Origin of the sequence: Pseudomonas sp. SIMBA_067 (assembly GCF_046534675.1) — a bacterium.
Lineage (GTDB): Bacteria > Pseudomonadota > Gammaproteobacteria > Pseudomonadales > Pseudomonadaceae > Aquipseudomonas > Aquipseudomonas putida.
In genome coordinates this window covers 622242-678074 of the sequence record NZ_JAWRYH010000002.1, presented here as the reverse complement: position 1 = coordinate 678074, position 55833 = coordinate 622242, and the positions used below count along the sequence as shown (strand labels likewise).

Sequence of the window (55833 nt, the reverse complement as noted above, 5' to 3'; positions counted from 1 at the left end):
ACGTCATCGTCGGCCTGCTGGTCGGTGGTACCGCCGGTTCGATCATGGCCAAGCGCGTCGAGATGACCAAGATGCCGGAACTGGTCGCCTTCATGCACAGCATGATCGGCCTGGCTGCGGTGTTCATCGCCATCGCCGCCGTGCTGGAGCCGCAGTCGATGGGCATCGTTGCCGCAATCAGCGACCCGATCCCCACCGGTAACCGCTTGGAGCTGTTCCTCGGCGCAGCCATCGGTGCAATCACCTTCTCCGGTTCGGTGATCGCCTTCGGCAAGCTGTCGGGCAAGTACAAGTTCCGCCTGTTCCAGGGCGCACCGGTACAGTTCCCCGGCCAGCACAAGCTGAACCTGATCCTGGGTCTGACCACCATCGCCTTGGGCCTGCTGTTTACCTTCACTGGTCATTACAGCGCCTTCACCCTGATGCTAGCCCTGGCCTTCGTCATGGGCGTGCTGATCATCATCCCGATCGGCGGCGCCGACATGCCAGTGGTGGTGTCGATGCTCAACAGCTATTCGGGCTGGGCGGCGGCCGGTATCGGCTTCTCGCTGAACAACTCGATGCTGATCATCGCAGGCTCCCTGGTGGGTTCGTCCGGTGCCATCCTCTCGTACATCATGTGCAAGGCGATGAACCGGTCGTTCTTCAACGTCATCCTCGGTGGCTTTGGCGGCGATACCGACGCCGGCGCAGCGCAAGGCTCGAAAGAGCAGCGCCCGGTGAAGTCCGGTTCGGCCGACGATGCCACCTTCCTGCTCAGCAACGCCGACAGCGTGATCATCGTCCCGGGTTATGGCCTGGCGGTGGCCCGTGCCCAGCACGCGCTGAAGGAGCTGACCGAGAAGCTGACCCACAACGGCGTGACCGTGAAGTATGCCATCCACCCCGTGGCGGGCCGCATGCCCGGGCACATGAACGTGCTGCTGGCCGAGGCCGAAGTACCGTACGATCAGGTGTTCGAGATGGACGACATCAACGCCGAGTTCGGCCAGGCTGACGTGGTGCTGGTGCTGGGCGCCAACGACGTGGTCAACCCGGCGGCGAAGAACGACCCCAAATCGCCAATCGCCGGCATGCCAATCCTCGAAGCGTTCAAGGCCAAGACCATCATCGTCAACAAGCGCTCCATGGCCAGCGGCTACGCCGGCTTGGACAACGAACTGTTCTACCTGGACAAGACCATGATGGTGTTCGGTGATGCCAAGAAGGTCATCGAAGACATGGTGAAGGCGGTGGAGTGAGAAACGCCGCTGCAAACCAACTGATATAAAGGAAGCCCCGGTCAGATTCTGCCGGGGCTTTGCTTTTATTGATCCGGATCAACGGCTCTACTTCAAGGCTTCTCATACGACCATGGTCGTGGGACGGCAATGGGCTAAATCTCTAGACTGCGCTGCAGTAGTTTCAGTAGCCCGAGATAACAATCCATGTACCGTGATCGTATCCGCTTGTCCTCCCTGCACAGCAAGGTAATGAGTGCGGCTGATGCCGCTGGTCTGATCGAGGACGGCATGACTGTCGGCATGAGCGGTTTCACCCGCGCCGGCGAAGCCAAGGCCGTACCGCATGCACTGGCCGAACGTGCCAAGCAGTCGCCACTGAAAATCAGCCTGATGACCGGCGCCAGCCTGGGCAACGACCTGGACAAGCAGCTGACCGAGGCCGGCGTGCTGGCTCGCCGAATGCCGTTCCAGGTCGACAGCACCCTGCGCAAGGCCATCAACGACGGCCAGGTGATGTTCATCGACCAGCACCTGTCGGAAACCGTCGAGCAACTGCGCAACCAGCAGCTGAAGCTGCCGGACATCGCAGTCATCGAAGCGGTGGCCATCACCGAGCAAGGCCACATCGTGCCAACCACGTCGGTAGGCAACTCGGCCAGCTTCGCGATCTTTGCCAAGCAGGTGATTGTCGAGATCAACCTCTCGCACAACCCCAACCTCGAAGGCCTGCACGACATCTATATCCCGACCTACCGCCCGACCCGCACGCCAATCCCGCTGGTCAAGGTCGACGACCGCATCGGCAGCACCGCCATCCCGATCGACCCGGCCAAGATTGTCGGCATTGTCATCAGCAACCAGCCGGACTCACCGTCCACCGTACTGCCGCCGGATGACGAAACCCAGGGCATCGCCGACCACCTGATCAACTTCCTCAAGAATGAAGTTGAAGCCGGCCGCATGACCAACAAGCTCGGCCCGCTGCAAGCCGGTATCGGCAGCATCGCCAACGCGGTGATGTGCGGCCTGATCGAGTCGCCGTTCGAAGACCTGACCATGTACTCCGAAGTACTGCAGGACTCCACCTTCGACCTGATCGACGCCGGCAAGCTGAGCTTCGCGTCGGGCAGCTCGATCACCTTGTCCGGCCGCCGCAATGCCGACGTTTTCGGCAACCTGGAGCGGTACAAGGACAAGCTGGTGCTGCGCCCGCAAGAAATCTCCAACCACCCGGAAGTGGTACGTCGCTTGGGCATCATTGGTATCAACACCGCCCTGGAGTTCGATATCTACGGCAACGTCAACTCCACCCACGTGTGCGGTACCCGGATGATGAACGGCATTGGCGGCTCGGGCGACTTCGCCCGCAACGCCCACCTGGCAGTATTCGTCACCAAGTCGATTGCCAAAGGCGGCGCGATTTCCAGCGTGGTGCCGATGGTCAGCCATGTCGACCACACCGAGCACGACGTGGACATCCTGGTCACCGAGCAAGGCCTGGCCGACCTGCGTGGCCTGGCGCCACGCGAGCGGGCACGGGCGATCATCGACAACTGTGTGCACCCAGACTACCGCGCAGCGCTGAACGACTACTTCGATCGCGCCTGCCAGCGCGGTGGCCATACCCCGCACATCCTGCGTGAAGCGCTGAGCTGGCACGAGAACCTGGAAGAAACTGGCCGTATGCTGGCTAGCTGACCCCCACACCGGACGGAACGGCGGCCCTGCTTCTGCTGTTCCGGCCTCTTCGCGGGCTTGCCCGCCCCCACAGGTCAGGCGCAGCCCTATGCGCAGCACATCACCTGTGGGAGCGGGCAAGCCCGCGAAAGAGCCATAACAGTCAAATCCCTGTGCTAGAACACCCCACCCCCAACAGCGAAACAAACTGTACTACTGTACTGGTCGTATCGCTGCGTCTCGCCTGAGCAATCCCCTGTCTAGCATGAAAATGCACCAACAAAGTGCAGACCAGTACAGTTGCGCCTATTTGGAGTGCAACAGTAGGGTTACACAGTTAACTGAGCCATCGTCTTACTGCATAACTGTATCTACTGTTATGGACAGCAGGGGAGGATCATTGGCATCAGTTAAATCACTACCTAATCCCGCCATAAGCGGAAGGATGAAGCATCATGGAACGTACCCTCAGTTCCGGTCTGGTTTTTGAAAGCAACGCCCAGCAATCCAACGCCTCGATGCCGCTGCGCGCACTGTCCACCCTGCTGCTGTGGCAGCGCCGCATGGCCAGCCGCCGTCAACTGGCTCGCCTGGACAGCCGTCTGCTGGCCGACGCCGGCATCAGCGAGTCGCAGCGTTACGAAGAGCTGAGCAAGCCTTTCTGGCGCTAAGCACCGGCTTGCCGGTTTCGGCCGGCACCGCTAATTCCCAAACCCGTTGCAGGTAACTGCGACGGGTTTTTTATTTCCAGGCCGCACGCTAGAGCCGCTCGTAAGCTTACCAGTACAGTTTTAAATAAACCAAAACAGACAGGTACAGTTAATTGGCGTGCCGTTCATTAACCTCCACAAACAACGGCGCGTGATACGCTTGGCTTAACAGTCTGTTGAAACCCACTGTTAAACGTACCGCGACGAGCTGTGTGAGCGTCCGATAAGCAGAACCACTCGATCCTAGTCCAGGAGTCCACCATCATGTCCCGTAAACACCTGATTGGCGCCGCCCTGATGCTGAGCCTGGCCGGCACCGCACACGCCACCAGCTTCGTTGTCACCACCGATGCCGTCGTTGGCGCAGTGGCCGCGTCCACCGATGCCACCTCCGATATCTCCTCATCGTTCCGTGACGACAAGATTGTCCAGGCCGCCCGTGACGACGCCGCCAGCTTCGTTGGCAGCCAGGGCGACATCCGCGGTGCCAAGCTGGAAAGCGCTTTCCTGCACATCCGCTCGCAGATGCCGGCCCTGCAAGCAAGCGATGCACAACTGGCCCAGGCCATCCTGGCGCTCTGACCCCGGCTGAGCCGTTCAGCTGTGCGGGTTTCCACACGCACAGCTGCACCCGCCTTTGTCGCCCACGTTCCCAGCCGTTGTAGAGCCCATGCGTTATCTGTTGCCGCTGCTGTTCTCCGTTGCAGGTATGGCCAGTGCCCATGCCATGGATACCACCACGCAAAGCCTGGTCATCACTGGCTATGTCACCAGCCAGGTCACCAGCGCACCGTTTGATCGCAAACTGGTCCGCCAGGCACGCGACGATGCTGCCGCCTTCGTTGCCAGTGACGGCCAGATCCGCGGTGTGCGGCTGGAGGCCGCGCTGGAATCATTACGCCACAATTGTTCACAGCACGCCGTCGGCGATCTGGAACTGGCGCAGGCAATTCTCGTCCAATAGCTACATCTGACTCCCTGTATTTTTTCGGAGATGCTCCATGCGTAAACCGCTGATTGCCGCTACCCTCGGCATGCTGCTGCTGGCCGACCTGGCCCATGCACAGACCTTGGTGGCCACCAGCAACATCATCGTGCGTGCCTTTGGCCGCTCGATCGACTTCACCTCAGACACCACCACCTCAATTCGCGACTCCAAAGTGGTACGCGAAGCCCACGATGACGCCGCCAGCTTCGTCGCCAGCAATGGCGACATTCGGGGTGTCCAGCTTGAGGCCGCCTTCAGCACCCTGCGCGAGCGTGTACCAGAAGCACGCGGCGCCAGCGACCAGGTACTGGCCGAAGCCATCCTCGCGCTGTGAACCGCATGCGTACCTGGCTGCTCGGCTGCGCCCTGACGCTGCTCGGTACGCCCGCATTGGCCGACCTGCAGCTCCAGCTGCAGGCATCCGGCCTCGACCCAGAACAAACCCAAGCCACCCAGGCCTTGCTTGACGAGGCCATGGGCAAGCTGCCCCCTCGCTTCAAGCAGCAGCTGGACCGCCGCGTGCGGGTGAGCTGGAGCGACACCATGCCGGCCGATGCCTACGGCCAGGCATCGCTGGTGTCCACCCTTGAGCTCAACCGTCGCTTGCTGCCCAGCCTCACCGACGGCAGCGCAGCCACCGAGCGCACCAACCGCCCACACGGCACCGTACGTGAAGAACTGCTGGCCACCGTGTTGCACGAGCTCACCCATATCTACGACCGTGCCCGCCTGTGGACCGGTGCGGAAAATTCGCTGATTGCCCGCTGCAAGCGCCAGCAAGGCACGCTGGGCAAGATTGGCCTGCCCGAAGAATGCCGCGGCCAGGCCGAGCGCCGCTTCACCCTCAGCGATGACCCGCGCCTGCTCGACCTGGCCGGCTGGCAGCAATACGTGGGCCGACGCGGGGAGCGCGAACAGCAGAATGGCCAATTCGTGCGCAGCCCCGACAGCTATGAGCTGAGCAGCCCCAAGGAGTACATCGCGGTCAACATGGAGTACTTCCTCCTCGACCCGAGCTACGGCTGCCGCCGCCCGGCGCTCAACCAATACCTGCGCGAACACTTCGGCTGGGCACCCCAACAGGACACTTGCGCCAAGGGCCTGCCGTTCATCAACGCGGGCAGCGACTTCGCCCGCCAGCCGCTGGGTGAAATCGACCCCGAGCGGGTGTATGAAGTGGATTACCTGCTGGCCGAAGCCAACCAGAACCTGGTCAGCCGGTGGGGCCACAGCATGCTGCGCCTGGTGATCTGCAAGCCCGGCCGCCCACGCGGGCCGGACTGCCGCCTGGACCTCGACCAGAGCCTGGTGCTGTCGTACCGCGCCTTCGTCAACGACGTGCAGCTGTCCAGCTGGGACGGCCTGGTCGGTGTCTACCCCTCGCGATTGTTCGTACTGCCGCTGGGCCAGGTGATCGATGAGTACACCAAGACCGAACTGCGTAGCCTGGCCTCGGTACCCCTGAAGCTCAGCCGCGATGAAGTCGAGAACCTGGTGCGTCAGGCCGCCGAGATGCACTGGAGCTATGACGGCAACTATTGGTTCCTGTCCAACAACTGTGCGGTGGAGTCACTGAAACTGCTGCGCAGCGGCACCGCCAACCCACGCCTGAACGACCTCGACAGCATCATGCCCAACGGTTTGCTGGCCGTGCTCAAGGGCAGGGGGCTGGCCGACACCAGCGTACTCGACGACCCACGCGAGGCGTTGCGCCTGGGCTACCGCTTCGACTCCTACCGCGACCGCTACCAGGCCATGTTCGAGGTACTGAGGAAACAGCTGCCGATCAAGCAAACCCTGGTTGAAGACTGGCTGGCCCAGGATGCCGAACAGCGCCGCCCCTGGTTCGCCAAGGCCGACCTGCGCACCAGCGCTGCGTTGCTGCTGCTTGAACAGGCCAGCTTGCGCCGGCAACTGCTACTGGCACAGGACGAGGTCAAGCAACGTTACCTGAATGCCGCGGCGCTGAAAGATGGCAGCATCAACAAAGCTGACGCCACCCTCAAGCAGATGCTCGCCAACAGCGGTTTCCTCAGCCGCCCGGCAGAGTTGCTCGATGCCAAGGGCTACGGGCTGCCACAACCCGAAGAGCGCAAGCACCTCGAGCAGGTCAGCAGCGAACGCCAGGCGCAGCTGCTGCGCTTGAGCACCAGCCTGGACAAAGAGGTGAGGGCGCTGCTGGAACCATCACGGGCCAAGGAAATTGCCGCGGTCGAGGCCAATGTGAAGCAGATCGGAGAGCATTTGCGGGCGCTGCACAAAGCTGCGGGTGGCCTGCAATTGTGATGTTGCCGGTGCCGACCTCTTCGCGGGTAAATCCGCTCCTACAGGGGCATGCGTAGCCTGTCGGAGCGGGTTTACCCGCGAAGAGGCCAGCACAGGCAGTACAAAGCCTACAGGCTCTCCTGCGCCTCCGACGGCAAATCCTCATCCAGATGCAACCAGGGCAACCGGCTGCCCACCCAGATATGCCGGTTGGCCCGCACCCGCTCCGGGTGATCCAGCGTCGCCACCGTCACGTCGATCGTCTCAGGGCTGTGCGTGGTCACCAGCGCGACGTGCGCCCCACACTGCCCGCAGAAGTACCGGCTGCAACTGGCCGGTGCCACATAGCAGTTCGGTTCACCCGCCAGCCACACAAACCCCGAACGGGGCAAGGTGAGCCAGGTCACCACCAGCCCACCGCTTACCCGGCGGCAAATCGTGCAGTGGCAGTGGGCAATGTCTGTCAGGTCACCCTCCAACCGGTAACGCAAGGCGCCGCAATGGCAGCCCCCTTCGGTCACATTCTGCATCACCTACCTCTCGTCGCCTTTGCCTCAGCGAAAGCTGGCTGAAAGCTTGCCCTCATAGGATAGCCGCCACTACCGGCACTAGACCGGTCAGCCAGGGCACCCGGTAAACACCGCGCCCGGCCCAATCAACAACAACAATGGTGATTCTGATGTATTCCTGTGCCCGCCTTCCTGCAGTACCCCTTCGCATGCTCCCTGCGCAGCGCCTGACGCGCTGATCCGCCCGAATCGACTTTCCTTTCGCCGCGCCACGCCTGGAGTATTGCCATGCTGACCTTCCTCGGCTTTGCCATGGTCATCACCTTCATGTACCTGATCATGACCAAGCGCCTGTCGGCCTTGATCGCACTGATCCTGGTACCAATCCTGTTCGCCCTGTTCGGCGGTTTCTCCGCCAAGATCGGCCCCATGATGCTCGAAGGCATCAGCAAGCTCGCACCTACCGGCGTGATGCTGATGTTCGCCATCCTCTACTTCGCCCTGATGATCGACTCCGGCCTGTTCGACCCGGCCGTGCGCAAGATCCTCAAACTGGTCAAGGGCGACCCGCTCAAAGTCTCGGTCGGTACCGCCGTGCTGGCCCTGGTGGTCTCGCTCGACGGTGACGGCGCCACCACCTACATGATCTGCTGCGCCGCCATGCTGCCGATGTACAGCCGCCTGGGCATGAGCCCGCGGATCATGGCCGGCCTTATCATCCTCGCCGGCGGCGTGATGAACATGACCCCTTGGGGTGGCCCGACCGCCCGCGCCGCCAGTGCCCTGCATGTGGACCCTTCGGACATCTTCGTGCCGATGATCCCGGCCATGCTGTTCGGCGTGGTGGCGATCCTGGCCATTGCCTACATGTACGGCAAGCGTGAACGTGCCCGCCTGGGCGAACTGCACCTGCCGACCGACGACATCGACCACAGCGAAATCACCGTTTCGCAATTCCCGGAAGCACGCCGGCCCAAGCTGCTGTACTTCAACGGTGCCCTTACCGCCGCCCTGATGGCCGCGCTGATCGCCGGCGTGCTGCCACTGCCCGTGCTGTTCATGATCGCCTTCAGCATCGCCATGATCGTCAACTACCCGTGCCTGCAGCAGCAGAAGGACCGCGTCGCCGCCCACGCCGGCAGCGTTCTGGCCGTGACCGGGCTGATCTTCGCTGCTGGCATCTTCACCGGCATCCTGTCGGGTACCGGCATGGTCGACGCCATGTCCAAGAGCCTGCTGGCCGTCATCCCCGAAGCGCTGGGCCCGTACCTGGCGGTAATCACCGCGATCGTGAGCATGCCGTTCACCTTCTTCATGTCCAACGATGCCTTCTACTACGGCGTATTGCCGGTGCTGGCCGAAGCCGCCAGCCACTACGGCATCACCCCGGTAGAAATGGCCCGTGCGTCGATCGTCGGGCAACCGGTACACCTGCTCAGCCCACTGGTACCCTCCACCTACCTGCTGGTGGCCCTGGCCGGCATCGAGTTCGGCGATCATCAGCGCTTCACGCTCAAGTGGGCAGTGCTGGTGTGCCTGTGCATAATGCTCGCCGCGCTGCTGATGGGGATTTTCCCGCTGTTCAGTAGTCTTTAATACATACGTATAACCTACGCAACGCGCCCTGACTGGGGCGCGTTGCCATTACCGCTCGAAGGAAATTACATGGAATGGCTGACCAGCCCGGAAATCTGGGTTGCCTTTTTTACCCTCACCGCGCTTGAGATCGTCCTCGGGATCGACAACATCATCATGATCTCGATCCTGGTCAGCCGCATGCCCAAGCACATGCAGCCGCGCACCCGGATCTTCGGCCTGGCCCTGGCCATGGTCACCCGTATCCTGCTGCTGCTGTCGATCACTTGGGTCATGCGCCTCACTGCCGACCTGTTCGTGGTGTTCGGCCAGGGCATCTCCGGACGGGACCTGATCCTGTTCTTCGGTGGCCTGTTCCTGCTGTGGAAAAGCTCGCAAGAGATCTACCACGGCCTGGAAGGCGAAGATGAAAGCCCGGATGAGCCCAAAGGCGCGGGTGGCAAGTTCTTCTATACCATCATCCAGATCGCCATCATCGACATCGTGTTCTCGCTGGACTCGGTAATCACCGCAGTGGGCATGGTTTCTCACGTGCCGGTGATGATCGCCGCCATCGTCGTAGCCGTGCTGGTGATGATGCTGTGCGCCGGTGCCATCAGCAATTTCATCGACAAACACCCGTCGCTGAAGATGCTCGCACTGTCGTTCCTGATCGTGGTCGGTACCGTGCTGATCGCCGAGGCTTTCGAGGTGCACGTACCTAAGGGTTACGTCTACTTCGCCATGGCGTTCTCGCTGGCGGTGGAAGCTATCAACATCCGCATGCGCACCGCCTCAGCCCGCAAAGAGGGCAAAGAGCAAGACCCAGTGAAACTGCGCAAAGACATTCCGGGTCAATAAAACCCGGAAGTGCAAAACAGAAAGGGCCCTTCGCAGGGCCCTTTTTTCATGTCTGATCGGTTTCAAACAAATGACAGCCATGCGAAGCTGGCGACAGCTGCGCAAAACAACTAAAGCTTTGAGTGAGCACTGAAAATTCTTCAAAAGCTCACGTATCTTTTCTTGGCCCGGTGGGCCAGTGCAACAGGGGGCCTTCGCCATGCTGACCCTGCTCAACCTGCTCTCAGCCGTGACGCTTCTGGTCTGGGGCACCCATATCGTGCGTACCGGCATCCTCCGGGTATTCGGCTCGAACCTGCGGCGCATCATCAGCCAGAACATGGACAAGCGACCGCTGGCGTTCATCGCCGGCATTCTGGTCACCGCCATGGTGCAGAGCAGTAACGCCACGGCCATGTTGGTCACATCTTTCGTCGGTCAGGGCCTGATGGCCATGACCCCGGCCCTGGCGATCATGCTGGGTGCCGATGTGGGTACCGCGCTGATGGCCCGTGTACTGACCTTCGACCTGTCGTGGCTGTCACCGCTGCTGATCTTCCTGGGTGTAATCTTCTTCCTCTCGCGCAAGCAGACACGGGCAGGCCAACTGGGCCGGGTTGGTATCGGGCTTGGCCTGATCATTCTGGCACTGGAGCTGATCGTGCAGGCAGCTGCGCCGATCACCCATGCCCAAGGCGTGAAAGTGCTGTTCGCTTCACTAACCGGCGACATCATGCTGGACGCCTTGGTCGGCGCCATGTTCGCCATGGTTTCCTATTCCAGCCTGGCCGCCGTGCTGCTCACCGCAACGTTGGCAGGCGCCGAAGTCATCAGCCTGCCGGTGGCGATCGGCCTGGTGGTCGGCGCCAACATCGGCAGTGGCTTGCTGGCCTTCCTCAGCACCAGCATGCAGAACACTGCCGGGCGCCGGGTGGCGTTGGGCAGCCTGCTGTACAAGCTACTCGGCCTGCTGCTGATCATTCCCGTGCTGCACCCGCTGGTGGAGTGGATGGACTCGCTCAGCTTCAGTCCGCAAGAGCTGGTGATCGGCTTCCACCTGCTCTACAACACACTGCGCTGCCTGCTGATGCTACCCACAGTCAAACTGATGGGCCGGCTGTGCAATACCCTGCTGCCCGAGCGCGAAGCCGGCAACGGACAAGTGCGCCCACGCCACCTCGACGCCTCGGCACTGGAAACGCCCAGCCTGGCCTTGGCCAACGCCTGCCGCGAAACCCTGCGCCTGGGCGATATCGTCGACAGCCTGCTCGAAGCCGTGCTCGGTGCCCTGCGCGGCACCCAGACCGCCCTGCCGCAGCAGGTCCGCGTCCTGGGCGAAGACGCCGAGGCCCTGTACAGCGCGATCAAGCTGTACCTGGCGCAAATGTCGCGCGAGGACCTCAGCGAGCCGGACAACCGCCGCTGGGCCGAGATCATCGAGCTGGCGATCAACCTCAAGCTGGCCTGCGACCTGATCGAGCGCATGCTACGCAAGGTCCAGCAGCAGAAAACCAGTCAGCGCCGGGAGTTTTCCCAGACAGGCCTGGAGGAGCTCACCGGCCTGCAGGAGCAATTACTGGCCAACCTGCGCCTGGGCCTGTCGGTGTTTCTCAGTGCCGACCCGGAGAGCGCCCGCTTGCTGCTGCGTGAAAAACGCCGTTTTCGCGCCCAGGAACGGCGCTTGGCGCACGCCCATGTCAGCCGCTTGCAGCGTAAGGTGGTGCAAAGTATCGAGACCAGTTCGCTACACTTGGAGCTGATTGCCGACATGAAGCGGTTGAACTCTTTGTTCTGCAGCAGTGCCTATGTGGTACTGGGCGGCTCGGACACCGGCGGCCTGATGCTCGACAGCGTGCCGGACGAAGCCCGTCTGCCCTGATTTTGCCTACCAGAGGATTCTCGCTCGCCCATGCGTTGCCTGATGTTCGTTTGCCTGCTGATCTGCAGCCTGCCCTCATTGGCCCTCGACCGCTCACGCGTTGAGGGCTACCTGCTGCCCAACGGCCTGCAGGTCATCCTGAAAGACGGCTACGAGCGTGACCATGTGGCGATCCGCCTGGTGGTAGGGGTAGGCCTGGACGACTTCGATTGCGAGCAGAAAGAACTGCCGCACCTGCTTGAGCACCTGCTGTTCAGCGGCATCGACGAAACAGGCGAGGGCGGCCTGGAAGAGCGCTTGCAAACCCTGGGCGGCGAGTGGAACGCCTATACCAGCAGCGCCGACACCACCTTCGTGATCGAAGCCCCGGCGCGCAACCAGCGCAAGGTACTCGACCTGCTGCTGGCGGTCATCCGCGACACCCCTATCGATGCCAAGGCCCTGGCCACCGCCAAGCGCATCATCGAACGCGAAGATGGCGGCCATTATGGCCACCTGCAGCGCTGGCTCGACCGCCAGGACATCGGTCACCCCGCCAGCGATCAGCTGGCCACCGAGCTGGGCCTGAAATGCCCGGAGCGCTCCAATATCGACGACATGACCCTGGAGCAGGTGCAAGCCTTGCGTGACCGCTGGTACGCGGCCAACAACATGACCCTGATCATGGTCGGCGGCCTCGACCGCCTGCTGCCGGCTTATCTGGAACGCACCTTTGGCGAACTGCCAGCCACCGAACCGGAGGAGCGCCGCAACCTGGAGAGCATCACCCACCAGGCCGAACAACGTCGCGACCTGACCCGGGGCTGGCTGGGTGACAGCGTCAAACTGCACTGGCTGTTCATCGAGCCGGTGCTGGACAACGACCACCAGGCCACCCTCGACCTGCTGTCGCGCTACCTGGACTGGGCGCTGTACGACCAGCTACGCCTGCGCAACGGGCTGTCCTACGGTCCCTCGGTGCAGCGTGAGAGCTTTGGCGACACCGGCCTGCTCAGCCTCAACGCCGACCTTGAGCGCGATGACATCGACAAAGCGGTAAAGGTAATGCAGGCCCTGTTCGAGCACCTGCGCAAGGAAGGCCTGGACCCGGACACCTTCGCCCGCATCAAGGACGCTAGCGTCGCCAAGGAAAGCTGGAGCACCCAAGGCAACAGCGCCCTGGCCGACTATTACTGGGGCGCGCTGAACGACTATACCGACGGGCGTTTTGCCAACCCGGTGCGCAAGCTGCGCCAGGTCAGCCTGAAACAGGCCAACGCGGCGCTGAAAGAACTGCTCAGGGAAGAGGGCTACCTGCGTATCGAGAAGCCGTTGCTTGGCTACGACGAGCTTTACGGGCTGGCCGCCTTGCTTGTGGGGCTGATACTGGCGGCAGGGTTGCTGCGCTGGCGACGGCATGGGCCTGAACGGCCGAGTGGTGCTACACGGGAGCGGTGAATCGGCGGTATCCTTTTGCCAGTACCGGCCCCTTCGCGGGCGTTATCGCCGAACCCTGTGGGAGCGGGCAAGCCCGCGAAGGGGCCGTACAGCCACCTCATCCTTTCTGTTGTAGCCCCCAATGCCCCAAATCCCCCATATCGTCCAGCGCATCATCGAACTGCTCAAACGCTACCCCGGCATCATCGCGCTCGGCGGTTTCCTCTCCGGTATCGGCAGCTTCATCCTGGTCGACCGCCAGGCCGGCCTGGCCAGCTGGGTTGCCGTACTCATGCTGGTCAGCTGGGTCTGGCTGATGCTGGAAAACACCCTCACCGGCCTGTTTGCGCGCACCTTCAACCGCGAAATCCCGCAGCCGCTGCTGCGCTACGCAACGCAGATGATCCACCAGGAAACGCTGTTCTTCGTGCTGCCGTTCTTCTTCATCACCACCACTTGGAACAGCGGACAGCTGGTGTTCACCGGTTTGCTCGGCGCTGCGGGCCTGATTTCGATCATCGATCCGCTGTACTACAAATGGCTGGCACCGCGGCGCTGGCTGTTCCTGGCGCTGCATACCCTGACGCTGTTCGCCGCCTTGCTGACCGCGCTGCCGATCATCCTGCACCTGACCACCGCGCAAAGCTTCAAGCTGGCCTTGATCGCGGCCATGGCCCTGTCGTTCCCCAGCCTGGCCAGCAGCTTCCCGATCAACAACTGGCGCCGCGCCGTGGCGCTGGTACTGGTTACCCTGTCGGTCGGTGCCGGGGGCTGGCTGCTGCGCTCCTGGGTACCGCCGGCCACCCTGTGGATGACCGAGGTGGCGGTGAGTACCGAAGTGCTGAACCGCCAGCCAGGCGAGTCGCTGGACGAGATTGCCGCCAGCCGCATCCGCAGCAGTGGCCTGTATGCCTACACCGCCATCAACGCACCCCGCGGCCTGAACGAGCGGATCTACCATGTGTGGCAAAAGGACGGTAAGGAAGTTGACCACATCGCCCTGGACATCCACGGCGGGCGCAAGGAAGGCTACCGGGCCTGGACCCACAAGCAGAACTTCCCGCCAAACCCGGTGGGCAAATGGCAGGTCAGGGTGCTGACCGAAGATGGCCAGGTGATTGGCGTACTGCGCTTCAAGGTGGTCGACGATGCACCGGCTGGAAGTTGAAATCCATGCTTACGCATTACCTGTGTAGGAGCAGCCTTGTGCTGCGAAGGGGCCCGTACCGCAAACCACTTTTGTGGGCGCTCACGGCCTCTTCGCAGCACAAGGCTGCTCCTACAGGTCGCGATGCCGAACCAAGAGACAGCACATAATCACCAAACAGCCCATGCCCGCTGCGCTATGATCAGCCCCTAAGCCTTAGCGCCGAGTCAATTGCATGGAGCCTATGACCACCCCCAGCGCCACCCTGGACGCCAGCAGCCAACCGGCCTGCCTGCGCATAACCGGTGACTGGACCCTGGCGCACTACGCCAGCCTCAAGCGCGAGAGCGAACAACTGCGCGCGCAATACACGGCCGACACCGTCGCCGACCTCAGCCAGCTGGGGCGCCTGGACACCGCCGGGGCCTCGCTGCTGACCGAGCTGCTCGGCTCCGAGCGCCTGGCGCACTGTACCCAGGACCTGCCCGAAGCCAGCCGCGCGCTGCTCAAGAACGTCTACTGCTCGGTCCAGGACTACTGCATCCCGGTCAAGGAACCCGAGCGCAACGTACTGCTGATGCTGCTGGAGCGCATCGGCCGCGCCGTCGCCACACTGTGGCAAGACTCCTTGCAGTTGCTCGGCTTCATCGGTGTCATCCTCGAGACATTGCTGCGCCGCGCCCTGACACCGCACCGCTGGCGCCTGACGCCGGTTGTGGCACATATCGAGCAGACCGGGCTGGACGCGGCCCCTATCGTTGCCTTGCTGACCTTCCTGGTAGGCGCGGTGGTGGCCTTCCTCGGTGCCACGGTGCTGGCCGCGTTCGGCGCGACCATTTTCACCGTCGACCTGGTGGCGTTCTCGTTCCTGCGCGAGTTCGCCGTGCTGCTCACCGCCATCCTCATGGCCGGCCGCACCGCCAGCGCCTTCACCGCGCAGATCGGCTCGATGAAGGCCAACGAAGAAATCGACGCCATCCGCACCCTGGGCCTGAACCCAATGGAGCTGCTGGTGGTACCACGGGTTCTGGCACTGCTGATTTCGCTGCCCTTGCTCACCTTCATCGCGATGATCTGCGGCATTGTCGGCGGCGCGGTGGTATGCGCCCTGTCGCTGGATATCTCGCCGGCCATGTTCCTGTCGCTGCTGCAAACCGATATAGGCGTGCAACACTTCCTGGTGGGCTTGGCCAAGGCGCCGTTTTTCGCCTTTCTGATCGCAGCCATCGGCTGCCTCGAAGGCTTCAAGGTCAGCGGCAGTGCCGAATCGGTGGGCGCACACACTACCTCGGCGGTGGTGCAGTCGATTTTCGTGGTCATCGTGCTGGACGCCGTGGCCGCGCTGTTCTTCATGGAGATGGGTTGGTGATTGATCGGGAAAAAGTGATCGAAGCCCGCGGCATCTGCAACCGCTTCGGCCCCCAGGTTGTGCATGAAAACCTTGACCTTGACCTGTACCGTGGCGAAATCCTCGCCGTGGTCGGTGGTTCGGGCAGCGGCAAATCGGTACTGCTGCGCAGCATCATTGGGCTGCGACGGCCCAATGAGGGGCTGATCAAAGTGTTCGACCAGGACCTTGCCGGCTTGGGCGAAGAACAGCGCTCGTTGGTCGAACGGCGCTTCGGCGTGCTGTTCCAGAAGGGCGCGCTGTTCTCTTCGCTGACCGTCACCGAGAACGTGGCCTTGCCGTTGATCGAACACGCCGGGCTGTCCCGCGCCGATGCCGAGCACCTGGCCGGCGTGAAGCTGGCCCTGGCCGGGCTGCCCATTTCCGCCGCCGACAAGTACCCGTCCTCGCTGTCGGGGGGCATGATCAAGCGTGCAGCGCTGGCCCGGGCCCTGGCCCTGGACCCGGACATCCTGTTTCTCGACGAGCCCACCGCCGGCCTGGACCCGATCGGCGCCGCCGCGTTCGACCAGTTGATCCTGACCCTGCGCGATGCACTGGGCCTATCGGTGTTCCTCATCACACACGACCTCGACACCCTTTACACCATTACCGACCGCATCGCGGTGCTGTCGCAGAAAAAGGTCCTGGTGGCCGGCCCGCTGGCCGAGGTCGAACAGACCAACGACGCCTGGATTCAAGAATACTTTCACGGCCCACGCGGGCGCGCCGCCGAGCAGGCCGCCACCCGTGCCGGGCAGGAGCGCTGAGCAATGGAAACCCGAGCCCATCACGTTCTTATCGGCCTGGTCACCGTCCTGGTGGTGGCGGGTGCCATGCTGTTCGGCCTTTGGCTGACCAAGTCCAGTGTCGATGACGCCTTCAAGGATTACGAAGTGGTGTTCAACGAAGCCGTTTCCGGCCTGTCGCGTGGCAGCCCGGTGCAGTACAACGGCATCAAGGTGGGCGATGTGTCTACCCTGCGGCTGGACCCGAACGACCCGCGCCGGGTACTGGCCCGGGTGCGCCTGAGCGGTGACACCCCGGTAAAAGAAGACACCCAGGCCAAGCTGACCCTGGCCGGCGTGACAGGCAACTCGTTCATCCAGCTCAGCGGCGGCACCCCGCAAAGCCCGGAACTGAAAGGCAAGGATGGCAAGCTGCCGGTGATCATTGCCTCGCCGTCGCCGATCTCGCGACTGCTCAACGACAGCAGTGACCTGGTCACCAACATCAACCTGCTGCTGCACAACGCCAACCAGATGTTCTCCGAAGACAACATCGGACACCTCAGCAGCACCCTGGCCAACCTCGACAAGACCACGGGGGCCTTCGCCGGCCAGCACGGCAGCATCGCCCAGGCCATCGAGCAACTGGTGCAGGTAGGCAAGCAGGCCAGTGCCACGTTGGCCGAAACCCAGGCACTGATGCGCAATGCCAACGGCCTGCTGGCCAGCGATGGCAAGCAGGCAATCGGCAGTGCCGAACAGGCCATGCAATCCCTGGCCGAAAGCACTGCCACGATCAACAACTTGCTGAAAAACAACAGCGAGGCCATCGGCGACGGCGCCCAGGGCCTGAACCAGCTCACCCCAGCCATTCGCGAGCTGCGCGAAACCCTCAACGCGCTCAAAGGCATTTCCCGGCAACTGGAGGCCGACCCGAGCGGCTACCTGCTCGGCCGCGACAACAACAAGGAGTTCCAGCCATGAAACCGTCGTTGCGCCTGCTGGCCCTCGCGGCCGCGCTTAGCCTGGCCAGTGCCTGCTCAATCCTGCCCAAGACCGAACCCTTCGACCTCTATCGCCTGCCGGTAAACCAGCCCAGCCGCACGGCGGTGCCGCTGGACTGGTCCTTGCGCCTGAACAAGCCGCTGGCCAGTGAAGTGCTGGCGGGGCCGCGCATTGCCGTCATCCCGCAGGGCGATGTGGTCAGCAGTTACAAGGGCGCGCGCTGGAGCGATGCGGCCCCGGTGCTGCTGCGCAACCGCCTGCTCGATGGTTTTCAGCGTGACGGCCAGGTGCAGCGCCTGAGCGCCGACGACAGCAACCTGCAGGCCGACTACGAGCTGGCTGGCGAGCTGCAGGCCTTTCAGAGTGAATACCGCCCGGGCGGGGCAGTGGAGGTGGTGATCCGCTACGACGCGCGTCTGGTCCAGGGGCGCGACCAGCGCATCCTGGCCAGCAAGCGCTTCGAAATCCGCCAGCCGCTTGCCGACAAGCAGGTGTCAGCGGTGGTCGCCGGCTTCGGCCAGGCCAGCGACCAGCTGGTGGGGCAGGTGGTGGGCTGGACCATTGGCCAGGCCAACCAGGCTCAACTGAAGGTTCAAGCGAAGAACCAGTAGCAGATGAAGATCGCCGCAATCACCCCGGACAACTCGGCCAGCAGTGCGCAACCCACCGCATGGCGCACGCGCTGGATGCCCACGGCGCCAAAGTACACGGCCAGTACGTAGAAGGTGGTTTCGGTGCTGCCTTGAATCGTTGCCGCTACCAGGGCCGGGAAGCTGTCCACGCCTTGGGTCTGCATGGTCTCGATCAGCATGGCCCGAGCTGCGCTGCCGGAGAACGGCTTGACCAGCGCGGTGGGCAGGCCCTCGACGAAGCGGGTATCGAGGCCCATCCAGTTCACCGCATGGCGGATACCGTCCAGGGCCAGCTCCAGGGCGCCAGAGGCGCGCAGCACACCCACCGCCACCAGCATCGCCACCAGGTACGGCAGCAGGTTCTTGGCCACGTCGAAGCCTTCCTTGGCGCCTTCGACAAAGGCTTCATACACCTTCACCCGCCTCATGGCACCAATCACCAGGAACAGCATGATCACGCCAAACAGCGTGAGGTTGCCCAGGATCGATGACAGGCTAGCCAGCGCGGCGGCCGACAGGGTGCCAAGAAACGCCATGAAACCGCCCAGCAGCAAAGCGCCGGGGATGAAGTAGGCAAGCACCACCGGGTCCCACAGACGCAAACGCTGCATCACAGCCACCGACAGCAGGCCGACCAGGGTCGAGACGCTGGTCGCCAGCAGGATTGGCAGGAACACCATGGTCGGGTCGGGCGCGCCCTGCTGGGCCCGGTACATGAAGATGGTGACCGGCAGCAGCGTCAGCGACGAGGCATTGAGCACCAGGAACAGGATCTGCGCGTTGCTCGCGGTGGTGCTGCTGGGGTTCAGCTCCTGCAGTGCGCGCATGGCCTTCAGGCCGATCGGCGTGGCGGCGTTGTCCAGGCCCAGGCCGTTGGCGGCAAAGTTCATGGTAATCAGGCCCAAGGCAGGGTGGCCGGGCGGTACCTCAGGCATCAGGCGGGCAAACAGCGGGCCCAGCACCTTGGCCAACCATTCGACGATACCGGCCTTCTCGGCGATCTTCAGAAAGCCCAGCCACAGGGTCAGTGTGCCGAACAGCAGCACCATCACCTCGACCGACAGCTTGGCCATGGCGAAGATGCTTTCGACCATTGCCGCGAAGATGCCAGCGTTGCCGCCTACCAGCCATTGGGCCAGGGCGGACACCGCCGCCACCAGGAAAAAGCCAAGCCAAAGGCCGTTGAGCATCCGCGTGTTCCCCCTGAAAAATGCCCGAATAATAGCGTATCGCAGCCCCTGACTGGCGATCGCAGACGAGGGCTGCGCCCTCGTATCGCGGCCCCAAGATCTCACAGACAATAAAAAGCCCCGACAGGTCGGGGCTCTTCATCAAACAGCGGTCAGGCTCAGCGCTTGGCGGTTTCGCCAGCGACTACAGCTTCCTTTTTGTCGGCCATCAGCGAGGCGTAGTACTTCTCGCCCTTGGCCGCGTCGTACATGCCTTCCCAACGGGCGATGACCAGTGCCGCCAGGGCGTTGCCCACCACGTTCAGCGCGGTACGGGCCATGTCCATGATGCGGTCGACACCGGCGATGAAGGCCAGGCCTTCCAGCGGGATGCCCACGCTGCCCAGGGTAGCCAGCAGGACCACGAACGATACCCCCGGCACGCCAGCGATGCCTTTGGAAGTGACCATCAGGGTCAGCACCAGCAGCAGCTGCTGGCTCCACGACAGGTCGATACCGTACAGCTGGGCGATGAAGATGGCCGCGATGCTCTGGTACAGGGTCGAACCGTCAAGGTTGAAGGAGTAGCCGGTCGGTACCACGAACGAGCAGATCGACTTCGGCGCGCCGTACTTTTCCATTTTCTCGATCACGCGCGGCAGAACGGTTTCGGAGCTGGAGGTGGAGTACGCCAGGATCAGCTCATCTTTCATGATGCGCATGATCTTGATCACCGAGAAGCCGAACACGCGGGCCACCAGGCCCAGCACCATGAAGGCGAAGAAGGCGATGGCGAAGTACACCAGCAGCACCAGCTTGGCCAGCGGCAGCAGCGAGCTGAAGCCGAAGTTGGCCACGGTCACGGCGATCAGGGCGAACACGCCGATCGGGGCGTAGTTCATGATCATGTGGGTGACCTTGAACATGGTTTCCGAGACGGCCTGGAAGGTGCGTACCAGTGGGTCGCGCAGTTCTGCCTGCAGGCTCGACAGGCCCAGGCCGAACATTACCGAGAAGAAGATGATCGGCAGCATTTCGCCACGCATCAGCGCTGCGAAGATATTCGACGGGATCAGATTCAGCAGGGTTTCGATGAACGCGTGCTCATGCTGCACCTCAGCCGCAGTGGCCTGGTACTTGGAGATGTCCACGGTACCCAGGGTGCTCATGTCGATACCGGCACCCGGGTGGAACAGGTTGGCCAGCACCAGGCCCACGACGATGGCGATGGTGGTCACCACTTCGAAGTAGATGATGGTCTTCAGGCCGATGCTGCCCAGTTTCTTCGCATCGCCTACCCCGGCGATACCCACGATCAGCGACGAAATCACGATCGGGACGACGATCATCTTGATCAGGCGAATGAAGATGTCACCAGCAGGCTGAAGGACGTTGCTGATCCACCATGCCTTTTCTGCACTGAAATGATTCAGTAGCGCGCCGATTGCAACACCCAGCACCAGACCGATAACGATCTGCCAGGCGAGGCTCAGTTTTGCCTTCTTCATGTCTTTACCCTTTGTTCTAGTGGTCATGGCACCTGGCGGATGCACACGTAACAAAGCCATTGGCAAGGTCACGTACAGCAGAAGATTCCGTCCGGCGACTTCATGTAAGGACACCGCAGGCGAGCGACAGGGCGCTCTGGCCAGCGAAAAAGGCGGCAACTATTGCGACGGCAAGGGGCGAAAGCTAATGCCGGAAACGCATACCCCATACCGTTTATGCATATCGATTTGCACGAAAAGAGGGCGTTCGCAAGTGCTTGATTTATAACGTTCGGAATCCCGAACAAGACCAAACCGCCAGATTTCGGCAGATTTGACGGTACACAAAGGGCGAAGAAGATGGCTTGTTCGACAATCCGAATGGCGTAAATGCCACTTGTAGAAGCAGCCAGGAGGTCGAAAAAAATTTGATGTACGGTCGAGACAAAATGTGTCTCAGGGGAAAAAACGCGCAAGGAAAGCGACGTTTCCTACAGGGCTCCTCGGAAGTCAGGTCTGCCAAGGTATCCCTGTGACACCGCAGACCTGATACTTCCGATTCCGCCTTTCCTGACCCGGCCCATTGCTGGAGGTACTCCCTGTACCCCTAGGCCACTCCGATCCTGTAGCAATCAGAACAGCCCGACCCCTTGGTCATGTGCTGCCCCTCCTCGGGGCGGCGCATCATAGAAGGCTGAACTATAGAAAGGTTCAGCTTCTATTACGTGACAGTCGGTGACCTTTCATCCGTACCCGCAATAAATGCTCAATACCAGTTCGGGTCACGCTTGAGCTGCTCCCGAAGCATCGCCTTCATGCCGTCGTCGGGTTCGCCCAGCCAACGGTACTGCGCATGGCGAGTAGGCGACTTGTCGCTCGGTAATCCTTCAGGTACCTCCACGAGCATCCCGTAGGCATCATCCTTGTCCCAGCTGAAGGCAACGATCAGGCGCTTGTAGGTGCACTTATCCTGGGCCTCGCACAGGGGGCCGACCAAGTACTTGTCGCCATCTTCGCTAACCGCGGACATCTGCTCCTGGGCACTGCCGGTCAGATTGACCACCCAATCGGGCAGGCGTTCCTCGCCCTTGATCGTGTCTTGCCAGGTTTCCCGGTACTCCGGGTCCGAGCCGAGCAACTGGTCGACCCGGACCTGGCCGTCATTGGCCGCCATCGCCGCCGCACTGCCACCCATCAGCAGGGCGGCAGCCAGGGCTGTTGAAAGCATCCTGCCCATCTTCAACCTCGTCCACGTCCAAAGAAGAAGGAGGCTACGAACAGCACCAGGAAGACAATAAACAGGATCTTCGCGATACCCGTCGCAGCGCCGGCGATACCACCGAAGCCCAGTACGGCAGCGACAATGGCGATGATGAGGAAAGTGATAGCCCAACTCAGCATGGTGGTTCTCCTTTCTTTTTCAGAATCGGTCCGGCCGGCAGGTCAGAAGACCCAACGGTCCTGTGGTACGACATTTTCCAAGGTGGCCGGGGAGGCAGTCGCCTGGCCAGCTGGCAGCGGGTCAGCGGCCTTGACCAGGGTATGGGCACGGGTTGCCTGAATCTGCGTCAACAGTGCAGTCTGCGCTGCTACCTGCTCAGCCAGGCGCGCGGTCTGCCAGCTGTAGTAAAAGAGGCCAGCGGCCAAGGTCAGCAGCAGCGCCATGCCGAGTATCAGCATCTGGCGCAGGGGCAGTGCAGCTATCTGCGAGCGGTTGACGGATTGGCGGTTCATGCCGGCTCCTCCTGCTGTAATTTTTGTTCAAACCTGAACAGGTAATTGCAGCCTGCATGCCAGCCTTGCCAATTAAATAAAATCCTTATAAATCAATGAGTTAACTAGATATCGCATGGACCCCTAGCTCGTATCCTGCACGATGGCGCCTGTGGGGTCGTGCGAATTGCACGATCAGCCTTCCACCTTGGTCGCCACCTTGAGCAAGTCGGCATCCACGCCGCGTACACCGATGATCTGCCGGGCGATCTCCACGGCGATGGTTTTCTGCTCAGCGCTGACTACCTCGCCCGACAGCCGCACCATCCCCGCTTCGCTGGCCACTTTCAGGTTCAGGCCATCGAGATTGCGGCTGAAGCGGTAGCTATTCTGGATCTTGTCGATGATCCAGCTGTCACTCGGCTGCGGCCCGGTTGGCGCGCCCACTGGCGTTTCCCGCGCCTTGGCCATGGCTGCGGTATCCAGGCTGACCAGGTTGTTGACCAGGTGTACGCCGTCGGTGGTACGCGCCACCACGCCTGCCAGCTCCTTGGCTTCGGCACTGTCGACCCTGCCGCGCAACGTCACCACGCCGTCACTGCTTTGTACTTCTATAGGGGCCTTTTCGGTGGTGCGGCTCCACAACAGCCGGGCACGGATCACCGCCGCCAGGGTGGCGTCCTCCAGGCGCTGGGCGTAGGCACGTAGCTCAAGCGGGCGCTCAACCAGTTGGGCATTGAGCTGGAGGTGGTTCTCCACCTGTTCGATGCCCCGGGTGGCCCGGGCCACATCTTCAGCCAGCTGCCGCTCGACCTCGTTCTCCACCTCACCTGAGAGCCGCGCCTGCTTGCCGTCCACTTCTACCTTGATACGAAATGGGTTGAGCATGCGGTTCAATGACAGCGCGGTTTGCAGGGCGCCTTCCAGGCGCGCGTCCTGCACAGGGTCGGCGAAGGCCGGTGTAAATATTGGCAGCAGGGTGGCTGCCAAAACAGCTGTACGCAGGTAAAAGGGCATGGCAGTGCCTCCTTCGTAGGCAAAATCTGAAAATCATCGCAACCAATGTGCCACCGCGTGCCTCTAACCAAATCATTGGAATATCGCGGTCTGCAGGCATCGTTTGGCCATTGGCTAGCATGCAAAGGACAGAATCCTTCAGAATTGACCATGCAACTTGCCCGATTTTTCCCACACTAAATAAAGATCTATCCCTAAGGAGCACAGGAAATGGAATCAGCCCAGGACAACCAAGGCCGCATTCTGCTGGTGGATGACGAGTCCGCGATCCTGCGCACCTTCCGCTATTGCCTGGAAGACGAGGGCTACAGCGTGGCCACGGCCAACAGCGCCGCCCAGGCCGAAACCTTGCTGCAGCGCCAGGTGTTCGACCTGTGCTTCCTCGATTTGCGCCTGGGCGAGGACAACGGCCTAGACGTACTGGCGCAGATGCGCATCCAGGCACCCTGGATGCGCGTGGTGATTGTCACCGCGCACTCGGCGATCGACACAGCGGTGGACGCCATCCAGGCCGGCGCCGCCGACTACCTGGTCAAGCCCTGCAGCCCCGACCAGCTGCGCCTGGCCACCGCCAAGCAGCTGGAGGTGCGCCACCTTTCCGCGCGCCTGGAGGCACTGGAAGGTGAAGTACGCAAACCCAAGGACGGCCTCGACTCGCACACCCCGGCCATGATGGCGGTGCTGGAAACCGCCCGCCAGGTCGCCACCACCGACGCCAACATCCTCATCCTGGGCGAGTCCGGCACCGGTAAAGGCGAGCTGGCCCGGGCAATCCATGGCTGGAGCAAGCGTGCACGCAAAGCCTGCGTGACCATCAACTGCCCGTCGCTGAACGCCGAGCTGATGGAAAGCGAACTGTTCGGCCACACCCGCGGCGCCTTCACCGGCGCCAGCGAAAGTACCCTTGGACGGGTCAGCCAGGCCGACGGGGGCACGCTTTTTCTTGACGAGATCGGCGATTTTCCGCTGGCCTTGCAGCCCAAGTTGCTGCGGTTCATTCAGGACAAGGAATACGAGCGCGTCGGTGACCCGGTTACCCGGCGCGCCGATGTACGCATTCTGGCAGCCACCAACCTCAACCTCGAAGAGATGGTGCGCGAAAGCCGCTTCCGCGAAGACCTGCTGTACCGCCTCAATGTCATTACCTTGCACTTGCCGCCCCTGCGCGAGCGCAGCGAGGACATCCTGACCCTGGCTGACCGCTTCCTCGCCCGCTTCGTCAAGGAATACTCCCGCCCCGCCCGGGGCTTCAGCGACGAAGCACGCTCGGCCCTGCTCAACTACCGCTGGCCCGGCAACATTCGCGAACTGCGTAACGTGGTAGAGCGGGCCAGCATCATCTGCCCGCAGGAGCGTGTGGAAATCAGCCACCTGGGCATGGGCGAACAGCCTGCCGGCAATGCCCCGCGCGTGGGTGCAGCACTAAGCCTGGATGAGCTGGAGCGCGCCCATATCGGCGCCGTGCTGGCGGCCAGCGACACCCTCGACCAAGCCGCCAAGACCTTGGGCATCGATGCCTCCACCCTGTACCGCAAACGCAAGCAGTACAACCTATGAAGTGGCCACCCATGAAGCTGCGCACGCGGCTTTTCCTCAGCATCTCGGCGCTCGTGACCGTGGCATTGCTTGGGTTGTTGTTGGGCCTGGTCAGTGTGCTGCAGATGGCCACGGTGCAGCAGCAGCTGGTGCGCGAGACCACCCATGCCTTGGAAGTGGGGCTGAAGTTGCGCCAGAACCTGGGTGAACAGCTGACCCTGATTCTTGATGAAGACACCGCCCCGGAAAGCCTGCGGCTGTTGCAGGAAAACTTCCAGGCCCTGCTAAACCAAGGGCTGGAGCAAGGCGGTGAGCGCACCGGTTTCAGCAAGGCCAGCAGCAATTACCAGACGTTCCTCCAGGCCTATCGCGACAGCGCCGCACCCGCTCGCAGCATGGGTGTGGATCAACCGCTGGGGGCCGCGTTCAACCAGGTGCGCAGCGACCTGATCGATTCCCACAGGCAGGCATTGGACCTGATCACCCGTAGCGAGGAACGCACCCGGGACCGCGCCTTGCTGGTCAGTGGTGTGCTTGGCCTGATGGGCCTGGTGGTGCTGGTACTGGGCTTTATTACCGCGCACAACATCGCCCGGCGGTTCGGCCAGCCGATCGAAGCCTTGGCCATCGCGGCCGACCAACTGGGCAAAGGTAATTTCGACGTCACCCTGCCAGTCACCCAGGCCACCGAGCTGAACCAGCTGACCCGCCGCTTCGGCCTCATGGCCGATGCCTTGCGCAAGCATCAGGCCACCAACGTCGACGAGCTGCTGGCCGGCCAGCAGCGGCTGCAGGCCGTGCTCGACAGCATCGACGACGGCCTGCTGATCATCGACCGCCAAGGCCGCCTGGAGCACCTCAACCCGGTGGCGCAACGCCAACTGGGCTGGAACCACAGCCGCGTGGGCAGCAGCCTGGCCGAGGCCCTGCAGCGCCCGGAACTGGAGCAGCAGCTGCGCCAGGTGCTGCGCGGCGGCAGCCTGGACCGGCCGCCGGACGACTTGAACATGGAGGTCGATGAAGAAGCGCGCCTGCTCACCTACAGCCTGACCCCGGTCAGCCACCCGCAGGGCCCGATCCTTGGCGCGGTGATGGTGCTGCACGATGTGACCGAGCAGCGGGCATTCGAACGCGTGCGCAGCGAGTTCGTGCTACGTGCCTCCCACGAGCTACGCACCCCGGTCACCGGCATGCACATGGCCTTCGGCCTGTTGCGCGAGCGGGTCAAGTTCCCTGCCGAGGCGCGCGAAAACGACCTGCTGGAAACCATCGGCGAAGAAATGCAGCGCCTGACCCAGCTGATCAACGACCTGCTCAACTTCTCCCGCTACCAGAGCGGGCTGCAGAAACTCGATCTCGCCCCCTGCGCCCTGGACGAACTGCTGGAGCGGGCGCAACTGCGTTTCGCCGAGCAGGCGGCACACAAGCAGATCGAGTTGACCAAGGAGCTGGAACCGCCGCTGCCGCGCCTGCGGGCTGATGCTGCCCAGCTGGACCGGGTGCTGGACAACCTGCTGCACAACGCCATCCGCCATACCGCCAACGGCGGGCGTATCCGTTTGCATGCAAGACGGCATGCGGAGCGGGTGATCATCAGTGTCGAGGACAATGGCGAGGGCATTGCCTACGGGCAGCAGGGGCGCATCTTCGAGCCCTTCGTGCAGGTAGGCCGCAAGAAAGGGGGCGCAGGGCTGGGGCTGGCGTTGTGCAAAGAAATCGTGCAGCTGCATGGCGGGCGGATGGGCGTGTTTTCCCGGCCGGGGCAGGGGACCCAGTTCTACATGGCGCTGCCGGTTTGACAGTCGCCTGCACCGGCCTCACCGCCGGGCAGGATTACTCAGTGCTCTGCGCGTCGTGGTAGCTGCCCGCGGGTTACCAGCTCGGCAAACTGCCTGGCGTTCAGCGGCCGGGCAAACAGCCAGCCCTGGCCGTAATTGACCCCTTCACTGTTCAGCAGCACCGCCTGGTCCTCACACTCTATGCCCTCTGCTATCACCCGCAGGTGAAGGTCATGGGCCATGCGGATGATATGCGGAGCAACGCCACTGCTGGCGGCATCGTGGCCAAGCGCGTCGATGAACGCCTTGTCGATCTTCAGGCAGTCCACGGGTAGGGTCTGCAGGTAGGCCAGGCTGCAATAGCCTGTACCAAAGTCGTCGATGAGCACCTGATGCCCCGAAGCGCGCAGCGATTGCAGGTTGTCACGGGCCACCACCACATCCACCAGGCCTCGCTCGGTGACCTCGAAGGCAATCTGGCTGGGCGCCACCCGATGCAAGGCCAGCAGGCGGGCCGCCACCCGGCCGATCCGCGGCACCATCACATCGCAAGCGGCCAGGTTCACCGATATGTACAGTTTAGGGTGCGAGCGCAGCAACTGGCCCAGCTGTTCGAGCACGCGCTGCAGGACAAAGTCGGTGATCTGGCGAATCTGCCCGGTGTTTTCCGCCAGCGGGATGAACAAGTCCGGGCTGGTCAGGGTACCGTCCGGGCGCCGCCAGCGCACCAGCGCTTCGGCACCCACGCAGCGTCGGCTGTCGAGTTCGAAGATCGGCTGGTACAGCACCTGCAGCTCCCCGCGGCGCAAGGCATGCTGCAACTCCGAGCTCATCGACCGCCGCTGCAGGATCAATTGCAGCACCAGCCAACCAATGCAGCACGCCGCCAACACACTGCCGGGGAACAGCAGCCAGAGCATGCCGTTCATCCTCAATGGCAGGCTGGCCCGCGGGGCAATCAGCACCAGTTGGTAATCCGGCGACTTGGTCGGCATGCGGTAGATCAGGCGGTCGCTGAGTTCAAGTAGCGACTTGTGGCTTGTCGACCAGGCCGAGGGCGGCGGCCACACTTGTGGCGGCCCCAGCACGGGGATGGCGCGGGCACCGTTATCCAGCACCACCACCAGGCTGCCGCCCGGAGGCAGATCGACCACATCGGTCAGGTGCCCGCGCGAGGTGGAGACCACGAACTGGCCCCGGCCTAGCATGAGCGCAGCCAGGTTCTCGTTCGGTTCGGTGGTGGTGTTCAACCAGTAGCTGTAGGTCGGCCCCTGGATATCCGGTGCCCGCAAAGGTTCAAACGCCCGCTCATCACCACGGTTGGAGCAGGCGATATCACCATCCACGTAAGCCGCTTCATAAATGAACCGCGAACTCAGCCCCACCTGCTGCAAGGCCGCCAGCATCGCTGGGCTGCAGCCACGCAAGGGCTGTGCCTGCAACAGGTCTACCCCTTCACGCAGCTGGCCAAACACTTGTTCGAGGCGGTCGAGAAAACGCTCACCCTGGGCGTTCATCTGTTCGCTCTCGCTTTGCTTCATCTGTTGCAGGGCAATACCGATGCTGGCAGAGAGCAACAGGGCCGCGCTGGCCAGCGCTGCCAACGTGGCCAGCATCCAGGGACGGTAAAAAATTTGGCGCAGCAGGGTGATGATGGCTGACATCAAAGGCATCCAGTTGATAATTAAGGTATAGCAACTGGATCGAGAATCACCCTCACCGTCTGGCACTTCGCTGCACGCCACACTGTTTTTTGTGGGAGCGACTGCCGTATTAAAATCCAAAGGTTTGCGCGATCACTGTGGGAGCGGGCGTGTCGGAGCGCCGAACCGCCGCGAACACCGGCGTAGCCGGTGCCATACCGCGCGTCGCATTCTTCGCGGGCACGCCCGCTCCCAAAGGGTGGATGCGCCAGCCTGAGTGATGGTGCAAAACGGTTGGGCCTACAGGGCTCAACGCATGCGGTTGAGCACCTGCAGCATCGCCGCCGTCTGCGCATCGGGCATGCCGTCGAAGCGCTGCGGGCGGAAGCGCATCTGGAACGCAGTGATCACATGGCGGGTGGCAACATCCAGCACCCCGGTCTGCTCGATTTGATAGCCAAACCGCGCCAGTTCCTGTTGGTACCAACCAACGCTCGGCGGGTTGACGCTGAAGTAGGCCTGCTGCCGTGCCACTGCGTTGGCATCTGGCCAGATACCCAGCCCGGCATCGGCCAGGCGCTTCCACGGGAACAGCGGCCCCGGGTCCAGCTTGCGTGATGGAGCGATATCACTGTGACCAATGATGTGCCGCGGTTCGATGTTGTTGCGCTTTACGATGTCCTTGAGCAGCGCAATCAGCGACTGGACCTGCGCTTCGCTGTAAGGGTGCCAGACCCGGCCATTGGGTGTGTCGGTGAACCCAGGGTTGACGATCTCGATGCCAATGGACGAGGAGTTCAGCCAGGTGCGCCCCTGCCACTGGCTGTCGCCGGCATGCCAGGCACGGCGGTTTTCATCCACCAGTTGATACACCGTCGCAGGGCCGTCGCCGATCAGGTAATGGCTGCTGACCTCACCATGGGTGAGCAACGCGAGCGAGCGCTCCAGCGAAGCATTGGTGTAATGCAGGACAACGAACTGGATGCGGTTGTCCTGGTTGGCCGAGGGGTGGCTGCGGTCGATGCGCAGGCCCGTCGAGCAACCGGCGACAGATAACAGCAAAAAGGAAATCAGCGTTTTTTTCAGCGTGGAAAGCACGTCAGTGGCCTCAGCGAATGAGCGCTACAGTATAACGTGCTCCCCATGGCCGCGCTTACCGTGGGTCTGTGTTTGCAGGCTAGTTCTGCTCGACGCGGTTGCGCCCCAGCTCCTTGGCCCGGTACAGCGCCGCATCGGCGCGCTTGAGCACCTGGTCGCCGCGCTCGCCGGAGCGGAACGCACCCAGGCCAATGGAGGTGGTGATCACCACCCGCTCGCCCTTGAAGTGGAACGGGCAGGCTTCCACCGTGGCCCGCATTGTTTCCGCCACTTGAGCAGCAGCGGCCGGCGATGTCTGCGGCAGCAGCAGGACGAATTCCTCGCCACCGAAGCGGGCGATGAAGTCACGGCCACGCAAGCGCTTGCGCAACTGGTCGGCGACAATCTTCAGTACTTTGTCCCCGGCCAGATGCCCATAACTGTCGTTGATGCGCTTGAAATGATCCAGGTCGAGGATCGCCATGGCCAGATGGCCGCCATTCTCCTGCCATTCGATTATTTCGCGCTCGACCCGCTCGCTCCAGGCCGCGCGGTTGGGCAGACCGGTCAGGGGGTCGAGCAGGGCTTTCTGGCGTTGCTCTTCCAGGTGCTCGCGGTAACCGAGCGCCTCGTGCTCCATGTTCGCCACCCGCTCGGACAAGCCTTGCAGGCGCCCCGCCAGCTCTTGCTCGCGGCGATCCCGCTCGTGCTTATGCTCGTCCATGGTGACCAGCAGGCCTTCCAGGCGGTTGTCCAGGATGTGCTTGAGGCTATCGACGTCGGCGGCGCCCTGCACACTGTTTTGCAACCCATCGACATGCTCACGCAACTGGGTATCCAGCTCGCGAGCGGCAGAGCTGTTGTCCGCATGGCCTGCGCTGGCCTCGTGCAGGTGGCTCTGGAAGCCTTCGAGGCGCTCATTGAGTTGCTGCAGGTAGGTTTCGAACTCGTGCTGGCCACTGTCGGTGATCGCCAGCATGAGCACGGCGAGGTCATCCAGCACCGGGATCAGCTCGTACCAGTTCAGGCCCCGGGCAACGCGCTCGCGCATTTCCAGCGCCTGGGCCTTGTGCCGCTCGGGCAGGCTCAGGTCATCGAGCAGGCCGATCAGGGTCTTCTCGATGTGCGCAGCAACCTGGCTGTAGGGCGGCTCTACCGCGTAGGGCAGCGCATAGGGGCCGTCTTCGCCAAAGGTTTCTTCAAGTGTTTGTGCCGGTTGTTCTTCTGCCAAGGGTTCGCTGAAGGCCGCTTCCGGCTCGGGCGCTTCTTCCTGTGGCAGTGGCTGGGCGGCCGGGGTTTCAATTGTTTCGATCAACGCCGGGCCGGATATCTCCAGCTCAGGTTCGGGCGCTACCGTCGCTTCGGCGGTATAGGCTGAGAGCGGTTGCAGCGCATCCACATCGTCTGGCTGGGGGGCTTCGATACTGTGCTGTGCAGCCGGGGGCGCCTCAGCAGCAGGCACCGCTGCCGGCGCGGGCGCGGGCTCGCCTTGTGGCTCATCCTCGCGGCTACCGAACAGGCGTTGCAAAAAGCCGGGCCGGGTTTCGTCCCCCGGTTTGCCGAGGGCCGACAGTGCAAGGCCCTGCAAGCCGCTCAGCTCGCCCAGCAGCGGCGGCAGGTCGCGGGACTGGGCAACGCCACCATCGAGTTTTTTGGCCAGCTTTTTCAACGGCCGCGAGATATCGCTGGGCAGCGGCAAGCCTTGCAGTTGGCCGACCAGCGCTGTCAGCGCATCGCTGACCTGGTTCATGCGGGTTTCCCGGCGCTGCTCGGAGTCCAGCACCGCTTTTTCAAGGCGCGGAATCAACCCGGCGAGGCCGGCGTCCATGTTGTCGCTGCGGATAACCTCGCGCATTTCCTTCATGCACGCGTCCACCACCTTGTCACTGCCTTCGGCAGCCAGGGTGCTGCGCACCAGACCACGACGCAGCAGGTCGAGACGGGCGTCCCAGCGGCGTTCGAGCTTTTCTTGCTGCTCGATGCTTTTAAGGTATTTTTCTTTCCAGCGCTCAGCGTCTTCAGTCATGCCCGGGTCCGCAAACGGTGATGGCAATTAGCTCAAGACCGGCAGCGTATCCACAGTCAATGCATCAGGCAATCGAATCTCGACAGCGACGGGAAGGTGGTCGGAAATTGGCCGCGCCAACACCTCGACACGCTCAAGCGTGAGGCTTGGGCTGAGCAGGATATGGTCCAGGCAACGCTGGGGGCGCCAGCTGGGGAAAGTCGCCTCGACTTGCGGGGCGATCAGGCCCAGGTCGCGCAGCGGCGAGTGCTCCAGCAGGTCGGTGGCATGGGTGTTCATGTCGCCCATCAGCACCTGGTGACGGTAACCGCCAATCAGCTCGCGGATGTAGCCCAGTTGCAGGGCGCGGGTCTTGGCGCCAAGCGCCAGGTGCATCATCACCACGATCAGCGCATCTTCGCCTTCGCCAAAACGCACCAGGATCGCCCCACGGCCGGCCGGGCCAGGCAATGGGTGGTCTTCGAGCGCTTGCGGCTTCAGGCGGCTGAGCACGCCATTGCTGTGCTGGGCGAAACGCCCGAGGTTGCGGTTGAGTTGCTGGTACCAGTAGGGGAAGGCCCCCAGGTGAGCCAGGTGCTCGACCTGGTTTACATAGCCTGAGCGCAGGCTGCCCCCGTCGGCCTCCTGCAAGGCCACCAGGTCGAAGTCGCCCAGCAAATCACCGATTTTCTGCAGGTTGCCGGCACGCCCGTTGTGCGGCAGCAAGTGCTGCCAGCTGCGAGTCAGGTAATGCCGGTAGCGCTCGGTGCTGATGCCAACCTGAATGTTGAAGCTGAGCAGCCGCAGTCGACCATCCTCGGGCAGGCCAGAAGCCTGCAGGTGATGCTCGTTGACCTGCGGCTGGGGCAGGCCAATGCCACGCGTGGTTCTGAAGCGGGGCATGGGTTACGCCGCCTACTTGGCGGCGCGCTCCTTGGCGATCAGCTGATCGGCGACGTTCAGTACGCCTTCCGGCCCGCCAGCGGTACCCAGGTCGAAGCGGTACTTGCCGTTGACGACCAAGCTCGGTACGCCGGTGATTTCGTACTTCTTCGCCAGTTCCTTGGCCTTCTGAACCTGGCCTTTGATGGCGAAGGAGTTGAAGGTGGCGAGGAACTTGTCCTTGTCGACGCCTTGAGTGGCGAGGAAGTCGGCCATGTCGTCCGGCTTGGTCAGCTGCTTGCGCTGGTTCTGGATAGCATCGAAGACTGCGGCGTGCACCTTTTGCTCGACGCCCATGGCTTCGAGGGTCAGGAACATCTGGCCGTGTGCGTCCCATGGGCCACCGAACATGGCAGGAACACGTTTGAAGTTGACGTCAGCCGGCAGCTTTTCAGCCCACGGGTTGATGGTCGGCTCGAAGTGGTAACAGTGTGGGCAGCCGTACCAGAACAGCTCGACCACTTCGATCTTGCCAGGCACGGAAACTGGAACAGGGTTGCTCAGCTCGAGGTATTCCTTGCCAGCAACAGGCTCGGCGGCCTGGACGGCAGTCATACCAAATACGCTGGCAGCGACCAGCGCGGCGCTGAGAATCAGTTTACGCATGCTTTACTCCTGAGCAGTCATAGGTCGCCACGACCCTACCTGCACTGAGACAGGCCGGGAAGGGATCGAGTTCTGTAGTGTAACGGCTGCGGACTGAAAAAAGGGCGGCCCGGCCGCCCTTTCATCATTGGCCTACAACATTAACTGAAGGTTAATGCAGGCCCTGGATGTAGCTGGCCAACGCCTCGATGTCGTGGTTGCTCAGCTTGCCGGCAATGGTGCGCATGGTCATGGCATCACCATCGTTGGTGCGGTTGCCTTCGCGGAAGTCCGTGAGCTGCTTGGTCACGTACTGCGAGTGCTGGCCGCTCAGGTGCGGGAAGCCGGCCAAAGCAATACCTGCGCCGTTGGGGGAGTGGCAACCGGTGCAGGCAGGCATGCCTTTCTCCAGGTCGCCGCCATTGAACAGCGAACGGCCACGTTCGACCAGCTTGGGATCGGCGGCACCCACGCTGCCTTTCTGGCTGGAGAAGTAGGCGGCGATATCGGCCAGGTCCTGGTCGCTGAACGCGGTCAGCATGCCGGTCATCTCCAGCACGGTACGCTTGCCCGACTTGATATCGTGCAGTTGTTTTTCGAGGTAACGCTGGCCCTGGCCGGCCAGTTTCGGGAAGTTTGGTGCCAGGCTATTGCCGTCGGGGTTGTGGCAGGCGCCACACACGGCCGTCTTGGCCTGACCGGCGGCGGCATCGCCCTTGACAGTTTGCGCAGCAGTGGCCGCACCTGCGACACCCAGGGTCAACAGCAGACTCACGACTAGTTTGTTCATCAGCTAATCCAACACGGCTAAGGGTGAAATGTTATGTATCGGGACTGCCGCTCATCCAAAGGATGACCAAACGGTAGTCCTCGGCACTGCAGTCCATGCACAATCCACGCGGCGGCATAGCCTTGAAACCCTGGGTCACGTGCTTCACCAGTACATCCATGCCTTGCGCCAGCCTTGGCTCCCATGCTGCCCGGTCACCTTGTCTGGGTGCCTGTGGCAACTGCCCGGTGTGACAGGCCGCACACGTGCGGTTGTACAACACCTCGGGATCCTGTGTAGCCTGTGCGCTGAAAACCGGCAGGAACATACCGACAGCAAGCAGCCATTTCGCCATGCGGAACGACCTTCAGGGTTGGGGGCCGCGCTGCGTTCTGATGCGCGAGCTATTGTTCGACACCCCATGCCCGTTCCCCTTCGCTGGGAGAATGAGCACACAAAAACTGGGGCATTATATACTTCCGCCATCCAAACGGAAACGACACCGCTTGCCAGGCTCGGGCCTTCAGAGTCAGGCAACACCCACATCGGATATCCCATGCAAGTCAAGAACCCCATCCTCGGCCTCTGCCAGAAAGCCACATTCGCCCTCAGCGCTGCCAAGGTCGAACAATGTCCGGAAGACCAGGGTTACGAGGTGGCTTTTGCCGGCCGCTCCAACGCCGGCAAATCCAGCGCCCTCAACACCCTGACCCATGCCAGCCTGGCGCGTACCTCGAAAACCCCGGGGCGCACCCAGCTGTTGAATTTCTTCAGTCTGGACGATGAACGGCGTTTGGTCGACCTGCCGGGCTACGGTTATGCGAAAGTGCCGATCCCGCTCAAGCAGCACTGGCAGAAACATCTGGAAGCCTACCTGGGCAGCCGTGAGTGCCTGCGCGGCGTGATCCTGATGATGGACGTGCGCCACCCGATGACCGACTTCGACAAGATGATGCTCGACTGGGCCAAGGCCAGCCGCATGCCCATGCACATCCTGCTGACCAAGGCCGACAAGCTGACCCACGGCGCGGGCAAGAACACCTTGCTGAAAGTGCAGTCGGAAATCCGCAAGGGCTGGGGTGATGGCGTGACCATCCAGCTGTTCTCGGCACCCAAGCGCCTGGGCGTGGAAGACGCCTACCGCGTGCTGGCGGGCTGGATGGAACTGGAAGACAAGCCAGTGGCCTGAGGGCCTGGGCAGATCGCTGTAGGAGCAGCCTTGTGCTGCGAAGAGGCGATGACAGGCTGTAGAAATCTGTTGTCCATACCGGCCCTTTCGCAGCACGAGGCTGCCCCTACAATGGGGAGCAGCAGCGGCTGCCTGTCAAAGTGCGGGCAAAAAAAACCCCGGACTTCGTATGGGGAGGGGGAAGTTCGGGGTCCAAGTCCGGACCGCTAGGGCGGGGTCCAGATATCTGCCAACACTTAACACAACATAGGAGCATCGAAGGGCTTCACCAGCCATTCAGTTACTCTGAGTTCCGCTTCACCGGTTTAGTTCCGAAGCCCTGAAAACTATTTGCGATAGTTTCATGAAACTTCAGCACCAACGGTACTGAGCAGTGCCAGGATCCGCGTCACTACGTCGCAGATCCTACACAGCTTTCCCCGCTCAATCAGTGAGCTTCGTCCCAATTCGCACCGATTCCTGCTTCCACCAGCAGCGGCACATCCAGCTGCGCGGCCTGGCTCATGTGCTGGCGAATTTCATCTTTCACCTGCTGAACCAGGTCCTCACGCACCTCCAGCACCAGTTCGTCGTGAACCTGCAGGATCACCCGGGCATCCAGCCCGCTCTCGCTCAGCCAGTTATCCACATTGACCATGGCCCGCTTGATGATGTCGGCTGCGGTGCCCTGCATCGGCGCGTTGATCGCCGTACGCTCGGCGCCTTTGCGCAGGGCCGGGTTCTTGGCGTTGATGTCTGGCAGGTACAGGCGGCGGCCGAACAGGGTTTCGACAAAGCCTTGCTCGGCGGCCTGCGCACGGGTGCGCTCCATGTAGGCCAGCACGCCCGGATAGCGGGCGAAGTAACGGTCGATGTAGTCCTGCGACTGCTTGCGGTCGACGCCGATCTGCTTGGCCAGGCCAAAAGCGCTCATCCCGTAGATCAGGCCGAAGTTGATGGCTTTGGCCTTGCGGCGCTGGTCGGTGGTGACGTCTTCCAGGGCAACACCAAACACTTCCGCCGCCGTTGCCCGGTGCACGTCGAGGTCGTTACGGAAGGCGTGCAGCAGGCCTTCGTCCTTGGCCAGGTGGGCCATGATGCGCAGCTCGATCTGCGAGTAGTCCGCCGCCAGCAGTTTGTAGCCCGGGCTGGCAATGAACGCCTGGCGGATACGCCGGCCCTCGGCGGTACGGATCGGGATGTTCTGCAGGTTCGGGTCGCTCGACGACAACCGGCCGGTGGCTGCCACTGCCTGCTGATAGGAAGTGTGGATTCGCCCGGTGCGCGGGTTGATCTGGCCCGGCAGCTTGTCGGTGTAGGTGCTCTTGAGCTTGCTCAGGCTGCGGTACTGCATCAGTACCTCAGGCAGTGGGTAGCCGAGCAAGGCCAGTTCATCGAGTACGGCTTCGGCGGTGGATGGCTGGCCCTTGGCGGTCTTGCTCAGCACCGGCATGCCCAGCTTGTCGTAAAGGATCGAACCCAGCTGCTTGGGCGAGCCGAGGTTGAATTCTTCACCGGCCAGCTCGTAGGCCCGCAGTTCCAGCTCGGCCATCTTCACGCCCAGCTCACCGCTCTGTACGTGCAGCAGGGCGGCATCGACCAGCGCACCCTGGCGCTCGATCTTGGCCAGCACCGGCACCAGCGGCATTTCGATGTCCATCAGCACCGGCAGCACGCCCGGCGTCTGCGCCAGGCGCGCCTGCAGCGCCTGGTGCAAGCGCAGTGTGATGTCGGCGTCTTCGGCAGCGTAAGGGCCGGCCTTGTCCAGGTGGATCTGGTTGAAGGTCAGTTGCTTGGCGCCTTTGCCGGCGATGTCCTCGAAGGCAATGGTGGTGTGGTCGAGGTACTTTTGCGCCAGGCTGTCCATGTCGTGACGGGTAGCGGTGGAATTCAGCACGTACGACTCGAGCATGGTGTCGTAGGCCACGCCGCGCATTTCGATGGCGGGCGAACCGTTGGCGAGGATATTGATGTCGTACTTGGCGTTCTGCCCGACCTTGGCCTTGGCCGGGTCTTCCAGCAGTGGTTTCAGTGCCAGCAATACAGCCTCGCGGTCCAACTGGGCCGGCGCACCTTCATAGTCGTGCGCCAACGGCACATAAGCCGCCTCATGGGGCGCGACAGCGAAAGACAGGCCAACCAGCCGCGCCTTCTGGGCATCCAGGCCGGTTGTTTCGGTATCAAAGGCGAACAGCGGCGCCTGGCGCAGCTTTTCCAGCCATGCGTCGAAACGGGCCTGGTCCAGAATGGTTTCGTACTGCGGCTCGACCTTGGCCGTCGGCTCTGCGACCGGCGCAACCTCAGTACCAGCCCTTGCCGCGTCGCGCTGCACCTCGGCAACCCAGCTCTTGAACTCCATCTCGGTGTACAGCGCCAACAGCGCATCGCGGTCGGGCTCGCCACACACCAGTGCCTCGACCTCGACATCCAGCGGCACATCGACCTTGATGGTGGCCAGTTCGTAGGACAGGAACGCCGCATCGCGGTGCTCCTCCAGCTTGGCCGGCAGGGTCTTGGCGCCGCGAATGGCCAGCGCGGGCACCTTGTCCAGGTTGGCGTAAAGGTCGCTGAGGCCACCGCCGATACCGGTCAGCAGGCCCACCGCGGTTTTTTCGCCAACGCCGGGTACGCCTGGGATGTTGTCGACCTTGTCACCCATCAGGGCCAGGAAGTCGATGATATGTTCCGGGCCGACGCCAAATTTCTCGTGCACGCCAGCCACGTCCAGCACGCTACCGGTCATGGTGTTGACCAGGGTAATGTGCCCGTCCACCAGCTGGGCCATGTCCTTGTCGCCCGTCGAGATGATCACCGGGCGGCCCTGGGCGGCGCTGCTGCGCGCCAGGGTGCCGATCACGTCGTCGGCTTCGACACCCTCAACGCACAGCAGCGGGTAGCCAAGTGCCCTCACGCTGGCATGCAGCGGCTCGACCTGCACCCGCAGGTCGTCAGGCATGCTCGGGCGGTTGGCCTTGTACTCGGCAAACATGGCATCGCGGAAGGTGCCGCCCTTGGCGTCGAACACCACCGCGAAGAGGCTGTCGGGGTACTGTTTTCGCAGGCTCTTGAGCATGTTCAACACACCCTTCACCGCACCGGTCGGCATGCCCTTGGACGTGGTCAGCGGCGGCAGTGCGTGAAAGGCGCGGTACAGGTAGGAGGAACCGTCCACCAGGACGAGGGGGGCTTGGCTCATGAGCAGAATCAACCTTTTCGACGGGTCCGGCGCTAGAATAGCCAGAATCATTGACGACAAAGGGACTAGGTTATCATGCGTACACTCAATCGCCTGTTACTGCTCGGCCTGTTGGCAACCACGCCAGTCGTCACCCTGGCGGCGGACGACGCCCCCTCGGCCGATCCCGAGGTGACCATTCGCACGGAAGGCGACAAAACCATCCAGGAGTACCGGCAGAACGGCTTCCTGTATGCGATCAAGATCACGCCGAAAAACGGCAAGCCTTATTTTCTGGTACGCGCTGATGGCACTGATGCCAATTTCATTCGATCCGACCAGCCGGACATGCTGATTCCGTCCTGGAAGATCTTCGAGTGGTAATCTGACGCGCACCGTTCACATCAACCCGGCACTTCCCGGCGGAAGTGCCCGTATGGGCATTTTTTCATCATGTCAGTCTTCACCCCCGTGACCCGGCCTGAGCTGGAAACCTTTCTGGCGCCGTACGAGCTGGGCCGTCTGCTCGACTTCCAGGGCATTGCCGCCGGCACCGAGAACAGCAATTTCTTCGTCAGCCTCGAACAGGGGGAGTTCGTCCTGACGCTGATCGAGCGCGGGCCCAGCGAGGACATGCCGTTCTTCATCGAACTGCTCGACACCCTGCACGACGCCGACATGCCGGTGCCCTATGCCATTCGTGACCGCGACGGCAATGGCCTGCGCGAGTTGTGCGGCAAGCCGGCACTGCTGCAGCCACGGCTGTCGGGCAAGCACATCAAGGCGCCGAACAACCAGCACTGCGCCCAGGTCGGCGAGCTGCTGGCACACATTCACCTGGCCACCCGCGAGCACATCATCGAGCGCCGCACCGACCGTGGCCTGGACTGGATGCTGGCCTCGGGTGCCGAGTTGTTGCCGCGCCTGACTGCCGAACAGGCCGCACTGCTGCAGCCGGCGCTGGATGAAATCACCGCGCACAAGGCGCAGATTCTGGCGTTGCCACGGGCCAACCTGCATGCCGACCTGTTCCGCGACAACGTGATGTTCGAAGGCACCCACCTGACCGGTGTGATCGACTTCTACAACGCCTGCTCCGGGCCGATGCTGTATGACATCGCCATCACCGTGAACGACTGGTGCCTGGATGAGAAGGGCGCGGTGGATGTAACGCGTGCCCAGGCATTGCTGGCAGCCTATGCGGCGCTGCGGCCGTTCACTGCCGCCGAAGCCGAGCTGTGGCCGGAAATGTTGCGGGTAGGCTGCGTGCGCTTCTGGCTGTCGCGCCTGATCGCGGCCGAATCGTTTGCCGGGATGGATGTGATGATCCACGACCCGGGCGAGTTCGAAGTGCGCCTGGCACAGCGCCAGCAAGTGGCCTTGCACCTGCCGTTCGCCCTCTAGACCCCGTCTGCTTCTTCGCGGGCATGCCCGCGAAGGGGCCGGTGCAGGCTTACAGCTGTTCCAGGCACCCCGCCAGCTCACCACCCAGCTTCTCCAGCAAGCGCTCGTAACCCTTGCCATCCACCGGATCGGTGCCGCCCAGTGCATCCAGCTCGGCCAGGCGCACCGGCAGCCCGGCAGTCAGGGTCTCGGCCAGGCGCGGTCGCAGTGGCGGCTCGCTGAACACGCACGTCTTGCCCACTTCCTGCAGGCGCTTGCGCATGGCTGCCACATGTTGCGCACCAGGCTGCACCTCGGACGCCACGCTGAACACGCCGGTGTGCTTCAAGCCATATTCAGCCTCGAAGTAATCGAACGCTTCGTGAAACACGAAGTACGGCCTGTCGGCAATACCGTGCACCCGCGCCTTGATACGCCCGTCCAGTGCATCCAGCCGCTCATCGAAGGCCTTCAGGTTGCTCTGGTAGCGCGCTGCGTTAGCGGGGTCGACCTGTGCCAGATCAGCCGCCATTCTGGCCGCGATTACCCGCGCGTTGACCGACGATAACCACAAATGTGCATCCAGGCTGCCTGGACGGTGATCGTGGTCATGGTCGTCGTGGTCTTCTTCCTCATGGGAATGGCTGTCCTCGCCAAAATGGCGCAGCTTCATGCCCGTCAGCGACTGCACGGCCACCGTCGGCTTGCTACGGCTGCCCAGCACCCGCGGCAGGAAGCTCTCCATGTCCGGGCCGATCCAGTACAGCAGGTCGGCATCGCCTACGCGGCGCACATCGGACGGGCGCAAGGCATAGTGGTGCGGCGAAGCACCTGGCGGCAGCAACACGTCAGGGCTGCCAACGCCATCCTGCACGGCAGCGGCAATCTGCTGCAAGGGCTTGATACTGGTGAGCACACGCACATCGGCCTGGGCGGAAAATGCGATGAAAGCGACAAACAGAGCTAGGAATCGGGACACGGTGGATACTCGAGTCGTCAGAAACAGGTAACATAATAACGTCTCCATCCAGAACCGTCGCTGCCCATGTCCATCACGCCGCTGGCCAACCGTCCTCACGATCATTCCCATTGCGTACATAGCGCACTGGCTGAAGCTGACGCCTTGTGCACCCGCCAGGGCCTGCGCCTGACCGCGCTGCGCCGCCGTGTGCTGGAGCTGGTGTGGCAAAGCCACAAGCCGCTGGGCGCCTACGACATCCTCGCCGTGCTCAGCGAGCAGGACGGCCGCCGCGCCGCGCCGCCCACGGTGTACCGCGCGCTGGACTTCCTGCTGGAAAACGGCCTGGTGCACCGCATCGCCTCGCTCAACGCCTTCATCGGCTGCAGCCACCCCGAACACGTGCACCAAGGCCAGTTCCTGATTTGCCGGGCCTGCCATGTGGCCATCGAGCTGGAGCAGAGCAGCATCAGCGAGGCCATCATCAGCAGCGCCAAAGGCGTCGGCTTCACGGTGGAGACCCAAACCGTCGAAGTGGTCGGCCTGTGCGGCAGCTGCCGGAGCGCGGCATGAGCGACGCCCTGATCCGCCTTGAGCAGGTCGGCGTCACCTTTGGCGGCGAGGCGGTGCTCGACAGCATCGACCTGTCGGTCGCTCCAGGCCAGATCGTCACCCTGATCGGCCCCAACGGGGCGGGCAAGACAACCTTGGTGCGCGCCGTACTCGGGCTGCTCAAGCCACACCGCGGCAAGGTATGGCGCAAGCCGAAGCTGCGCATTGGCTACATGCCGCAAAAGATTCAGGTCGATGCCACGCTGCCGCTGTCGGTGCTGCGCTTCCTGCGCCTGGTGCCCGGCGTAGACCGCGCCGCAGCCTTGTCGGCGCTGCAGGAAGTGGGCGCCGAACAGGTCATCGACAGCCCGATCCAGACCATTTCCGGCGGCGAGATGCAACGCGTGCTGCTGGCCCGCGCCCTGCTGCGCGAACCCCAGTTGCTGGTGCTCGACGAGCCGGTGCAGGGTGTGGACGTGGTCGGCCAGACCGAGCTGTACAACCTCATCACCCGCCTGCGCGACCGCCATGGCTGCGGCGTGCTGATGGTGTCCCACGACCTGCACCTGGTGATGAGTGCCACCGACCAGGTGGTGTGCCTGAACCGTCACGTGTGCTGCTCAGGCCACCCCGAGCAAGTCAGCGGGGACCCGGCGTTCGTCGAACTGTTCGGCCAGACCGCACCTAGCCTGGCCATCTACCACCACCACCACGACCACAGCCACGACCTGCACGGCTCGGTGGTCGCACCTGGCACCCATGTTCACGGAGAGCACTGCAAGCATGGCTGATTTTCTTCTCTACGCCTTGCTTGCCGGCTTGTCCCTGGCGCTGGTCGCCGGCCCGCTGGGTTCCTTCGTGGTATGGCGGCGCATGGCCTATTTTGGCGACACCCTGTCCCATGCCGCTTTGCTCGGTGTGGCCATGGGCTTTGCCCTGGACGTCAGCCCGGCACTGGCAGTGACCATCGGCTGCCTGCTGCTGGCGATTTTGCTGGTGACCTTGCAGCAACGCCAACCGCTGGCGTCCGATACCCTGCTCGGCATCCTCGCCCCCAGCACCCTGTCGCTTGGCCTGGTGGTACTGAGCTTCATGCACGATGTGCGCATCGACCTGATGGCCTACCTGTTCGGTGACCTGCTGGCCATCAGCACCACCGACCTGGCCTGGATACTCGGCGGCAGTGCGCTGGTGCTGGTGCTGCTTGCCGCGCTGTGGCGGCCGCTGCTGGCAGTCACCGTGCACGAAGAACTGGCCACGGTCGAAGGCCTGCCCGTTGCCGGCCTGCGCCTGGCACTGATGCTGCTGATTGCGGTGGTGATTGCGGTGGCCATGAAGATCGTCGGTGTGCTGCTGATCACCTCGCTGCTGATCATCCCCGCGGCTGCGGCGCAGCGTCACGCCCGCTCCCCCGAGCAGATGGCCGTGGGCGCCAGCCTGCTGGGCGTGACCGCGGTCTGCTGTGGCCTGGCCATGTCGTGGTTCAAGGATACCCCCGCCGGCCCGTCGATCGTGGTCTGCGCGGCGGTGCTATTCTTGCTGAGCCTGGCCCTGCCAAAACGCTGAACAGCAGGGCGTGTGAAGGCACGCCTTGCAACCTTTTGCCGGGTAAAGGGTCTGTAAGACCTGTTTTCGAGCGTGCGCACCTGGGTGTAGACTTGCTCGCTTTTTGCGCAAATAGAGAGTCGCAGGAATGAAGCCGTTCGCCTCCCGTTATCTGCTTGTTGCCGCGTTTTCCCTGCTCCTGGCTGCCTGTTCCAGCGCGCCGGTCGAACAGGCCCCCGCACCTGCCCAAGCCGATGCCTGGCAGCAGTTGCAACAAAACATCGCCAGCAACGAGCTGGCCACCGCCGAAGACCAGCTGGCAGCCCTGCAAGCGCAGTCGCCTGACGACGCGCGCCTGGAGCAATACCAGCGTCAGTTGGCCGAAGCCTACCTGCAACGCAGCCAGATCGTCCTGCAAAAGGGTGATGTGAATGCGGCCGCTACCGCCCTGGCCCGTGCCCGGGCACTGATGCCGCAAGCCCCGGCAGTGACCGGTGGCGATCCCCTGTCCCAGGCACGCAAGGCCGAGCTGGAGAAGGCAGAGGCTGCCTTGAAAGCCGCCGAGGCCAAGCCCACGGCACGCATCATCGACCCGACTGCGCCAAGCACGGTGGTGGCCTTGAAGACCACTGACAGCCGCGCCATGCGCCGCCAGCTCGATGACATTGCCGCCGATGTGGTGAGCTATGACTGCGAAGTGGTGTTCCAGGTGCCGCGCACCGACGATGCGCCGTGGCTGAAGACCTTGCTGGAGAAGCGCGTGCGCAAGATCGACAGTGGGTTCCAGCTGAAGCAGAAGCATGAGATTCAACGCTCGCTGCCGGCGCAGGTGGTTCTGGTACCGCATCAGCGCTGAAAACACGGGCGGCGCTGCGCGCCCCTTTCGCGACACAAGGCCGCTCCTACCAGGGCATGCAATCTCCGGTAGGAGCGGCCTTGTGCCGCGATGGGATGCGAAGCAGCTCCTTAGGCCGGTACAGCCTCCGCAGCAGCTTCACGCTCCCACACCCGGTGCCCCTCGACCGCTTTGACGAAAGCGTCCAGCGTCTTCTGGTCATCGCCCAGCAACAGCCCCTTGTCCTCCTTCAGGCCCAGCGCGTCCACCAGCACCTTGCCCTCCTTGGCAAAGCCGATCGCCTTCAGGTGCTTGTAGGCTTCGAGCAGGAAGTGCTTGGCCAGGCCACTCGCCCCCAGCGCATCCAGCGCGGCCTTCCCGGCCGGTACCAACACCCCGTCGAACATGATCGAAGGCATGCCCTCCATCGAGGCATCCACGGGCAGTGCCTTGCCGTCGGCAGCCTTGACCGGTGCCGAGGTGGGCCCAAGCAGCATGATGCGCGCGCTGTGCGCCTCAAGCGCCTTGACCAGCCGGTCGACACTGCCGGCATCCACGCCATCGGCCAGCAGCACAGCTATCTTGCGCCCCTTGATGCCCACAACCCCTGGGTGGTTCATCTGGCTCAATGCCGGGGACTCGGCAAGCTTGCTGCCTTTCACCTGAACGGTGCCCGCCTTGGGTGCCGGCAACCCCAGGTTGGCGGCTACCGCAGCAGCCAGCTTGAGATCGATGTTGGCCAGGATTTCGTTCACCTCACGGGCACGAATGGCCTCGCGCTCGACCTTGCCCAGCTCGAAGCTGTAGGCCTTGATGATGTGTTGTTGCTCTGTCGGGCTCATGCTCTGGAAGAACAACCGCGCTTGCGAGAAATGGTCGCCGAACGACTCGCTGCGCTGGCGAATCTTGTGCGCATCGATGCGCTCCTGGAAGCTCTCGAAGCCGCCATCCAGTGCTGCGGGTGGCGTTTCCTTCGGCCAGCCGCCGTCGATGGAGTTCGGCTCATACGAGGCACGGCCCCTGTGCACGGTGTGCTGGTGCAACGCGTCGCGCTGGTTGTTGTGGTTGGGCGCCACAGGGCGGTTGATCGGGATCTGGTGGAAGTTCGGCCCGCCCAGCCGGCTCAGTTGCGTGTCGGTATAGGAGAACAGCCGGCCCTGCAGGAGGGGGTCATTGGTGAAGTCGATACCCGGCACGATATGGCCAGGGCAGAAGGCAACCTGCTCGACCTCGGCGAAGAAGTTGTCCGGGTTGCGGTTCAGCACCATCTTGCCCAGCGGGGTGACGGGTACCAGTTCTTCGGGAATGATCTTGGTCGGGTCCAGCAGGTCGAAGTCGAATTTGTGTTCGTCAGCCTCCGGCACAATCTGCACGCCCAGTTCCCATTCCGGGTAGTCGCCGGTTTCAATGGCTTCCCACAGGTCACGGCGCTGGAAGTCGGTGTCCTTGCCCGCCAGTTTCTGGGCTTCGTCCCACAGCAGCGAATGCACGCCCTGGCTCGGCTTCCAGTGAAACTTGACGAAGCTGGCCACACCCTCGGCATTGATCAGGCGGAAGGTGTGCACGCCAAAGCCTTCCATCATTCGCAGGCTGCGGGGGATGGCGCGATCAGACATGGCCCACATGACCATGTGGGCCGACTCCGGCACCAGCGAGACAAAATCCCAGAAGGTGTCATGCGCCGAGCCGCCGGTAGGTATCTCATTGTGTGGCTCTGGCTTTACCGCGTGGACAAAATCGGGAAACTTGATGGCATCCTGGATGAAAAACACCGGCATGTTGTTGCCGACCAGGTCGAAATTGCCTTCGTCGGTGTAAAACTTGACGGCAAAGCCCCGCACATCGCGCACCGTGTCGCCAGAACCGCGTGGGCCCTGCACCGTGGAAAAGCGCACGAAAACCGGGGTGATCTTTTCCGGGTCCTGCAGGAAGCCCGCCTTGGTCAGCTCCGCGTGGTTGCCATAGCTCTGGAAGACCCCATGGGCCCCGGTACCGCGGGCGTGCACGATGCGCTCGGGGATCCGCTCATGGTCAAAGTGGGTGATCTTCTCGCGCATGATGAAGTCTTCAAGCAGCGAAGGCCCGCGATCACCTGCCTTCAAGGTGTTCTGGTTGTCAGCGATGCGTACGCCCTGATTGGTGCGCAGCGCATGCCCGGTCGCATCGCTGCGGTCGGCCTCCAGGCTCTGCAGCTTGGCATTGGTATTGGCCCGGTCAGGGGTCTGGGTGCCGGCGGCTTCACTCTGCTTGGGCGCGTCCGTTTTCTTGCTGGGCATGATCGGCTCTCCTCATCAGTCTTAAGGCTTGCCCGTTCAGGGCTTGTCCAAGTAGTGACTGGAGGGCGTTGCCGAGCGTTCAATCAGGATTACCGGTTGTCGCGATATGCCCGAAGGATTGGTGCATTACGAAATAAATGCTAAGAACAGCTATGGGAAAAGGCTAAAATGCGCGACCCCAGCTAACCGCTGACCCAAATTTCAATGCGCCCCACAAGGTTCGCTACGTGATCGAGTTCCAACAGGTACATAAGACCTACCGCGTTGCCGGTAGGGAAATCCCCGCACTGAATCCGACCAGCCTGACCATCGAAGATGGCCAGGTGTTCGGCCTGATCGGCCATTCCGGCGCCGGCAAAAGCACCATGCTGCGCCTGATCAACCGCCTTGAAGAACCCTCCGGCGGCAAGATCATCGTCGACGGCGAAGACGTCACCGCGTTCAACGCCAGCCAGCTGCGCGGCTTCCGTCAGCAGGTCGGGATGATTTTCCAGCACTTCAACCTGCTGGCCTCCAAGACCGTCGCCGACAACGTCGCCCTGCCACTGACCCTGGCCGGCGAGCTGTCGCGCAGCGAAATCGACAAGCGCGTCACCGAGCTACTGGCCCGTGTCGGCCTGCAAGACCACGCCAAAAAGTACCCGGCGCAGTTGTCCGGCGGCCAGAAGCAGCGCGTCGGCATCGCCCGCGCCCTGTCCACCAACCCGAAGATCCTGCTGTGCGACGAGGCCACCAGTGCCCTCGACCCGCAAACCACGGCCTCGGTCCTGCAACTGCTGGCCGAAATCAACCGTGAGCTGAAGCTGACCATCGTGCTGATCACCCACGAGATGGACGTGATCCGCCGTGTCTGCGACTGCGTGGCGGTGATGGACGCCGGCCAGATCGTCGAGCAAGGCTCGGTGGCCGAGGTGTTCCTGCACCCGCAGCACCCCACCACCAAGCGCTTTGTCCAGGAAGACGAGCAGGTCGACGAAGGCGAGCAGCGCGACGACTTTGCCCACGTACCTGGCCGCATCGTGCGCCTGACCTTCCAGGGCGACGCCACGTACGCGCCGCTGCTGGGCACCGTGGCCCGCGAAACCGGTGTGGACTACAGCATCCTCGCCGGGCGTATCGACCGCATCAAGGATGTCCCCTATGGCCAGCTCACCCTCGCCCTGATCGGCGGTGACATGGAAGCGGCCTTCGGCCGCTTCAAGGCAGCTGACGTACATATGGAGGTACTGCGTTGATGGACGCCCTGAATTTCTTTGCCAACGTCGACTGGGCCGAAATCTGGCTGGCCACCATCGACACCATGATCATGCTGTTCGGCTCGCTGTTCTTCACCGTGCTGCTGGGCCTCCCACTGGGTGTGCTGCTGTTCCTCTGCGGGCCAAAGCAGATGTTCGAGCAGAAGGGCGTGTACGCGTTGCTGTCGCTGGTGGTCAACATCCTGCGCTCGCTGCCGTTCATCATCCTGCTGATCGTGATGATCCCGTTCACCGTACTGATCACCGGCACCTCGCTGGGCGTTGCCGGCGCCATCCCGCCGCTGGTGGTGGGTGCCACGCCGTTCTTCGCCCGCCTGGTGGAAACCGCCCTGCGTGAAGTGGACCGCGGCATCATCGAGGCTACCCAGTCGATGGGCGCCACCACCCGCCAGATCATCACCAGTGCGCTGCTGCCAGAGGCCCGTCCGGGTATCTTCGCGGCCATTACCGTCACCGCCATCACCCTGGTTTCGTACACCGCCATGGCCGGTGTGGTGGGCGCCGGTGGTCTGGGCGACCTGGCTATCCGCTTCGGTTACCAGCGTTTCCAGACCGATGTGATGGTAGTGACCGTGGTACTGCTGCTGGTACTGGTTCAAGTACTGCAGAGCGTGGGCGACAAACTGGTCGTGCATTTTTCCCGTAAGTAACCCCAATGGGGTCGGCCTGGCCGACCCGTTCGGGGGCCGTCGCGGCCCTCACAAGGAGTGATCAATGAAGAAGCTGCTTGCTGTCGCTGCCGCTGTTGCGGCCTTCTCGGCCCACGCCGATACCCTGACCGTTGCCGCCACCCCGGTGCCGCACGCCGAAATCCTCAACTTCGTCAAACCGCAGTTGGCCAAAGAAGGCGTGGAGCTGAAGGTCAAGGAATTCACCGACTACATCCAGCCGAACGTACAGGTTGCCGAAAAGCGCCTGGACGCCAACTTCTTCCAGCACCAGCCGTACCTGGATGAGTTCAACAAGGCCAAGGGCACCAACCTGGTCAGCGTGGCCGGCGTGCACATCGAGCCGCTGGGCGTGTATTCGACCAAGATCAAGAAGCTGGACGAGCTGTCCTCCGGCGCCACCGTGGTCATCCCCAACGACGCCACCAACGGCGGCCGCGCCCTGCTGCTGCTGGACAAGGCAGGCGTGATCAAGCTCAAGGACAACAAGAACATCCTGTCCACCGTGAAGGATGTTGCCGAGAACCCGAAAAACGTGAAGTTCCGTGAGCTGGAAGCCGCCACTATCCCGCGCGTGCTGACCCAGGTCGATGCTGCCCTGATCAACACCAACTACGCGCTGGAAGCCAAGCTGAACCCGGAAAAAGACGCGCTGGCCATCGAAGGCAGCGACTCGCCTTACGTGAACATCCTGGTTGCCCGCCCGGACAACAAGGACTCGGACGACATGAAGAAACTGGCGGCTGCACTGCACTCGCCAGAGGTGAAGCAGTTCATCATCGAAAAGTACAAAGGCGCTGTGGTTCCGGCATTTTAAGCTGAAACCCCTGGGGCCGCTTTGCGGCCCTTTCGCGGCACAAGGCCGCTCCTACAGGGGATCGCGTACCCCTGTAGGAGCGGCCTTGTGCCGCGAAAGGCCTGCAAAGCAGGCCCGAAATCTCAATCCCGCTTCACAAGCCCGGGCAACTGCGCCACCAGCTTCTGGTTGTTGAACGGCGCACGAATGAACCCGCGCTGACGCCCATCCGGCCCGACTACCGCCAGGTTACCGCTGTGATCCACGGTATACCCCGGTTTGCTGGTATCCGCCGGAATGAACGGAATGCTCAAGGCATTGGCCAGCTTCTGGGTATCTTCGATCGACCCCGCCACCCCGACAAAGTCCTTGTCGAAATAGCCCAGGTACTGCTTCAGCTGGTTCGGCGTATCGCGGTTCGGGTCCACACTCACCAGCACCACCTGCAGCCGGTCGACGGCTTCCTTGGGCAGCTCGCTCTTCACCTGGCGCAACTGGGCCAGGGTGGTCGGGCAGATGTCCGGGCAGTAGGTGTAGCCGAAGAACAACAGCGACCATTTGCCTTTCAGGTCATCCAGCTGTACCGGCTGCCCGTCCTGGTTGGTCATGGTCACGTCGGCCACGGTGCGGCTCTGCGGCAGCAGGATAATGCCGGCGTCGATCAGCTCGGCGGGGTTGGGCTGGTCGCGGCCATTGAGCACCTTGTTGACGGTAAGGCCCAGGATCAACGCGACCAGGGCGACGAGGATGAAGACGGTTTTCTGGGTTCGGGTCATAGGTTCAGCAACAGGTAGTGGTCGAGGAGCAACGCGATGAACAGCGCGAACAGGTAGCCGATAGAGTACTTGAAGGTGCCGATCGCCGCGTGCGGCCGGCTGCCACGGTACAACACCCAGGCCCATTGCAGGAAGCGCAGCCCCAAGGCCAGGGCACAAGCCAGGTACAGCGGGCCGCTCATGTGGATGGCATAGGGCAGCAGGCTCACCGCCAGCAGAATCAGGGTGTACAGCAAAATATGCAGCTTGGTGTAGCGCTCGCCATGGGTCACCGGCAGCATCGGGATATCGGCCTTGGCGTACTCTTCCTTGCGGTGGATGGCCAGCGCCCAGAAGTGCGGCGGGGTCCAGGCGAAAATGATCAGCACCAGCAGCAAGGGTTCGGCGCTGACATGGCCGCTTACCGCCACCCAGCCGAGCAACGGCGGGGCGGCGCCGGCCAGGCCGCCGATGACGATGTTCTGTGGCGTGGCACGCTTGAGAAAGCCGGTGTAGAGCACCGCATAACCCAGCAGCGAAGCCAGGGTCAGCCAGGCGGTGAGGGCGTTGGTGAACGCCAGCAGCAGGGCCATGCCCAGCAGCGCCAACGCCAGTGCAAACAGCAAGGCCGGTAGCGGCTCGACCCGGCCTTGGGCCAGCGGCCGCTTGTGAGTGCGGGCCATCAGCGCATCGATGCGCCGGTCCACCACATGGTTCACCACCGCCGCAGCGCCAGCGCACAGGCCGATGCCCAGGTTGCCGAACAGCAGCACGCTCCAGCCGACCCCCGCTCGTGTGGCCAGGAACATGCCGGCCAGCGACGTGATCAGCATCAGTACCACCACCTTGGGCTTGGTCAGCTCCAGGTAATCGCGCCAGCTGGCCCGTCGTGCGCTCAGAAGCGTCGCCACGAGTCGTTCCTCATGTGATGGGAAATGCCCACGCCGGCCACCGGACGCAGGCGCCAACCTTGGCCGACACCCACGCGAACCTTGTCGACCACTCGAATGCGGTAGTTCACCAGCACCATGCTCAACAGCAACAGCGCCCCGCCGGCATTGTGCGCAACCGCTACCGCCAGCGGCAGGTGGAATACCACGTTGCTGATGCCCAGGCCCACTTGCAGGGCCAGCGCCAGCAGCACCAGCCGCGCCAGGCCGGGGAGGCCACAGCGGTACAGCTTCCAACTGAGCATCAGCAGCACGCAGGTGACCAGTAGCGCGCCCAGGCGGTGGCTGATGTGGATGGCCGTGCGGGCATCACTGTCCAGTTGCCCGCCCAGGTAATTGGGGCCGACGTGCTGGGTCAGGTGGAAGCCATTGCTGAAGTCCGCCGCTGGCCACCACTGGCCGTGACAGGTGGGCAGGTCGATGCAGGCGACCGCTGCATAGTTGGCACTGACCCAGCCGCCCAGGGCGATCTGGCCGACCACCACCAACAGCGCCAGCGCAGCGATCCGCCGCAGGCTCAGTGGCAGTTTCGGCAAGGGCGCAAAGGCCCGGGATAGACGCAGTGACAACAGGAATAGCAAGCTCAGGGTGGTGAAGCCGCCCAGCAAATGCGCCGTGACCACCTGCGGCCACAGCTTCAGGGTGACCGTCCACATGCCGAAAGCCGCCTGGGCCAGCACCACACCCAGCAACAGCACCGGCAAGCGGTAAGGCTGGCCATCGCGGGCATGCCGACGCAGCGCCTGGAAGGCGAGCAGGGCAATCACCATGGCCAAGGTACCGGCGAAATAGCGATGGACCATTTCCGCCCAGCCCTTGGCTTCTTCCACCGGGTGATCGGGGAAGTGCAGCTCGGCATGGGCGAGCTGGGCCTCGCTCTTGGGCACGCTGATGAAGCCATAGCACCCTGGCCAGTCGGGGCAGCCGAGGCCGGCATGGGTCAGGCGGGTATAGGCACCGAGCAGGACGACCAGCAGTGCAAGCAGGGTGGCGAACACAGCAATGCGGAATCCAGGTCTGGCCATGTCAGGCTCCTAACCGATGTTGGACAGCTTGAGCAGGTGGCGCAGGTCATCCAGCACATGCTTGCCGTTGGCCTTGCTGTCGTAACGCAGCACCAGGTTGCCGTGCGGGTCGACGATCCACAGTTGCGGGCCAGGCTCGCCTACCTTCTGCCGGTAGCGCGGGGTATCCAGCGGGTAGCGTTGCAGCTGCGGGTACTCGCGACCAAGGAGTGCCTGGTAGTCGGCGCTCAGCGGTTGGGCGGTGGCCAGCGCATGGCTTGCGCGGCTGGCATCGCGGCCCAGGCCAACCTGGATTTGCCGGGCCAGGTACACCAGGCGCTGGCAGTCCTCGGTACAGGCTTCGGGCGCACTGACCAGCAACTGCCAACGCTGGTCCTGGCCTGCCACGCCGATATCGATGCGGCTTTCACCATTGCCGATCATGGCTCCGTGGTAACTGCGGCCCTCTGGCACCCAAAACTTCAGCTTGTACATGCTGGTGGCCAAAATCATCGGCCCAAGCACTACCAGCAGGATCAGCAAAAGCTGCAAACGCCCGCGGGCTCTGGGCTTGCTACGTTCAGGCACGTCCAGTGGAGTGGCGGTGGCCATGGCGTTTCTCCTTGTTGTGGTGCCAGCCGAAATAGAGGTAAAGCAGAACCAGTGCACCCGCCAGGGCAAACCACTGCACGGCGTAGCCCAGGTGTTTTTCCGGGCCCATGGCGACAACCGGCCAGTCCAGGCGATAGGCCGCCGGGCCGGGCTCTAGGCGCAACTCATGGGCAAAGCCTTCGCGGCCCAGCGCCGGCCATAGCTGCGCGGCATCAACGGCAGTGAGCAGGTGGGGCCATTGGCCGCCTTCAGGGTCGGGATGCAGCTGGAACGTGCTGCCGGGCGATACATACACCGAAGCGTCCAGTGCCAGGGCCTGTGCAGGGGTATCGAAATGCACCGGCACGCGGCGGTCTGGCCATGGCAGCCAGCCGCGGTTGATCAGCAGCCACTGGCCACTGGCCTGGTCATGGAAGGGTTGCAGGAGTTCGACACCGGCCTGGCCATCGCGCATGCGGTTGTCCAGCAATACGCTGTGCTCGGCGTCGAAGCGGCCGTACAGGTGCACGCGGCGAAACGCATTGTCGTCGCTTGATGCGAGCTGGGCGGTGGTGATCGGCGCCTCGATGCGCCGCTCGGCATAGGTGGCCAGCAGCGCGCGCTTTTCCTCGGCGCGGCCGAGTTGCCAGCAGCCGAGCGCAACCAGCCCCGGCAGCAGTGCAAGCACCACCAGGGTCGGTACCCAGCCTGGGCGAAACGGCCTCACGGGCGCCTCGCTATACTTATCCACATCACCGCATCCCCCCGGAGTAGCGCCATGCTCAAGGCCGCGATTGTCCTGATGCTGTTGGCCACGATTGCCAGCCTGTTCAGTGGCTTGGTGTTTCTGGTCAAGGACGACGAAAACTCGACTCGTCTGCTGAAGGCTCTGACCGTGCGGGTGACCCTGGCGGCCCTGACCATTGCCCTGGTCGCCTGGGGTTTGCTCAGCGGTCAGCTGGTTTCACATGCCCCCTTCTGAAACTGCACTCGTTTTGCCGGCGATTGGCCCTACAGCACATACACAAAGATGAACAACCCCACCCACACCACGTCGACGAAGTGCCAATACCAGCTGGCTGCCTCGAAGCCGAAGTGTTTCTCGGGGTTGAAATGCCCGCGCAAGATGCGCACGAACATCACGATCAGGATGATCGTGCCCAAGGTCACATGGGCGCCGTGGAAGCCGGTGAGCATGAAGAACGTCGCGCCATAAATCCCCGACCCCAGCGTCAGCCCCAGCTTGGTATAGGCTTCGTGATACTCGAAGGCTTGCAATGCAATGAAGCTGACGCCCAGCAGGATGGTCAGCGCCATCCAGAATTTCAGCGGGCCACGGTGATCACGGCGCAGGGCGTGGTGGGCGATGGTGATGGTCACACTGGAACTGACCAGCAAGATCGTGTTGATCAGTGGCAGGTGCCACGGGTCGATCACTTCCTTGGGCGGCGGGAACAGTTTCGGGTCGGGCGTGTGCAGCAGCGGCCAGGTGAACTCGAAAGTCGGCCACAGCATGTGCGCAACACCTTTAGCCCCTTCCCCCCCCAGCCACGGCCCCGCAAGCACGCGCACGTAGAACAGTGCACCGAAGAAGGCCAGGAAGAACATGACTTCAGAGAAGATGAACCAGCTCATGCCCCAGCGGAACGAGCGGTCCAGCTGCGGGCTGTACAACCCGGCTCGGCTCTCCTTGACCACTGCGCCAAACCAGCCGAACAGCATGTAGGCCAGAAACAACGCACCCACGAAGAAGATCAGCGGCCCGTGAGAGTCTGGGTGCCCGGCCTTCATGTCGTTGAACCAGGTGCCCAGGCCGAACACCGTGATGAACATGCCGATGGTGGCAATGATCGGCCATTTGCTCTGCGCCGGAACGTAATAGTGCTGATGACTTGCCATTGCTGTTCTCCTTCCCTTAACGGGCGCCCTGGACGTCCTGGGCCGCAACATGCGCGACCGGCGGGTGGCGAGCGGTGATGTCGAACAAGGTGTAGGCCAGTGTCAGGTGCTTCACGCTGGCCGGCAGGTCGCGGTCGACGATGAAGCGCACCGGCATCTCGATGCGTTCGCCGGGCTGCAGCACCTGCTGGGTAAAGCAGAAGCACTCGGTCTTGTGGAAGTACGCCGCGGCCTCGGCCGGGGTGATGCTGGGTATCGCCTGCGCGCTCATGGGTCGGTCGGTCGGGTTGTGCGCGACGAAGATCATCTGGTTCACCGCCCCCGGGTTGACCTCCAGTTGGTCAGCCGTGGAGTAGAAGTCCCAGACCATGTCGCTGGCATTGGTCGACATGAACTGCACGCGCACCGAACGCGACGGGTCGCTGACCTGGCTGCCCTCGTATTGCCCGCCGGTCTTGCCGTTGATGCCGAAGGCCTTGCACATCACGTCATAGATCGGCACCAGGGCAAAGCCGAAGGCGAACATCACTACCGTCAGCATCAGCAGGCGCGTTACCAGGCGTTTCAGCGACAGGCCGTTCATGGCAGGTTCCTATTTCACTTCCGGTGGTGTCTGGAAGGTGTGGTAGGGAGCAGGCGAGGGGACCGACCACTCCAGGCCCTCAGCGCCATCCCAAGGCTTGGCCGGTGCCGGCGCCCCGCCGCGGATGCACTTGATGACGATGAACAGGAAGAAGATCTGCGTGGCGCCGAACATGAAGGCACCGATCGACGACACCATGTTGAAGTCGGCGAACTGCAGGTTGTAGTCGGGGATGCGTCGCGGCATGCCTGCCAGCCCCACGAAGTGCATGGGGAAAAAGGCCATGTTCATGCCGATGAACGACAGCCAGAAGTGCAGCTTGCCAAGGGTTTCGTCGTACATGTGGCCGGTCCATTTCGGTAGCCAGTAGTACGCCGAGGCGAAGATGCCGAAGATTGCCCCGGGCACCAGCACGTAGTGGAAGTGCGCCACCACGAAGTAGGTGTCGTGGTACTGGAAATCCGCCGGGGCGATGGCCAGCATCAGCCCGGAGAAGCCGCCGATGGTAAACAGGATGACGAAGGCGATGGCGAACAACATCGGCGTTTCGAAGGTGAGCGAGCCTTCCCACATGGTGCTGACCCAATTGAACACCTTCACCCCGGTGGGCACGGCAATCAGCATGGTGGCGTACATGAAGAACAGCTCACCGACTACCGGGATGCCGACCACGAACATGTGGTGGGCCCAGACGATGAACGACAGGAAGGCAATTGCGCCGGTGGCGTACACCATCGAGGTGTAGCCGAACAGCGGCTTGCGCGAGAACGCCGGGATGATCGAGCTGACCGCACCAAAGGCCGGCAGGATCATGATGTACACCTCGGGGTGGCCGAAGAACCAGAACACGTGCTGGAACAGCACCGGGTCACCGCCCCCGGCCGCGCTGAAGAAACTGGTGCCGAAGTGAATGTCCATCAGCATCATGGTCACCACACCGGCCAGCACCGGCATCACCGCAATCAGCAGAAAGGCCGTGATCAGCCAGGTCCACACAAACAGCGGCATCTTCATCAGGGTCATGCCAGGCGCACGCAGGTTGAGGATGGTGGCAATCACGTTGATCGCGCCCATGATCGAGCTGATACCCATCAGGTGGATGGCGAAGATGAAGAAGGTGACGCTGGCGGGGGCGTAGGTGGTGGACAGCGGGGCGTAGAAAGTCCAGCCGAAGTTCGGCCCGCCACCCGGGCTGAACAGGGTCGAGACCAACAGCAGGAAGGCTGCCGGCAGGAGCCAGAAGCTGAAGTTGTTCATGCGCGGCAGGGCCATGTCTGGCGCGCCGATCATCAACGGGATCATCCAGTTGGCCAGGCCGACGAAGGCCGGCATCACCGCGCCAAACACCATGATCAGGCCGTGCATGGTGGTCATCTGGTTGAAGAAGGCTGGCTCCACGATCTGCAGGCCAGGCTGGAACAGCTCGGCGCGGATCACCATGGCGAACGAGCCGCCAAGCAGGAACATGATGAAGCTGAACCACAGGTACATCGTGCCGATGTCTTTATGGTTGGTGGTCAGTACCCAGCGCATCAGGCCCTTGGCCGGGCCGTGGGCGTGCTCATGGCCGTGGGCGTGGTCGTCGATCACTGTGCTCATGTCCTGTCTCCTGCAACCCATTGATTGCCGCGAGTAACCCGGTTCACTTGGCTTCTGCCTGCTTCAGCGCCAGCACGTCCTTCGGCGTGACCATGTCGCCTTTGTTGTTGCCCCAGGCGTTGCGTTCGTAGGTGACAA

The 55833-nt window shown here is 62.7% G+C and carries 54 protein-coding genes and 1 pseudogene (2 of these 55 running past the window's edge); 29 read left to right on the top strand and 26 right to left on the bottom strand.

Going from position 1 to position 55833, the window contains the following annotated elements:
• From SB765_RS08420 to SB765_RS08390, 7 genes are all read left to right on the top strand, one after another.
• A protein-coding gene (locus SB765_RS08420) for an NAD(P)(+) transhydrogenase (Re/Si-specific) subunit beta (protein WP_016497448.1) crosses the window boundary here: on the top strand, positions 1-1241 show its 3' portion. 196 nt of this gene lie to the left of the window's left edge; 1241 of the gene's 1437 nt are visible here — the last part of the coding sequence; the start codon falls outside the window, past its left edge; its stop codon occupies positions 1239-1241.
• Positions 1242-1427: 186 nt separating this feature from the next.
• Positions 1428-2921: an acetyl-CoA hydrolase/transferase family protein gene (locus SB765_RS08415; RefSeq protein WP_049273105.1), complete on the top strand. Its 1494-nt coding sequence runs from the start codon at positions 1428-1430 to the stop codon at positions 2919-2921.
• Positions 2922-3355: 434 nt separating this feature from the next.
• Positions 3356-3571 (top strand): DUF1127 domain-containing protein, encoded by a 216-nt coding sequence (locus SB765_RS08410; protein WP_012269957.1) that lies wholly within the window; start codon positions 3356-3358, stop codon positions 3569-3571.
• A 303-nt stretch (positions 3572-3874) separates the two neighbouring features.
• Positions 3875-4192 carry a DUF2388 domain-containing protein gene (locus SB765_RS08405; protein WP_019473444.1) on the top strand — a complete coding sequence of 106 codons (318 nt, stop codon included), beginning with the start codon at positions 3875-3877 and terminating at the stop codon, positions 4190-4192.
• Between the two features lie 88 nt (positions 4193-4280).
• Positions 4281-4574 carry a DUF2388 domain-containing protein gene (locus tag SB765_RS08400; protein ID WP_019473445.1) on the top strand — a complete coding sequence of 98 codons (294 nt, stop codon included), beginning with the start codon at positions 4281-4283 and terminating at the stop codon, positions 4572-4574.
• 37 nt (positions 4575-4611) lie between these two features.
• Positions 4612-4932, top strand: coding sequence for a DUF2388 domain-containing protein (locus SB765_RS08395; protein WP_019473446.1), 321 nt, complete (start codon positions 4612-4614; stop codon positions 4930-4932).
• Positions 4929-6884 (top strand): DUF4105 domain-containing protein, encoded by a 1956-nt coding sequence (locus SB765_RS08390; protein ID WP_410931179.1) that lies wholly within the window; start codon positions 4929-4931, stop codon positions 6882-6884. The genes SB765_RS08395 and SB765_RS08390 overlap by 4 nt, the downstream gene beginning before the upstream one ends.
• Before the next feature lie 107 nt (positions 6885-6991).
• On the opposite strand, the gene SB765_RS08385 is transcribed toward SB765_RS08390, so the two are convergent.
• Complete coding sequence (locus tag SB765_RS08385; protein WP_410931178.1) at positions 6992-7393, bottom strand: GFA family protein; 402 nt, start codon at positions 7391-7393, stop codon at positions 6992-6994.
• 267 nt (positions 7394-7660) lie between these two features.
• Here SB765_RS08385 and SB765_RS08380 point away from each other — a divergent pair, with 267 nt between their 5' ends.
• The 9 genes from SB765_RS08380 to SB765_RS08340 all read left to right on the top strand — a co-directional run bounded on the left by SB765_RS08380 (position 7661) and on the right by SB765_RS08340 (position 17960).
• A complete protein-coding gene (locus tag SB765_RS08380) occupies positions 7661-8968 on the top strand; it encodes a CitMHS family transporter (RefSeq protein ID WP_410931177.1) in 1308 nt (435 codons plus the stop codon).
• A 69-nt stretch (positions 8969-9037) separates the two neighbouring features.
• On the top strand, positions 9038-9808 hold the full coding sequence (locus tag SB765_RS08375; protein WP_341797236.1) for a TerC family protein: 771 nt from the start codon (positions 9038-9040) through the stop codon (positions 9806-9808).
• Between the two features lie 199 nt (positions 9809-10007).
• Positions 10008-11666: a Na/Pi cotransporter family protein gene (locus SB765_RS08370; protein WP_341797235.1), complete on the top strand. Its 1659-nt coding sequence runs from the start codon at positions 10008-10010 to the stop codon at positions 11664-11666.
• A 30-nt stretch (positions 11667-11696) separates the two neighbouring features.
• Positions 11697-13103, top strand: coding sequence for a M16 family metallopeptidase (locus tag SB765_RS08365; RefSeq protein WP_341797234.1), 1407 nt, complete (start codon positions 11697-11699; stop codon positions 13101-13103).
• Positions 13104-13224: 121 nt separating this feature from the next.
• Positions 13225-14250, top strand: a complete 1026-nt coding sequence (locus SB765_RS08360) for a DUF5924 family protein (protein ID WP_410931176.1) — start codon at positions 13225-13227, stop codon at positions 14248-14250.
• Between the two features lie 214 nt (positions 14251-14464).
• Entirely contained in the window at positions 14465-15598 is a 1134-nt protein-coding gene (locus SB765_RS08355) for an ABC transporter permease (RefSeq protein WP_341797232.1), read from the top strand.
• Positions 15595-16386 (top strand): ABC transporter ATP-binding protein, encoded by a 792-nt coding sequence (locus tag SB765_RS08350; protein ID WP_341797231.1) that lies wholly within the window; start codon positions 15595-15597, stop codon positions 16384-16386. Before SB765_RS08355 ends, SB765_RS08350 begins: the two co-directional genes overlap by 4 nt.
• A 3-nt stretch (positions 16387-16389) precedes the next feature.
• Positions 16390-17328 carry an MlaD family protein gene (locus tag SB765_RS08345; RefSeq protein WP_341797230.1) on the top strand — a complete coding sequence of 313 codons (939 nt, stop codon included), beginning with the start codon at positions 16390-16392 and terminating at the stop codon, positions 17326-17328.
• Positions 17325-17960, top strand: coding sequence for an ABC-type transport auxiliary lipoprotein family protein (locus tag SB765_RS08340; RefSeq protein ID WP_410931175.1), 636 nt, complete (start codon positions 17325-17327; stop codon positions 17958-17960). Before SB765_RS08345 ends, SB765_RS08340 begins: the two co-directional genes overlap by 4 nt.
• Here SB765_RS08340 and SB765_RS08335 read toward each other — a convergent pair.
• The 6 genes from SB765_RS08335 to SB765_RS08310 form a co-directional block, all read right to left on the bottom strand.
• Positions 17942-19171: a nucleoside recognition domain-containing protein gene (locus SB765_RS08335; RefSeq protein ID WP_063424563.1), complete on the bottom strand. Its 1230-nt coding sequence runs from the start codon at positions 19169-19171 to the stop codon at positions 17942-17944. The genes SB765_RS08340 and SB765_RS08335 overlap by 19 nt on opposite strands.
• A gap of 158 nt (positions 19172-19329) precedes the next feature.
• The gene (gltP, locus tag SB765_RS08330) at positions 19330-20658 is read right to left on the bottom strand and encodes a glutamate/aspartate:proton symporter GltP (protein ID WP_016497431.1); all 1329 of its coding nucleotides are present in this window, start codon (positions 20656-20658) and stop codon (positions 19330-19332) included.
• 745 nt (positions 20659-21403) lie between these two features.
• Positions 21404-21874: an inhibitor of vertebrate lysozyme family protein gene (locus SB765_RS08325; RefSeq protein WP_341797227.1), complete on the bottom strand. Its 471-nt coding sequence runs from the start codon at positions 21872-21874 to the stop codon at positions 21404-21406.
• Positions 21875-21876: 2 nt separating this feature from the next.
• Complete coding sequence (locus SB765_RS08320; RefSeq protein ID WP_003252966.1) at positions 21877-22038, bottom strand: DUF1328 domain-containing protein; 162 nt, start codon at positions 22036-22038, stop codon at positions 21877-21879.
• A 42-nt stretch (positions 22039-22080) separates the two neighbouring features.
• Positions 22081-22371 carry a hypothetical protein gene (locus SB765_RS08315; RefSeq protein ID WP_410931174.1) on the bottom strand — a complete coding sequence of 97 codons (291 nt, stop codon included), beginning with the start codon at positions 22369-22371 and terminating at the stop codon, positions 22081-22083.
• Positions 22372-22545: 174 nt separating this feature from the next.
• Positions 22546-23367 (bottom strand): BON domain-containing protein, encoded by an 822-nt coding sequence (locus tag SB765_RS08310; protein WP_410931173.1) that lies wholly within the window; start codon positions 23365-23367, stop codon positions 22546-22548.
• A gap of 210 nt (positions 23368-23577) precedes the next feature.
• Here SB765_RS08310 and algB point away from each other — a divergent pair, with 210 nt between their 5' ends.
• Positions 23578-24924 carry a sigma-54-dependent response regulator transcription factor AlgB gene (gene algB / locus SB765_RS08305; protein ID WP_341797224.1) on the top strand — a complete coding sequence of 449 codons (1347 nt, stop codon included), beginning with the start codon at positions 23578-23580 and terminating at the stop codon, positions 24922-24924.
• The gene (locus SB765_RS08300; protein ID WP_016497426.1) at positions 24921-26702 is read left to right on the top strand and encodes a KinB sensor domain-containing domain; all 1782 of its coding nucleotides are present in this window, start codon (positions 24921-24923) and stop codon (positions 26700-26702) included. The genes algB and SB765_RS08300 overlap by 4 nt, the downstream gene beginning before the upstream one ends.
• 38 nt (positions 26703-26740) lie before the next feature.
• Here the strand turns inward: SB765_RS08300 and SB765_RS08295 are convergent, their stop codons facing one another.
• The 7 genes and pseudogenes from SB765_RS08295 to SB765_RS08265 form a co-directional block, all read right to left on the bottom strand.
• Entirely contained in the window at positions 26741-28345 is a 1605-nt protein-coding gene (locus tag SB765_RS08295; protein ID WP_016497425.1) for an EAL domain-containing protein, read from the bottom strand.
• A 288-nt stretch (positions 28346-28633) separates the two neighbouring features.
• A complete protein-coding gene (locus SB765_RS08290) occupies positions 28634-29422 on the bottom strand; it encodes an N-acetylmuramoyl-L-alanine amidase (protein ID WP_410931172.1) in 789 nt (262 codons plus the stop codon).
• 79 nt (positions 29423-29501) lie between these two features.
• Entirely contained in the window at positions 29502-31427 is a 1926-nt protein-coding gene (locus SB765_RS08285; RefSeq protein ID WP_410931171.1) for a diguanylate cyclase, read from the bottom strand.
• A 27-nt stretch (positions 31428-31454) separates the two neighbouring features.
• A pseudogene (locus SB765_RS08280) lies at positions 31455-32287 on the bottom strand (endonuclease/exonuclease/phosphatase family protein).
• A gap of 34 nt (positions 32288-32321) precedes the next feature.
• Positions 32322-32954: a thiol:disulfide interchange protein DsbA gene (dsbA, locus tag SB765_RS08275; protein WP_063424554.1), complete on the bottom strand. Its 633-nt coding sequence runs from the start codon at positions 32952-32954 to the stop codon at positions 32322-32324.
• Positions 32955-33105: 151 nt separating this feature from the next.
• Complete coding sequence (locus SB765_RS08270) at positions 33106-33723, bottom strand: c-type cytochrome (RefSeq protein ID WP_016497420.1); 618 nt, start codon at positions 33721-33723, stop codon at positions 33106-33108.
• 31 nt (positions 33724-33754) lie between these two features.
• Positions 33755-34057, bottom strand: a complete 303-nt coding sequence (locus SB765_RS08265) for a c-type cytochrome (protein ID WP_016484276.1) — start codon at positions 34055-34057, stop codon at positions 33755-33757.
• A gap of 201 nt (positions 34058-34258) precedes the next feature.
• Between SB765_RS08265 and yihA the strand changes: the two genes are divergently transcribed.
• Complete coding sequence (gene yihA, locus SB765_RS08260; RefSeq protein WP_016497419.1) at positions 34259-34891, top strand: ribosome biogenesis GTP-binding protein YihA/YsxC; 633 nt, start codon at positions 34259-34261, stop codon at positions 34889-34891.
• A gap of 427 nt (positions 34892-35318) precedes the next feature.
• On the opposite strand, the gene polA is transcribed toward yihA, so the two are convergent.
• Entirely contained in the window at positions 35319-38066 is a 2748-nt protein-coding gene (gene polA / locus SB765_RS08255) for a DNA polymerase I (RefSeq protein WP_410911895.1), read from the bottom strand.
• Between the two features lie 75 nt (positions 38067-38141).
• On the opposite strand from polA, the gene SB765_RS08250 reads away from it, so the two are divergent.
• A complete protein-coding gene (locus SB765_RS08250) occupies positions 38142-38429 on the top strand; it encodes a DUF2782 domain-containing protein (RefSeq protein ID WP_003252997.1) in 288 nt (95 codons plus the stop codon).
• Between the two features lie 69 nt (positions 38430-38498).
• Positions 38499-39449, top strand: coding sequence for a homoserine kinase (locus SB765_RS08245; RefSeq protein WP_410931170.1), 951 nt, complete (start codon positions 38499-38501; stop codon positions 39447-39449).
• Between the two features lie 49 nt (positions 39450-39498).
• On the opposite strand, the gene SB765_RS08240 is transcribed toward SB765_RS08245, so the two are convergent.
• On the bottom strand, positions 39499-40455 hold the full coding sequence (locus SB765_RS08240) for a zinc ABC transporter substrate-binding protein (protein ID WP_410911894.1): 957 nt from the start codon (positions 40453-40455) through the stop codon (positions 39499-39501).
• An 18-nt stretch (positions 40456-40473) separates the two neighbouring features.
• Here SB765_RS08240 and zur point away from each other — a divergent pair, with 18 nt between their 5' ends.
• The 4 genes from zur to SB765_RS08220 all read left to right on the top strand — a co-directional run bounded on the left by zur (position 40474) and on the right by SB765_RS08220 (position 43339).
• Positions 40474-40959 carry a zinc uptake transcriptional repressor Zur gene (gene zur / locus SB765_RS08235; RefSeq protein ID WP_241800268.1) on the top strand — a complete coding sequence of 162 codons (486 nt, stop codon included), beginning with the start codon at positions 40474-40476 and terminating at the stop codon, positions 40957-40959.
• Positions 40956-41729 carry a zinc ABC transporter ATP-binding protein ZnuC gene (znuC, locus tag SB765_RS08230; protein ID WP_012269923.1) on the top strand — a complete coding sequence of 258 codons (774 nt, stop codon included), beginning with the start codon at positions 40956-40958 and terminating at the stop codon, positions 41727-41729. The genes zur and znuC overlap by 4 nt, the downstream gene beginning before the upstream one ends.
• Positions 41722-42504, top strand: a complete 783-nt coding sequence (znuB, locus tag SB765_RS08225; protein WP_016497414.1) for a zinc ABC transporter permease subunit ZnuB — start codon at positions 41722-41724, stop codon at positions 42502-42504. The genes znuC and znuB overlap by 8 nt, the downstream gene beginning before the upstream one ends.
• 127 nt (positions 42505-42631) lie before the next feature.
• A complete protein-coding gene (locus tag SB765_RS08220) occupies positions 42632-43339 on the top strand; it encodes a PA5502 family lipoprotein (RefSeq protein WP_016497413.1) in 708 nt (235 codons plus the stop codon).
• Between the two features lie 110 nt (positions 43340-43449).
• Here the strand turns inward: SB765_RS08220 and katE are convergent, their stop codons facing one another.
• The gene (gene katE / locus SB765_RS08215; RefSeq protein ID WP_410931169.1) at positions 43450-45594 is read right to left on the bottom strand and encodes a catalase HPII; all 2145 of its coding nucleotides are present in this window, start codon (positions 45592-45594) and stop codon (positions 43450-43452) included.
• Positions 45595-45821: 227 nt separating this feature from the next.
• Here katE and SB765_RS08210 point away from each other — a divergent pair, with 227 nt between their 5' ends.
• The 3 genes from SB765_RS08210 to SB765_RS08200 all read left to right on the top strand — a co-directional run bounded on the left by SB765_RS08210 (position 45822) and on the right by SB765_RS08200 (position 48335).
• Positions 45822-46829, top strand: a complete 1008-nt coding sequence (locus SB765_RS08210) for a methionine ABC transporter ATP-binding protein (protein WP_410931168.1) — start codon at positions 45822-45824, stop codon at positions 46827-46829.
• Positions 46829-47500 carry a methionine ABC transporter permease gene (locus SB765_RS08205; RefSeq protein WP_012269918.1) on the top strand — a complete coding sequence of 224 codons (672 nt, stop codon included), beginning with the start codon at positions 46829-46831 and terminating at the stop codon, positions 47498-47500. Before SB765_RS08210 ends, SB765_RS08205 begins: the two co-directional genes overlap by 1 nt.
• A gap of 64 nt (positions 47501-47564) precedes the next feature.
• Entirely contained in the window at positions 47565-48335 is a 771-nt protein-coding gene (locus SB765_RS08200; protein ID WP_410911887.1) for a MetQ/NlpA family ABC transporter substrate-binding protein, read from the top strand.
• 122 nt (positions 48336-48457) lie between these two features.
• Here the strand turns inward: SB765_RS08200 and SB765_RS08195 are convergent, their stop codons facing one another.
• From SB765_RS08195 to SB765_RS08175, 5 genes are read right to left on the bottom strand one after another with little or no spacing between them, the layout of a single operon-like run.
• On the bottom strand, positions 48458-49090 hold the full coding sequence (locus tag SB765_RS08195; RefSeq protein WP_049275720.1) for an SCO family protein: 633 nt from the start codon (positions 49088-49090) through the stop codon (positions 48458-48460).
• Positions 49087-49980, bottom strand: a complete 894-nt coding sequence (gene cyoE, locus SB765_RS08190; protein WP_234226116.1) for a heme o synthase — start codon at positions 49978-49980, stop codon at positions 49087-49089. Before cyoE ends, SB765_RS08195 begins: the two co-directional genes overlap by 4 nt.
• A complete protein-coding gene (locus SB765_RS08185) occupies positions 49965-51044 on the bottom strand; it encodes a COX15/CtaA family protein (protein ID WP_016497407.1) in 1080 nt (359 codons plus the stop codon). Before SB765_RS08185 ends, cyoE begins: the two co-directional genes overlap by 16 nt.
• Before the next feature lie 9 nt (positions 51045-51053).
• Positions 51054-51635 (bottom strand): hypothetical protein, encoded by a 582-nt coding sequence (locus SB765_RS08180; protein WP_341797213.1) that lies wholly within the window; start codon positions 51633-51635, stop codon positions 51054-51056.
• Complete coding sequence (locus tag SB765_RS08175; RefSeq protein WP_410911884.1) at positions 51604-52341, bottom strand: SURF1 family protein; 738 nt, start codon at positions 52339-52341, stop codon at positions 51604-51606. Before SB765_RS08175 ends, SB765_RS08180 begins: the two co-directional genes overlap by 32 nt.
• 51 nt (positions 52342-52392) lie before the next feature.
• On the opposite strand from SB765_RS08175, the gene SB765_RS08170 reads away from it, so the two are divergent.
• On the top strand, positions 52393-52596 hold the full coding sequence (locus SB765_RS08170; protein WP_016484259.1) for a twin transmembrane helix small protein: 204 nt from the start codon (positions 52393-52395) through the stop codon (positions 52594-52596).
• 29 nt (positions 52597-52625) lie between these two features.
• Here SB765_RS08170 and SB765_RS08165 read toward each other — a convergent pair whose 3' ends face one another.
• The 4 genes in view from SB765_RS08165 to coxB are tightly spaced (at most 43 nt apart) and all read right to left on the bottom strand, a layout consistent with a single transcriptional unit that may run on beyond the window.
• Positions 52626-53513: a cytochrome c oxidase subunit 3 gene (locus tag SB765_RS08165; protein ID WP_019470364.1), complete on the bottom strand. Its 888-nt coding sequence runs from the start codon at positions 53511-53513 to the stop codon at positions 52626-52628.
• A gap of 16 nt (positions 53514-53529) precedes the next feature.
• Positions 53530-54096 carry a cytochrome c oxidase assembly protein gene (locus SB765_RS08160; RefSeq protein ID WP_016484257.1) on the bottom strand — a complete coding sequence of 189 codons (567 nt, stop codon included), beginning with the start codon at positions 54094-54096 and terminating at the stop codon, positions 53530-53532.
• A gap of 9 nt (positions 54097-54105) precedes the next feature.
• Entirely contained in the window at positions 54106-55695 is a 1590-nt protein-coding gene (ctaD, locus tag SB765_RS08155; RefSeq protein WP_341797209.1) for a cytochrome c oxidase subunit I, read from the bottom strand.
• A gap of 43 nt (positions 55696-55738) precedes the next feature.
• Positions 55739-55833 carry the 3' portion of a cytochrome c oxidase subunit II gene (gene coxB / locus SB765_RS08150; protein ID WP_016497402.1) on the bottom strand. It continues 1033 nt past the right edge of the window, so 95 of the gene's 1128 nt are visible here — the last part of the coding sequence; its start codon lies off the right edge, out of view; its stop codon occupies positions 55739-55741.

Bases quoted from the DNA above. Each gene is read 5' to 3' on its own strand.
- SB765_RS08415 (WP_049273105.1), top strand. From the start codon at position 1,428: ATGTACCGTGATCGTATCCGCTTGTCCTCCCTGCACAGCAAGGTAATG.
- SB765_RS08410 (WP_012269957.1), top strand. From the start codon at position 3,356: ATGGAACGTACCCTCAGTTCCGGTCTGGTTTTTGAAAGCAACGCCCAG.
- SB765_RS08405 (WP_019473444.1), top strand. From the start codon at position 3,875: ATGTCCCGTAAACACCTGATTGGCGCCGCCCTGATGCTGAGCCTGGCC.
- SB765_RS08400 (WP_019473445.1), top strand. From the start codon at position 4,281: ATGCGTTATCTGTTGCCGCTGCTGTTCTCCGTTGCAGGTATGGCCAGT.
- SB765_RS08395 (WP_019473446.1), top strand. From the start codon at position 4,612: ATGCGTAAACCGCTGATTGCCGCTACCCTCGGCATGCTGCTGCTGGCC.
- SB765_RS08385 (WP_410931178.1), bottom strand. From the start codon at position 7,393: ATGCAGAATGTGACCGAAGGGGGCTGCCATTGCGGCGCCTTGCGTTAC.
- SB765_RS08380 (WP_410931177.1), top strand. From the start codon at position 7,661: ATGCTGACCTTCCTCGGCTTTGCCATGGTCATCACCTTCATGTACCTG.
- SB765_RS08375 (WP_341797236.1), top strand. From the start codon at position 9,038: ATGGAATGGCTGACCAGCCCGGAAATCTGGGTTGCCTTTTTTACCCTC.
- SB765_RS08370 (WP_341797235.1), top strand. From the start codon at position 10,008: ATGCTGACCCTGCTCAACCTGCTCTCAGCCGTGACGCTTCTGGTCTGG.
- SB765_RS08365 (WP_341797234.1), top strand. From the start codon at position 11,697: ATGCGTTGCCTGATGTTCGTTTGCCTGCTGATCTGCAGCCTGCCCTCA.
- SB765_RS08360 (WP_410931176.1), top strand. From the start codon at position 13,225: ATGCCCCAAATCCCCCATATCGTCCAGCGCATCATCGAACTGCTCAAA.
- SB765_RS08355 (WP_341797232.1), top strand. From the start codon at position 14,465: ATGGAGCCTATGACCACCCCCAGCGCCACCCTGGACGCCAGCAGCCAA.
- SB765_RS08345 (WP_341797230.1), top strand. From the start codon at position 16,390: ATGGAAACCCGAGCCCATCACGTTCTTATCGGCCTGGTCACCGTCCTG.
- SB765_RS08340 (WP_410931175.1), top strand. From the start codon at position 17,325: ATGAAACCGTCGTTGCGCCTGCTGGCCCTCGCGGCCGCGCTTAGCCTG.
- SB765_RS08335 (WP_063424563.1), bottom strand. From the start codon at position 19,171: ATGCTCAACGGCCTTTGGCTTGGCTTTTTCCTGGTGGCGGCGGTGTCC.
- gltP (WP_016497431.1), bottom strand. From the start codon at position 20,658: ATGAAGAAGGCAAAACTGAGCCTCGCCTGGCAGATCGTTATCGGTCTG.
- SB765_RS08325 (WP_341797227.1), bottom strand. From the start codon at position 21,874: ATGGGCAGGATGCTTTCAACAGCCCTGGCTGCCGCCCTGCTGATGGGT.
- SB765_RS08320 (WP_003252966.1), bottom strand. From the start codon at position 22,038: ATGCTGAGTTGGGCTATCACTTTCCTCATCATCGCCATTGTCGCTGCC.
- SB765_RS08315 (WP_410931174.1), bottom strand. From the start codon at position 22,371: ATGAACCGCCAATCCGTCAACCGCTCGCAGATAGCTGCACTGCCCCTG.
- SB765_RS08310 (WP_410931173.1), bottom strand. From the start codon at position 23,367: ATGCCCTTTTACCTGCGTACAGCTGTTTTGGCAGCCACCCTGCTGCCA.
- algB (WP_341797224.1), top strand. From the start codon at position 23,578: ATGGAATCAGCCCAGGACAACCAAGGCCGCATTCTGCTGGTGGATGAC.
- SB765_RS08300 (WP_016497426.1), top strand. From the start codon at position 24,921: ATGAAGTGGCCACCCATGAAGCTGCGCACGCGGCTTTTCCTCAGCATC.
- SB765_RS08295 (WP_016497425.1), bottom strand. From the start codon at position 28,345: ATGTCAGCCATCATCACCCTGCTGCGCCAAATTTTTTACCGTCCCTGG.
- SB765_RS08285 (WP_410931171.1), bottom strand. From the start codon at position 31,427: ATGACTGAAGACGCTGAGCGCTGGAAAGAAAAATACCTTAAAAGCATC.
- dsbA (WP_063424554.1), bottom strand. From the start codon at position 32,954: ATGCGTAAACTGATTCTCAGCGCCGCGCTGGTCGCTGCCAGCGTATTT.
- SB765_RS08270 (WP_016497420.1), bottom strand. From the start codon at position 33,723: ATGAACAAACTAGTCGTGAGTCTGCTGTTGACCCTGGGTGTCGCAGGT.
- SB765_RS08265 (WP_016484276.1), bottom strand. From the start codon at position 34,057: ATGGCGAAATGGCTGCTTGCTGTCGGTATGTTCCTGCCGGTTTTCAGC.
- yihA (WP_016497419.1), top strand. From the start codon at position 34,259: ATGCAAGTCAAGAACCCCATCCTCGGCCTCTGCCAGAAAGCCACATTC.
- polA (WP_410911895.1), bottom strand. From the start codon at position 38,066: ATGAGCCAAGCCCCCCTCGTCCTGGTGGACGGTTCCTCCTACCTGTAC.
- SB765_RS08250 (WP_003252997.1), top strand. From the start codon at position 38,142: ATGCGTACACTCAATCGCCTGTTACTGCTCGGCCTGTTGGCAACCACG.
- SB765_RS08245 (WP_410931170.1), top strand. From the start codon at position 38,499: ATGTCAGTCTTCACCCCCGTGACCCGGCCTGAGCTGGAAACCTTTCTG.
- SB765_RS08240 (WP_410911894.1), bottom strand. From the start codon at position 40,455: ATGGAGACGTTATTATGTTACCTGTTTCTGACGACTCGAGTATCCACC.
- zur (WP_241800268.1), top strand. From the start codon at position 40,474: ATGTCCATCACGCCGCTGGCCAACCGTCCTCACGATCATTCCCATTGC.
- znuC (WP_012269923.1), top strand. From the start codon at position 40,956: ATGAGCGACGCCCTGATCCGCCTTGAGCAGGTCGGCGTCACCTTTGGC.
- znuB (WP_016497414.1), top strand. From the start codon at position 41,722: ATGGCTGATTTTCTTCTCTACGCCTTGCTTGCCGGCTTGTCCCTGGCG.
- SB765_RS08220 (WP_016497413.1), top strand. From the start codon at position 42,632: ATGAAGCCGTTCGCCTCCCGTTATCTGCTTGTTGCCGCGTTTTCCCTG.
- katE (WP_410931169.1), bottom strand. From the start codon at position 45,594: ATGCCCAGCAAGAAAACGGACGCGCCCAAGCAGAGTGAAGCCGCCGGC.
- SB765_RS08205 (WP_012269918.1), top strand. From the start codon at position 46,829: ATGGACGCCCTGAATTTCTTTGCCAACGTCGACTGGGCCGAAATCTGG.
- SB765_RS08200 (WP_410911887.1), top strand. From the start codon at position 47,565: ATGAAGAAGCTGCTTGCTGTCGCTGCCGCTGTTGCGGCCTTCTCGGCC.
- SB765_RS08195 (WP_049275720.1), bottom strand. From the start codon at position 49,090: ATGACCCGAACCCAGAAAACCGTCTTCATCCTCGTCGCCCTGGTCGCG.
- SB765_RS08185 (WP_016497407.1), bottom strand. From the start codon at position 51,044: ATGGCCAGACCTGGATTCCGCATTGCTGTGTTCGCCACCCTGCTTGCA.
- SB765_RS08180 (WP_341797213.1), bottom strand. From the start codon at position 51,635: ATGGCCACCGCCACTCCACTGGACGTGCCTGAACGTAGCAAGCCCAGA.
- SB765_RS08170 (WP_016484259.1), top strand. From the start codon at position 52,393: ATGCTCAAGGCCGCGATTGTCCTGATGCTGTTGGCCACGATTGCCAGC.
- SB765_RS08165 (WP_019470364.1), bottom strand. From the start codon at position 53,513: ATGGCAAGTCATCAGCACTATTACGTTCCGGCGCAGAGCAAATGGCCG.
- SB765_RS08160 (WP_016484257.1), bottom strand. From the start codon at position 54,096: ATGAACGGCCTGTCGCTGAAACGCCTGGTAACGCGCCTGCTGATGCTG.
- ctaD (WP_341797209.1), bottom strand. From the start codon at position 55,695: ATGAGCACAGTGATCGACGACCACGCCCACGGCCATGAGCACGCCCAC.